58 protein-coding genes and 1 riboswitch (1 of these 59 running past the window's edge) are annotated in these 56417 nt (G+C 54.1%); of the genes, 36 read left to right on the plus strand and 22 right to left on the minus strand.

The genetic code is table 11. The features are described 5' to 3' along the window. Positions 1 to 68 precede the first annotated feature (68 nt). Genes RT644_RS22895 through RT644_RS22905 form a run of 4 tightly spaced genes read left to right on the plus strand, consistent with a single transcriptional unit; the run spans position 69 to position 1430 of the window. Positions 69 to 188, plus strand: coding sequence for a tail fiber assembly protein (locus RT644_RS22895; protein WP_409521897.1), 120 nt, complete (start codon positions 69 to 71; stop codon positions 186 to 188). 1 nt (position 189) lies between these two features. After that, positions 190 to 747 (plus strand): tail spike protein, encoded by a 558-nt coding sequence (locus RT644_RS22900; protein WP_313628256.1) that lies wholly within the window; start codon positions 190 to 192, stop codon positions 745 to 747. Next, positions 737 to 952 carry a tail spike protein gene (locus tag RT644_RS23695; protein ID WP_409521898.1) on the plus strand — a complete coding sequence of 72 codons (216 nt, stop codon included), beginning with the start codon at positions 737 to 739 and terminating at the stop codon, positions 950 to 952. Before RT644_RS22900 ends, RT644_RS23695 begins: the two co-directional genes overlap by 11 nt. After that, positions 936 to 1430 carry a tail spike protein gene (locus RT644_RS22905; protein WP_313628324.1) on the plus strand — a complete coding sequence of 165 codons (495 nt, stop codon included), beginning with the start codon at positions 936 to 938 and terminating at the stop codon, positions 1428 to 1430. The genes RT644_RS23695 and RT644_RS22905 overlap by 17 nt, the downstream gene beginning before the upstream one ends. Positions 1431 to 1489: 59 nt before the next feature. Here the strand turns inward: RT644_RS22905 and RT644_RS22910 are convergent, their stop codons facing one another. Beyond that, positions 1490 to 2692, minus strand: coding sequence for a hypothetical protein (locus RT644_RS22910; RefSeq protein WP_313628258.1), 1203 nt, complete (start codon positions 2690 to 2692; stop codon positions 1490 to 1492). 750 nt (positions 2693 to 3442) lie between these two features. Here RT644_RS22910 and RT644_RS22915 point away from each other — a divergent pair. Continuing rightward, a complete protein-coding gene (locus tag RT644_RS22915; protein ID WP_313628260.1) occupies positions 3443 to 4246 on the plus strand; it encodes a hypothetical protein in 804 nt (267 codons plus the stop codon). Positions 4247 to 4431: 185 nt separating this feature from the next. Here the strand turns inward: RT644_RS22915 and RT644_RS22920 are convergent, their stop codons facing one another. Both RT644_RS22920 and bhsA read right to left on the minus strand, forming a co-directional pair. Further along, complete coding sequence (locus RT644_RS22920) at positions 4432 to 4641, minus strand: DUF1471 domain-containing protein (RefSeq protein ID WP_017458785.1); 210 nt, start codon at positions 4639 to 4641, stop codon at positions 4432 to 4434. Positions 4642 to 4727: 86 nt separating this feature from the next. After that, entirely contained in the window at positions 4728 to 4985 is a 258-nt protein-coding gene (gene bhsA / locus RT644_RS22925; protein ID WP_017458786.1) for a multiple stress resistance protein BhsA, read from the minus strand. Between the two features lie 249 nt (positions 4986 to 5234). On the opposite strand from bhsA, the gene RT644_RS22930 reads away from it, so the two are divergent. Continuing rightward, positions 5235 to 5888: a TetR/AcrR family transcriptional regulator gene (locus RT644_RS22930; protein ID WP_313628262.1), complete on the plus strand. Its 654-nt coding sequence runs from the start codon at positions 5235 to 5237 to the stop codon at positions 5886 to 5888. Positions 5889 to 5959: 71 nt separating this feature from the next. On the opposite strand, the gene zinT is transcribed toward RT644_RS22930, so the two are convergent. Further along, positions 5960 to 6601, minus strand: coding sequence for a metal-binding protein ZinT (gene zinT, locus RT644_RS22935; protein WP_313628264.1), 642 nt, complete (start codon positions 6599 to 6601; stop codon positions 5960 to 5962). 238 nt (positions 6602 to 6839) lie between these two features. On the opposite strand from zinT, the gene mntP reads away from it, so the two are divergent. Beyond that, on the plus strand, positions 6840 to 7409 hold the full coding sequence (mntP, locus tag RT644_RS22940) for a manganese efflux pump MntP (RefSeq protein ID WP_313628266.1): 570 nt from the start codon (positions 6840 to 6842) through the stop codon (positions 7407 to 7409). A 30-nt stretch (positions 7410 to 7439) separates the two neighbouring features. Continuing rightward, positions 7440 to 7509, plus strand: a riboswitch (Fluoride riboswitch). Positions 7510 to 7584: 75 nt separating this feature from the next. Further along, positions 7585 to 7965 (plus strand): fluoride efflux transporter CrcB, encoded by a 381-nt coding sequence (gene crcB, locus RT644_RS22945; protein WP_020456697.1) that lies wholly within the window; start codon positions 7585 to 7587, stop codon positions 7963 to 7965. 42 nt (positions 7966 to 8007) lie between these two features. Here crcB and RT644_RS22950 read toward each other — a convergent pair whose 3' ends face one another. Further along, positions 8008 to 8334: a four-helix bundle copper-binding protein gene (locus tag RT644_RS22950; RefSeq protein WP_071925260.1), complete on the minus strand. Its 327-nt coding sequence runs from the start codon at positions 8332 to 8334 to the stop codon at positions 8008 to 8010. Positions 8335 to 8657: 323 nt separating this feature from the next. Here RT644_RS22950 and RT644_RS22955 point away from each other — a divergent pair, with 323 nt between their 5' ends. The 5 genes from RT644_RS22955 (at position 8658) to RT644_RS22975 (ending at position 10921) form a co-directional block, all read left to right on the plus strand. After that, a complete protein-coding gene (locus RT644_RS22955; protein ID WP_020456698.1) occupies positions 8658 to 8831 on the plus strand; it encodes a general stress protein in 174 nt (57 codons plus the stop codon). Between the two features lie 113 nt (positions 8832 to 8944). Next, complete coding sequence (locus RT644_RS22960; protein WP_313628269.1) at positions 8945 to 9166, plus strand: hypothetical protein; 222 nt, start codon at positions 8945 to 8947, stop codon at positions 9164 to 9166. 492 nt (positions 9167 to 9658) lie between these two features. Then, positions 9659 to 9736: a hypothetical protein gene (locus RT644_RS22965; RefSeq protein ID WP_244173025.1), complete on the plus strand. Its 78-nt coding sequence runs from the start codon at positions 9659 to 9661 to the stop codon at positions 9734 to 9736. Positions 9737 to 9946: 210 nt separating this feature from the next. Beyond that, positions 9947 to 10252 (plus strand): hypothetical protein, encoded by a 306-nt coding sequence (locus tag RT644_RS22970; protein WP_409521899.1) that lies wholly within the window; start codon positions 9947 to 9949, stop codon positions 10250 to 10252. Between the two features lie 75 nt (positions 10253 to 10327). After that, positions 10328 to 10921, plus strand: a complete 594-nt coding sequence (locus tag RT644_RS22975; RefSeq protein ID WP_097406323.1) for a LysR family transcriptional regulator — start codon at positions 10328 to 10330, stop codon at positions 10919 to 10921. A gap of 52 nt (positions 10922 to 10973) precedes the next feature. Here RT644_RS22975 and RT644_RS22980 read toward each other — a convergent pair whose 3' ends face one another. The 11 genes from RT644_RS22980 to ampH form a co-directional block, all read right to left on the minus strand. Further along, positions 10974 to 11801, minus strand: coding sequence for a glycosyltransferase family 8 protein (locus RT644_RS22980; RefSeq protein ID WP_020456702.1), 828 nt, complete (start codon positions 11799 to 11801; stop codon positions 10974 to 10976). After that, the gene (locus RT644_RS22985) at positions 11798 to 13180 is read right to left on the minus strand and encodes a D-arabinono-1,4-lactone oxidase (protein WP_313628279.1); all 1383 of its coding nucleotides are present in this window, start codon (positions 13178 to 13180) and stop codon (positions 11798 to 11800) included. The genes RT644_RS22980 and RT644_RS22985 overlap by 4 nt, the downstream gene beginning before the upstream one ends. A gap of 280 nt (positions 13181 to 13460) precedes the next feature. Then, positions 13461 to 13991, minus strand: coding sequence for a 2-oxo-tetronate isomerase (locus RT644_RS22990; protein WP_020456704.1), 531 nt, complete (start codon positions 13989 to 13991; stop codon positions 13461 to 13463). A 58-nt stretch (positions 13992 to 14049) separates the two neighbouring features. Then, complete coding sequence (locus RT644_RS22995; RefSeq protein ID WP_017458803.1) at positions 14050 to 14499, minus strand: DUF421 domain-containing protein; 450 nt, start codon at positions 14497 to 14499, stop codon at positions 14050 to 14052. A gap of 10 nt (positions 14500 to 14509) precedes the next feature. After that, on the minus strand, positions 14510 to 15025 hold the full coding sequence (locus RT644_RS23000) for a hypothetical protein (protein WP_020456705.1): 516 nt from the start codon (positions 15023 to 15025) through the stop codon (positions 14510 to 14512). Positions 15026 to 15117: 92 nt separating this feature from the next. Further along, positions 15118 to 15891, minus strand: coding sequence for an ethanolamine ammonia-lyase subunit EutC (gene eutC, locus RT644_RS23005; protein WP_097406320.1), 774 nt, complete (start codon positions 15889 to 15891; stop codon positions 15118 to 15120). Then, entirely contained in the window at positions 15888 to 17276 is a 1389-nt protein-coding gene (locus RT644_RS23010) for an ethanolamine ammonia-lyase subunit EutB (protein ID WP_269231600.1), read from the minus strand. Before RT644_RS23010 ends, eutC begins: the two co-directional genes overlap by 4 nt. 9 nt (positions 17277 to 17285) lie before the next feature. After that, complete coding sequence (gene eat / locus RT644_RS23015) at positions 17286 to 18662, minus strand: ethanolamine permease (protein ID WP_313628282.1); 1377 nt, start codon at positions 18660 to 18662, stop codon at positions 17286 to 17288. 697 nt (positions 18663 to 19359) lie between these two features. Further along, complete coding sequence (locus RT644_RS23020) at positions 19360 to 21084, minus strand: lysophospholipid acyltransferase family protein (RefSeq protein ID WP_020456710.1); 1725 nt, start codon at positions 21082 to 21084, stop codon at positions 19360 to 19362. 142 nt (positions 21085 to 21226) lie between these two features. After that, complete coding sequence (gene hemB, locus RT644_RS23025; RefSeq protein ID WP_160271115.1) at positions 21227 to 22198, minus strand: porphobilinogen synthase; 972 nt, start codon at positions 22196 to 22198, stop codon at positions 21227 to 21229. Positions 22199 to 22318: 120 nt separating this feature from the next. Further along, positions 22319 to 23476: a D-alanyl-D-alanine-carboxypeptidase/endopeptidase AmpH gene (gene ampH / locus RT644_RS23030; protein ID WP_160271114.1), complete on the minus strand. Its 1158-nt coding sequence runs from the start codon at positions 23474 to 23476 to the stop codon at positions 22319 to 22321. Between the two features lie 192 nt (positions 23477 to 23668). Between ampH and RT644_RS23035 the strand changes: the two genes are divergently transcribed. From RT644_RS23035 to RT644_RS23045, 3 genes are all read left to right on the plus strand, one after another. Next, complete coding sequence (locus RT644_RS23035; RefSeq protein WP_313628287.1) at positions 23669 to 24202, plus strand: isochorismatase family protein; 534 nt, start codon at positions 23669 to 23671, stop codon at positions 24200 to 24202. A 137-nt stretch (positions 24203 to 24339) separates the two neighbouring features. After that, a complete protein-coding gene (gene sbmA, locus RT644_RS23040; RefSeq protein ID WP_313628289.1) occupies positions 24340 to 25560 on the plus strand; it encodes a peptide antibiotic transporter SbmA in 1221 nt (406 codons plus the stop codon). 13 nt (positions 25561 to 25573) lie between these two features. Next, complete coding sequence (locus RT644_RS23045; protein WP_313628291.1) at positions 25574 to 26701, plus strand: DUF1615 domain-containing protein; 1128 nt, start codon at positions 25574 to 25576, stop codon at positions 26699 to 26701. Here RT644_RS23045 and RT644_RS23050 read toward each other — a convergent pair. Further along, positions 26698 to 27006 carry a DUF2755 family protein gene (locus RT644_RS23050; protein WP_017458815.1) on the minus strand — a complete coding sequence of 103 codons (309 nt, stop codon included), beginning with the start codon at positions 27004 to 27006 and terminating at the stop codon, positions 26698 to 26700. The genes RT644_RS23045 and RT644_RS23050 overlap by 4 nt on opposite strands. Before the next feature lie 266 nt (positions 27007 to 27272). On the opposite strand from RT644_RS23050, the gene RT644_RS23055 reads away from it, so the two are divergent. Beyond that, positions 27273 to 27494 (plus strand): DUF2754 domain-containing protein, encoded by a 222-nt coding sequence (locus RT644_RS23055; RefSeq protein ID WP_017458816.1) that lies wholly within the window; start codon positions 27273 to 27275, stop codon positions 27492 to 27494. On the opposite strand, the gene ddlA is transcribed toward RT644_RS23055, so the two are convergent. Next, the gene (ddlA, locus tag RT644_RS23060) at positions 27495 to 28595 is read right to left on the minus strand and encodes a D-alanine--D-alanine ligase (RefSeq protein WP_313628293.1); all 1101 of its coding nucleotides are present in this window, start codon (positions 28593 to 28595) and stop codon (positions 27495 to 27497) included. Between the two features lie 108 nt (positions 28596 to 28703). Between ddlA and RT644_RS23065 the strand changes: the two genes are divergently transcribed. The 6 genes from RT644_RS23065 (at position 28704) to RT644_RS23090 (ending at position 34903) form a co-directional block, all read left to right on the plus strand. After that, complete coding sequence (locus RT644_RS23065) at positions 28704 to 29387, plus strand: extensin family protein (protein WP_020456717.1); 684 nt, start codon at positions 28704 to 28706, stop codon at positions 29385 to 29387. Between the two features lie 169 nt (positions 29388 to 29556). Next, complete coding sequence (locus tag RT644_RS23070; RefSeq protein ID WP_313628296.1) at positions 29557 to 30747, plus strand: multidrug efflux MFS transporter; 1191 nt, start codon at positions 29557 to 29559, stop codon at positions 30745 to 30747. A 261-nt stretch (positions 30748 to 31008) separates the two neighbouring features. After that, on the plus strand, positions 31009 to 31269 hold the full coding sequence (iraP, locus tag RT644_RS23075) for an anti-adapter protein IraP (RefSeq protein ID WP_017458820.1): 261 nt from the start codon (positions 31009 to 31011) through the stop codon (positions 31267 to 31269). 87 nt (positions 31270 to 31356) lie between these two features. Then, entirely contained in the window at positions 31357 to 32787 is a 1431-nt protein-coding gene (gene phoA / locus RT644_RS23080; RefSeq protein ID WP_020456719.1) for an alkaline phosphatase, read from the plus strand. A gap of 90 nt (positions 32788 to 32877) precedes the next feature. After that, positions 32878 to 33198, plus strand: a complete 321-nt coding sequence (gene psiF, locus RT644_RS23085; protein WP_313628299.1) for a phosphate starvation-inducible protein PsiF — start codon at positions 32878 to 32880, stop codon at positions 33196 to 33198. Positions 33199 to 33379: 181 nt separating this feature from the next. Then, on the plus strand, positions 33380 to 34903 hold the full coding sequence (locus tag RT644_RS23090) for an FAD-dependent oxidoreductase (RefSeq protein WP_313628301.1): 1524 nt from the start codon (positions 33380 to 33382) through the stop codon (positions 34901 to 34903). A 35-nt stretch (positions 34904 to 34938) separates the two neighbouring features. On the opposite strand, the gene proC is transcribed toward RT644_RS23090, so the two are convergent. Then, the gene (gene proC / locus RT644_RS23095) at positions 34939 to 35745 is read right to left on the minus strand and encodes a pyrroline-5-carboxylate reductase (protein WP_020456722.1); all 807 of its coding nucleotides are present in this window, start codon (positions 35743 to 35745) and stop codon (positions 34939 to 34941) included. 133 nt (positions 35746 to 35878) lie between these two features. Between proC and RT644_RS23100 the strand changes: the two genes are divergently transcribed. From RT644_RS23100 to ppnP, 5 genes are all read left to right on the plus strand, one after another. Further along, positions 35879 to 36340, plus strand: coding sequence for a YaiI/YqxD family protein (locus RT644_RS23100; RefSeq protein ID WP_313628303.1), 462 nt, complete (start codon positions 35879 to 35881; stop codon positions 36338 to 36340). A gap of 271 nt (positions 36341 to 36611) precedes the next feature. Further along, positions 36612 to 37136, plus strand: coding sequence for a shikimate kinase AroL (aroL, locus tag RT644_RS23105; protein WP_020456724.1), 525 nt, complete (start codon positions 36612 to 36614; stop codon positions 37134 to 37136). A gap of 50 nt (positions 37137 to 37186) precedes the next feature. After that, positions 37187 to 37378 (plus strand): protein YaiA, encoded by a 192-nt coding sequence (gene yaiA, locus RT644_RS23110; protein ID WP_017458827.1) that lies wholly within the window; start codon positions 37187 to 37189, stop codon positions 37376 to 37378. A 217-nt stretch (positions 37379 to 37595) separates the two neighbouring features. Then, on the plus strand, positions 37596 to 38273 hold the full coding sequence (locus RT644_RS23115; RefSeq protein WP_020456725.1) for an AroM family protein: 678 nt from the start codon (positions 37596 to 37598) through the stop codon (positions 38271 to 38273). An 88-nt stretch (positions 38274 to 38361) separates the two neighbouring features. Continuing rightward, positions 38362 to 38646 (plus strand): pyrimidine/purine nucleoside phosphorylase, encoded by a 285-nt coding sequence (gene ppnP, locus RT644_RS23120; protein WP_017458829.1) that lies wholly within the window; start codon positions 38362 to 38364, stop codon positions 38644 to 38646. A gap of 45 nt (positions 38647 to 38691) precedes the next feature. On the opposite strand, the gene rdgC is transcribed toward ppnP, so the two are convergent. Further along, the gene (gene rdgC / locus RT644_RS23125) at positions 38692 to 39603 is read right to left on the minus strand and encodes a recombination-associated protein RdgC (RefSeq protein WP_044489799.1); all 912 of its coding nucleotides are present in this window, start codon (positions 39601 to 39603) and stop codon (positions 38692 to 38694) included. A gap of 99 nt (positions 39604 to 39702) precedes the next feature. Here rdgC and mak point away from each other — a divergent pair, with 99 nt between their 5' ends. Next, on the plus strand, positions 39703 to 40611 hold the full coding sequence (gene mak, locus RT644_RS23130; protein ID WP_045509305.1) for a fructokinase: 909 nt from the start codon (positions 39703 to 39705) through the stop codon (positions 40609 to 40611). Positions 40612 to 40644: 33 nt separating this feature from the next. Here the strand turns inward: mak and sbcC are convergent, their stop codons facing one another. Beyond that, positions 40645 to 43785 (minus strand): exonuclease subunit SbcC, encoded by a 3141-nt coding sequence (gene sbcC / locus RT644_RS23135; protein WP_313628306.1) that lies wholly within the window; start codon positions 43783 to 43785, stop codon positions 40645 to 40647. Beyond that, positions 43782 to 44984 carry an exonuclease subunit SbcD gene (gene sbcD / locus RT644_RS23140; protein WP_313628308.1) on the minus strand — a complete coding sequence of 401 codons (1203 nt, stop codon included), beginning with the start codon at positions 44982 to 44984 and terminating at the stop codon, positions 43782 to 43784. Before sbcD ends, sbcC begins: the two co-directional genes overlap by 4 nt. Positions 44985 to 45182: 198 nt before the next feature. On the opposite strand from sbcD, the gene phoB reads away from it, so the two are divergent. The 7 genes from phoB to RT644_RS23175 form a co-directional block, all read left to right on the plus strand. Next, positions 45183 to 45872, plus strand: a complete 690-nt coding sequence (phoB, locus tag RT644_RS23145; RefSeq protein WP_007373472.1) for a phosphate response regulator transcription factor PhoB — start codon at positions 45183 to 45185, stop codon at positions 45870 to 45872. Positions 45873 to 45893: 21 nt separating this feature from the next. Next, on the plus strand, positions 45894 to 47192 hold the full coding sequence (gene phoR, locus RT644_RS23150) for a phosphate regulon sensor histidine kinase PhoR (protein WP_020456730.1): 1299 nt from the start codon (positions 45894 to 45896) through the stop codon (positions 47190 to 47192). 406 nt (positions 47193 to 47598) lie between these two features. Next, complete coding sequence (brnQ, locus tag RT644_RS23155) at positions 47599 to 48918, plus strand: branched-chain amino acid transporter carrier protein BrnQ (RefSeq protein WP_313628310.1); 1320 nt, start codon at positions 47599 to 47601, stop codon at positions 48916 to 48918. A gap of 83 nt (positions 48919 to 49001) precedes the next feature. After that, on the plus strand, positions 49002 to 50354 hold the full coding sequence (proY, locus tag RT644_RS23160) for a proline-specific permease ProY (RefSeq protein ID WP_045509295.1): 1353 nt from the start codon (positions 49002 to 49004) through the stop codon (positions 50352 to 50354). A 427-nt stretch (positions 50355 to 50781) separates the two neighbouring features. Then, on the plus strand, positions 50782 to 52599 hold the full coding sequence (malZ, locus tag RT644_RS23165; RefSeq protein ID WP_269231589.1) for a maltodextrin glucosidase: 1818 nt from the start codon (positions 50782 to 50784) through the stop codon (positions 52597 to 52599). A 57-nt stretch (positions 52600 to 52656) separates the two neighbouring features. Beyond that, positions 52657 to 55362 carry a DUF2339 domain-containing protein gene (locus RT644_RS23170; RefSeq protein ID WP_313628313.1) on the plus strand — a complete coding sequence of 902 codons (2706 nt, stop codon included), beginning with the start codon at positions 52657 to 52659 and terminating at the stop codon, positions 55360 to 55362. Continuing rightward, positions 55362 to 56417, plus strand: partial view of a DUF3999 family protein gene (locus RT644_RS23175; protein ID WP_313628315.1) — the 5' portion only. The gene runs 324 nt beyond the window's last position; only the first 1056 of its 1380 coding nucleotides appear in the window; it begins with the start codon at positions 55362 to 55364; its stop codon lies beyond the right edge, outside the window. Before RT644_RS23170 ends, RT644_RS23175 begins: the two co-directional genes overlap by 1 nt.

Consider the following 56417-nt stretch of genomic DNA (forward strand, 5'->3'; position numbering starts at 1 on the left):
GGTGGATTACCCCCAAACGAATCGGAAAACCGATACTGGAAAAACTCTAAAGCGGCGGCCAGTTTTAGTTGACCACTACAGATGCAGAGTCAGCGCATCTGAATAAATGGATGGACTATATTGATGCGATCAATGCTATTGACACATCATCAGACGTAATCGAATGGCCAGCAGAACCTGGGGTGTGACATGACCTTTCTAAGTTATTACACGACGCTACAACAAGCTGCTGACGCAACTAAACGTAATCTTGTAATTGATACAGACTATTACTTTTCAACTAATGAAATAGTTGATTTTAATAACAAGGTTGTATTCATCGATTGCCAGTGCTCATTTATAGGCGATGGAACGATAAAATTCAAAAATATGGGGAAGGGATCAGTAATTTACCGACCTTGCATGAAATCTCAGACTACACCATATGTCATATTCCGATATAACAGCGAAGGTGAATGGAGATCAAGCAGTGATGTACTTGCGTCAATTTCCCAGTCGAGGGAGCAAGGATATCAGCCAACAGTGAATGATCAGGATATATACAGTCAACTACCTGATTATATAAAGTCGCAAAATGTGTACAGTGAACTTTTGCTATCTTCAAATTGCTCAAATGTAACTATAGAAAGTCCAACAGGTGAATTCGCTCTCATTCGTTCAGAAATGAACAACAATGTTATTGTGCGTGATCCTGATATTCTTGGTGGCAAGGGATATGTCGGGACGATAGATTTTTGTGAATCTTGATGACAGCTCTTATGGGCATGGAAACAAAGTTATTGGAGGGCAAGTCAGGTATGGCTCGTTTAGTGGCGTAACCTTTATCAGACAGAAAGGATATGATGGTGGCGTTAAAGACTTCAAAGCATACCGTTGTGGTGAGAGCGGTGTAAAAACATATCAAAATGAGATAAACGGACGTTCAGCCAGATGTTATCAACTTACATTATGACAACATAACCGCCGAACAGGTTTATTTTGATGGGTTAGATGCAAATGCAGATTTTGGTGTTGTGACAAACCGTATTGATGATTATCCGATATCCCAATACCCAAATCGTAAGCTGCCAACGAAACACAGAATAAGCAATATTCATTCCATTGATGTCAAAGGTGTTGGTGCCTGGTGGGATGGGCAGGGTATTGTGGCAAGAAATATCACCGTTGAGAACGGCCATGGATGCGGAATATGGGATGTTGGAACAAACAATATTCTGATGAACGTAGAGACAATCGGCTGTAATTCAGATAACGGAAATTATAATCACATCACCTGTGAAGGATCAAATCAGATTATCGGAGCAAGGGTGACAATATACGGCTGTATAACAGGGTATGCCGTATATGCACCTGGTAGTCAGATTGGTGATGTCTACACAAATAAAGGTACAGGTTCAGGTGTGATTCTTGTTACACAGATTAATCATTAGCCAAACGAGCAGCGCAAATTGTTAAATATTTACATGCTGCATATCGTCAATAATAGAAATTATTTACCGTCTATAACCACATCATTTGCATGACAGGCGGCACGTGCCGCCTTTTTGGTTGGGTAATGATATGCTCCACATAAAGCCACAGAAAAATAAATCATTGATATAGGGTCATAAAATAAGTGACCAGACATAATAGAAGTAACAAAGCATGTAAATACAAAGTTTAATGCGCTTTCTCTTGGTGAGATATGAAGCGTTATGTAATTAATTACAGTTAAAAACGTGGATACATAAATTATCGACGATATGATACCCATGAAAGAAATAAGATCTACAAGCTCAAATTCTGTTAGATATTCTTTATAATCTGAAATTTGCATACCAAAAAACATATCAAACAGTGAATAGTTTGCAAGCAAAGGCAATAATCGTTCATTAAAGTTATATGGTCTGTATGAGAAAATGGAATTTGCAGTGTCATAATTTAAAATTCCAGAATAAACCAGAACCGGTATTGCTATTAATGACGAAAAAACAAATACAGAAACTTTTTGCCAACAACTTCTTAAGAAATAAAATAATGGAGCAAGAAGAAATGTAATGTACACTGACTTAGTGCCAACGATCATGAGAGATGATAAAGTTAGCAACCAATAAAGTTTGCTTTTATTATTATATCTTACCTGCCAGTAGGTTGCATAAATTCCAGCTATATAGAAATAAGTAGATACGTTCTGCTCAAGAATGAACCCGTTATAACCGAATCTTGTGTCAATCCACGATCCGTCAAGAGCTCGTATGTGTCCATACGTTCTGATCCATTCAATGTCAAATAAAAAAGCAGACCAGGAAATAATGCAATTAATTATAAACAAATAGAAAAATACATTGCCAATTATTTTTTTATTTCTTATTGATAAGCAGGCGCACAATATAACAATTCCTGAAATGTACTTAAATAATACATATAATGAATTGTAGTCCTCACCGTACTCGATGAAGTGACCAAGCGAAAACCATAGAGCTATAAAAAAAAGCACGTATAGTGATGTTATTATGTGCCTTTCTCTTATCCTGAAAATGCAAACAAAGAAACAAATAACAACAAACACAAATCGAAGATAACTTGATGGATTTATGTTATTGTAATACCTTTCATATTTTTCATACCCTTCAGAAAAGAACATGACAATAAATGATGCGGCTATAAAAAATGAAGAAATATCTAATTGGTATGGTGATTTATTATTTTTCATATTATTTAAGTATAATTATCGACAGTCCGCAGCATGCAATAAAAAAAACAATAAGAAACTTTTCAAATCCGTCGATGTCTTTTGATGATGAGTGTTTGTCTGTAACCATATATTCACCAATGAATTATAATCTTCACAATTTGCACACACTGTGTATGAATTCTACATCCTTATCTTAAAATGATCGAGTAAAATCCATGCTTTTTCTTCATGGCCCGATAAAGGATGTGTGGATGCAAAGTCGCTTGACAGTGGTGCTGGACGTGGATTGCTGACGTACACCATTACCCGTCTGCATGATGACGGCATTATTTAATGGGACAGATTTGAGACATGCAAAGCTTTGCATCGGTTTGCATGGCTTTGTATCTTTTTACAAGATGGGTCGTGTGAGCGCTGGTTTTACTGGCTATGCTATTGAGTTAAAAGATAGTTCTTATAATTCGTAATGTGAAGGTCGTAGGTTCGACTCCTATTATCGGCACCACCTTCCCTTTAAAATTAACCGGTTATGCTTCATTGATTTTGTTTTGTCCGACCCGGCATTTTTCGTGTTGAGCATGCAAGACGTAACGCGACATCGCGTCATATCATACCTCGCTTCATTGTCGATACTTCATTTATGATAATAACAACAGGCTGGATTAAATAATCCGACGCTGCATATCTCGTGAAGCTGACAGAACGTAAATAGGAAATATCTCATCCTCTCCCGTTAAAGATATATTTTGTATTTAGCAGGACCTGTACATGGTGCGCGCAAATAAAATTTGTGGCGTGTATATTAATGGCCGGTTCATAACATTATGCACGCATGTTGAATTTATCGCCATTTTATTGATAGGGATGATCGTGATGAGAAAACTTATAGCTCTATTGTCTATTTCGATTTTAAGTGGATGCGCTCAACAACCGCTCGTAACGGTAAATGCGTTATCTTCAGGCCAGAGTGTAGGGAAGCGCTTCATCATCCTGCCAGCAAGTCAGGCGCTCTATGACGCTAACCAGATTGAATACAATCAAATTGCCGCAGTAGTTTCTGCATCGCTGACACGTCAGGGATATATACAAGTTAATGAGCCGGAAAAAGCCGATCAGGGAATATTATTAGGATTTGCAAGAAGTGGGGAGGTGACCAGCACACGGAATGTCACTGTGCCGATGTATGGCCAGACCGGTATTAGTTCAGCGACGACATACGGAAATGCCAATACCACATATAACTATCTCGGTGGCGGTAACTTAACGTCGAACATTACAGGCAGCGCAACGACGGTCTACACACCGACCTATGGAATTACCGGATCATATGACACAACAATTACCAATACATCATATGGAACAGCGGTAGCACTCAATGCATACGACGCTAAGGTATATCTGAAAAGTAACCGCGTAAATCTGCTGTGGAAGTCAAGTGCGGCCATCGTATCTTCCAGAGCTGACAGTATTGCCGATTACAGAGGTCTGGCGTTAATTGCGGCTAATTATGCCAATATGAATACTAACGGTGATACCCATTTGAGAATCGATCCACGTAATCCCACTCAGTAATTTAAACGGGGTGTGATAAATACGATGGAAATTAACACCCCATACCAATTAAAAAAGACAGTGCTATTGAGATGAGTCGACCTTTCAACATTCCCTTCCTGATATTCACGCTACGGAAAATAGCGTTTTACCCATAAAAAAAGCGCCCGCAGGCGCTTAGAGTGTGTTGTTCGACAACGGCAGACTTATTTGGTCAGTTCAGCCGTCATATGAACATTATTATTAGTGTTGGCTTCAATGATTTTATATGAAGCGCCTGCCTGCTGTGCTTTGGCAGCAATTAAGGATTCCGCCTCGTCAAGCGTGGACGCCGTGGCGGTTACGCTCTGAGCGAAAGCGCCAAATGAGAGGACGGAAAGCACAGTAGCGACAGCAAGTGAATTGATGGTTTTCATAATGTTATTCCTTAAATTTTTATTTGTGCTGGGCGATAACGCCCAATTCAACATCTGTAGTGAATGCCGGTTTTATACGGCAGCGTTTATTTGTAAATCACCGCGGTGCCGTGCAGGGTGTTCGGGCCGGTCACGGAAGTAATACGGAACGATTTCGCGCCCATTTCATCGGCTTTCTGCGCCAGTTCGCTTTGCAAAGAGGAGAGATTGGTGCCGGCATTGGCAGAAATCACGCCCACTTTTTGTTGGTCAGCCGGAGTGGACTGCACTTCGACGGCGGCTACGCTTGCGAAAGAGAGGGAACTAAGTACAGCGACGGCGATCAGGGATTTGATGGTTTTCATAATTTTGCCTTCTGAATCTGGATTTGTGTGAGGTCGTAAGTATTAACTTAACGATCGATAGGTAAATCATAAATGTGATCTGCATCACTCGTCAATACTATTTTTATAATGATCGTTTAAATAATTTAAAATAACTTATTATTCAAATAGATATGTCGTGTATTTTTTCGAAAAATTTCCGCTGGTCAGCCGCTTTGCAATGTTTTTATAATGATTATTAACTAAATTGATGTGAACGAGGGAGGAACAATGGCAACCGACGTCACATGCTGTACGAGAAAAGGTCGCGGACGGCCAAAAATTTTCGATCGGGACGCAATGCTGGATAAAGCGATGATGCTGTTCTGGGAGCAGGGTTATGAAGCTACATCGCTGGCAGACCTGGTTGAAGCCACTGGCGCAAAAGCACCGACGCTGTATGCGGAATTTAACAATAAAGAGGGATTGTTCAGAGCCGCGCTTGATCGCTATATGGCTCGCTTTTCCGCTATACACCGGGCAGCGCTTTTCTGCGAAGAGAAAACGGTTGAGCAGGCGTTGCGCGATTATCTGCACGCGCTAGCCAGTTGTTTTGCCGGTAGTGATACTCCGGCAGGCTGCTTTTTAATCAACACTTCTGCCACGGTTTCCGCTTCATCAGAACCGATAGCGGACTCTATCCGGGAACGGCAAACGGCGCAGGAGCAAACTCTGCTGGCTTTTTTGCTGCAACGCCAGTTGCGTGGTGAGATCCCGTCGCCAACAGATGTGCAAACCACCGCGCTTTTTTTAAGCTGTATTATTCAGGGCATGTCGGTCAGCGCGCGCGAAGGTGTCAGTCTGGATAAACTGCAGCAGATTATCGACACGACGCTGCGGTTGTGGCCGGTATTAATCAGCCAGAACGAACGGAGCGCCGGTTAAGAGAATGGTGGACAATGCGTTTGAGGATGACCATCCGCGGGCGAGAGGATTTTTCGCCCGCGGTGAAACCATCAGTGATGCAGCATTTCGTCAACAATCTGCGCTTTAGTCATATTGTACGGATAATATGTCGGCCAGTTATCCATCTCTTTTAACAGCGCGTCTTGCGATTCGTTGCCCATAAAAATATGGAAATGTTGCGACTGGCGCGGGCCGATAATATGGTCGCTGAACTGCACATATTTTGGCGCTTTTGATTGCGCGTCTTTACATTCAAAGAGATAACGCACGCCTTTTTTCCCGGAGGAGTAAGTCAGGATTTTATAGCCCGCGTAATCATAACGGCAGGAATTGACTGTTTTGCCAACGTGAAATTCCATTACGTTGTTTTCTATGCCAATCATTTCTACATCGGTGGCGTAACCTTTTTGGTAATAGGCGCGATACTCTTCAACGCTTTTACCGCCTTGTTTTGCTTTTTTCTCCAGCACCGGATCAAGATCGCCGCTGAGCAGATACGGGTTCACGGATTGCCAGATCCCGTCCCAATCGGACAATGCCCGGTCTTTTACGTCCTTATCATCAAAAATGCCTTCGCTGGCTTTACGCTCCACTTCTGAAAGCGGTTTGCCGTGGTGCTCATGCGCCAACGTTGGCGCGCTCATTAGCAGCACTCCCATGCCAAGTACAAAGGCTGATTTCTTCATGATCATATTGCGCTCCCTGGTTATCATTTGTTACGAAGTGAGATGTTATAATATAACAAAATCAAATGCCACATCGCTTTCAATTCACCAGCCAAATGAGTGGGGCGCCGTACAACATAGCAATATCTATATGTTTATGATTAATAGGTAATTTTTGCGTTTTTTATTCGGCTATGGCATTCTTGCCGCTCTTTTCGCAGCGTCTGCGTTTTTGCCTTCGCCTGTGGGCATTCAGGGGTCAGCAATGAGTTTTTACGCAATAAGTATTCTTGCTTTCGGCATGTCGATGGATTCTTTTGCTGCCGCTATCGGTAAAGGGGCGATGTTAAAACGTCCGCCAGTGAGCGAAGCGCTACGCACCGGGTTGATTTTTGGTGTTATTGAAGCCATCACCCCAATTATTGGGTGGGCCGCAGGTTTGGCCGCCAGCCAGTACATTATGCAGTGGGATCACTGGATAGCCTTTGTTCTGCTGTTTGTGCTTGGTGTGCGCATGATGAAAGAAGGACTGACTAAAACTGCGGATGAAGAAGCCGAAGCGCCGCGCCGCCACGGTTTCTGGTTGCTGGTCACCACCGCTATCGCTACCAGCCTTGATTCGATGGCCGTTGGTGTCGGTCTGGCGTTTCTCAATGTGAACATTGTGACGACGGCGCTGATGATTGGCCTTGCGACCACCATCATGGCCACCACCGGGATGCTACTGGGGCGTTTTCTTGGCACGGCGATCGGTAAATGGGCGGAAGTGCTCGGCGGTGTTGTGCTTATCTGTATCGGCAGCTCAATTCTGGTTGAACACTTAGGCTTACTATAACTTGCCCGAACGTGTGAAATCGTCAACAATGCGTGCTCAGGTGATGGCGTTCCACCTGACCCAACCGCTTCTCTGAGAAGCTGATGACGCCTGGTATGTCTCTGTCATGAGGCATGTCGGGCGTTTTCCTTTGGTGTTCCCTGCATGCCTCGCACTTTTGTTGATGAGGAAAAACATGCTCAAATCTTTATTTGCCGTAATCATCGGTGGTTCTGCAGGCTGCGTGATCCGCTGGCTGCTCGCGATTCGTTTAAATACGCTGTTTCCCAATCTGCCTCCCGGCACGCTGCTGGTAAATTTACTCGGCGGGCTGATTATTGGCGGCGCGCTGGCGCTCTTCACCCGCCAGCCGCATCTGGATCCCAACTTGCGGCTGCTGATCACCACAGGCTTATGTGGCGGCATGACCACCTTTTCCACTTTTTCGCTGGAGATTTTTACCCGGTTGCAAACGGGCAACTATGCGTGGGCGCTGGCTTCGGTGCTGGTGCATGTAACGGGATCGATTTTAATGACGGCGCTGGGGTTTGCGCTGATAAACACCTGGTATGGATAAAACAGGAAGGGGGGCAATGCGCCCCCCTTTTCTCAGCGCATTTCACGCCGCCATTTGCAGGCACGCTTGTGCGCAAGCCCGGCAACGTTTAGCGCACTGCTGGCAGTGCTGATGTTGATGCCGGCTGCACTCTTCGGCGCAGGCTCTGCACACATCGACGCAAATCCGGCACAGCGAGGGTAAATGCTTACTTTCCAGCGCCATAAATTGACCGGCAAGGCGGCACAGGGCGGCACATTGTACGTCCAGCTTGATGCACTCACGCATCATGTCGATATTCTCTTCCTGCAGGCAAGAAAGCGCACAGTGTTCGCAAGCCGCAGCGCATTGATAACAGGCTTCTGCGCATCGTTGATGTTCTGTATGCATGGTTTATCTCCATAATATTTGTGCGTCATAAGATAAGTGTGCACAGAATATTTATCCCTACCATTTTATTTACACATTTCATCACATCTGTCCTTTTATTAGGCGAGGGAAATTTTACTAACCCGCTTATAAGTATAAAGATTTATTTTTAATGCAACATATGTGTTTAAATATTTCTTTAAAGATTATTGTTTTTATATTGATATATTTTCGGATGATCAATTGACTAATCGTGATAAATAGCCAGACTTAAGACTCCAACGCGATTGATATGGGTTATTAACCGTATCGATTATATCGAAAACGAGATGTGGAGATATAACATGGCCGAACATAGAGGCGGTTCCGGTAATTTCGCTGAAGATCGTGAAAAAGCGTCAGAAGCGGGGCGTAAAGGTGGTCAGCACAGCGGTGGTAATTTTAAAAATGACCCCGAACGTGCATCCGAAGCCGGTAAAAAAGGTGGTAAAAATAGCCACGGCGGCGGCCAGAAATAGCCGTTTCGCTAGTTCTTTTTATTATCTGTAAAGTTCAGAACGGCAGCGGGCCGGAAACGGCTCGTTTATTTTTTAATTAACACTGTTTTGAAAATAAGAAAATAGAGGTATTAATGAGTTCGAACAATAATGATGAGGGTGAGAGGATATGCACATTACCTGAAGATTTATCTGAGCATTTATCTACTCATTTAATTGAAGATTCTCACCATCCTGCCGAAGTAATTGCCATTAATTTTACCGAAGCAGTTGATTTACGTCTCCCACCTTACAAGAAACGTCTTGTGCATAAAATGGCCAGTCGCAAACAACCCCCAAAAGGCAATAATCAATAAATCCTTTTCACCTTTCTAACGGCGTTGTGCTTCTTCAACGCGGAGAACTCTTCTTTTCAAGTTATGCCGCTGAAAGAGACAGGAAACTTTCAGTCATTCGTTTTTACGAAAACGATCAGAATAATTTTTAGCGCATTGAAAACGAATAAAAAATAACCTTCAGGCCGGCAAATCCGCGTTGTACCTGAAGGCATGCAATTGCATTTTCGTTACTAACAATAAGCGTGCTAATTATTAGCAAATTTCAACAAGAAAATCGCTATAAAACAGCGAGTTGCGATGAAATAAACCGATCTTTTCGAATGAATTTTTTTATCGTTAACACATTGATGTTATTGATGATTTGTCTGCATTTCATCCATCAGGCGCTTACAACCCAACCGGTGTCGCAGCGGCTACCGGGCCTTATGGTATTTTTTTTGCCTGCCGCCTGGCCTCTATAACAGCGGAGGATCTATAGTGAGTGAACTGAAGGCAACGAGAGGAGGTTTCGTGTTCAACGTTGAAAAAGATGACCCTCGTGAAGCGCCGGAATCGGGAGATAAAAAACCCCAACCGGTGAAGAAATAAATAAAAAGGTCGCTACGGCGGCCTTTTTATTTATTATTCAGTTTGTTACAGCAACACCTTGAAGAGACTCGCGCGTATCTCAACGGCCTGGTTTGTTTATCGAACGCAAATTGACGCCTGCTGGTTGGCTCTGTTTCTTATCAATACTCTGGCGCGCACATCTGGCTTCAGGCATCGCAATCCACCCAGCCTCGCGCCGCTGTGGGCATCATGACGGCCCGGAAGGCGGATAAACCGATTTCGGCACGCGATTTTTACCATCATCAGCAGGCGCTGCGCCTGCTGCTGCGGCTGACATTGAGTGGCAAATTGCATGTTTGCGCAGGGCTTGGCCATCTCAACCTTGCTGCGCGGTGGGCGGACAGGATCTTGTTGTTACACCGGGGAAAACGGCTGGCACAAGGCACGCCGGAACAGATGATTCAGCCACCGCTTATCGCGCCGTGGTACGGTGCCGGGGGCGAGGTGATCCCGCATCCGGGCGGGGACACGCCGCCGCTTTTTCTCTTGGTCTGATAAACGCCACTGTTGGCTGATGAAGCCGTATTTTTGCTAAAGTTTAGTGTGACTTAACTGATGCGGAGATCGGCAATGACCTTACCGCCTTTGCAGGCGCTCATCTGTTTTAATGCTGTCGCTCAACACGGCAGTATGAAAGCGGCGGCAGCGGCATTATCCATCAGCGCCAGCGCAGTGAGCCAGCAGATTGCCAAACTGGAAGCCTGGGTTAATGTACGGCTGTTTATGCGCGGTTCGCGCGTGCTGACGCTGACGCCGGAAGGGAAAATTTACCTGCGGGCCATTCAGCCTGCCTTTCATCAGATTTCACAAGCCACCCACCGGTTAATTGACGCGGCGGCGCACCGCCGTGTGAGCGTCAGTTGTTCAACGGAGTTTGCCATGCACTGGTTGCTGCCAAGGCTTGGCGGTTTTGAACGTTATTACCCGCATGCCGAGGTGCTTATCACTACCACTACGCGGGACGTTGATTTGAAAAGGGAAGGGATCGATTTTGCTTTTCGCCGCACGGTGCAGGCCGGGAGTGAAGGTATCCTGCACCCGCTGGAGAACAGCGGCGGGATGCTGCTGATTTACGATAAATCGGCGCTGTTAGAACCTCTTTGCCACGCCTTTCGCGACTGGCTGTTGGCCGCCGCGCAGGAACATCATTGGCCGGAACGGTAAACGCAAAAGGCGCGGCATGTTCGCGTTCCGGCAATGGCGCGCTCATCGGCGGTTACGCATATTTCCACCACAATCGATGCAGTTCATATCCCTTGTCACCGGGTTCGGGCCGCTTTTCCCAGGGTTTATCGATAATAAAGTGCAGGTTTTTTACCTGCGCTAAATCCCACATTTGCGGATGCTGGAGCGGCAACGTTTTTAAGGCGTTATAACCATAATGCAGCGGTAGCCAGCGGTCGCGGAACACTTCGTTCAGAAAATCCTGCTCGGCAAAAACATAGCCCGAAATATCGGCTTTCTCAGCCAGCTTCGCCATCATCTGCTGATAAAGGGCATTATCCGGCGTGAGCAGCAGAAACCCGCCGTTCAGGTAGTTATCCAGCGACGCCGGTGGGTTGGCATGCATTTGCGCGTCCGTACACCAGCTGTAATAGCAGTTTTCCGGCCGCCAGCTCGCCGGATAGCTTTCGATATGGTTAGGGTTACAGCGACAGGCATGGCAGGCGGCAATGGTGCCTGCGGCCAGTGGCAGTTCAAAAAGGTGATCCATATTTTGCAGCACCAGCATATCGGCATCGAGAAACGCCACTCGCTGGTATTCCTCAAGCGTCCACACTGCCAGTTTGCTCCACACGTCGGCAAAACGGGCGTTTGCATAGCGGCTTTCAAGCGTGGGATCGGGGCCGATAACCGGCACTTCCCGCACTTTGCAGCCTTGGGCGCTCAGGTGCTGGCGCGTGCTGTCGTCAATGGCGTCGGTAACCATCACCACCAGCGGCCACGGCGAACCGCTGGCGCGCAGCGAACGGTGCAGTGTTTCTACACCCGGCAGGTAATCTGGCTGCGTCAGGAGAGTTACCCAGGCGAATGCGGCGCTCATGACAACAGCTCCGTCATAAAGGTGTTGAGAAATTTGCCCTGCGGATCAAAACGCTGGCGTATAGCCTGAAACGCCGTCCATTGCGGGTAGAGCGCGGGCCAGTCGTATAACGTCGGATCGAAGTATTTCCCCCAGTGCGGCTTCCCGCCTTCTTCTGCCAGCAACTGTTCGGCGGCGCGCAGAAACGCCAGCCCTTCTTCAGAGAGCGAGCCGTCTTCGGCGTAATAGACCACAAAGCCAAAAAAACAGGTCGCTTGCTGCCAGGCCGGGCTTAGCCATGCTCCGGAAGGCCCGGTGCAGCGCAAAATAATCGGATAGTGCATATGCGGGTGCGATTGCTGATGCCACGCTTTAATGCGCGCAATCACCGCCGGGGCACGCGCCAGTGGAATACCGATCTCAATATTGATTTGCGGCGTGGCGATACCCCGGCAGAACACCTGGTAGATATCACCAATCACATCTGAAAAGTCTTTAAAGCGCGTTACGGTGCGAAACGGCTTGCCGTTTTCATCAACAATATTGGTGTCGTCATGCATCTGCTCCAGCGTTTTTTCCACCGTGTCGTTCATCTGCGTGTCGGTCTCTTCCCGTTCCACCAGATCTCCATGATTAGCGCGCCATAGCGCCATTTCATCGGCGGTGGATTCGCGCGCGTTCCAGGTGTGAACTTTGTTTTCATCCGGGAACCACCACGTTTTGCTGAACGCCCACTGCTGGTTCCAGCTAAGCAAGTCTTGCGCAAGATTCCCGGCGCTGCTGGCGCTTTTAAAGCAGGTATACAGCGTTGCCGGGCGCGTGCGCAGGGTGACGGCGGTAATCGCCCCCAGCGTGCCGAGCGCCAGTTGCGCGGCGGCAAACGCTGGATGCTGGCGGTCAAGCTCGTGGATCTGCCCGGCAGCATCCACCAGCCGGATACGCAGCGCTTCATCCGCCAGCGAGCTTTGCTGCATGCCCTGGCCGTGGGTCCCCGTTGAAATGGCGCCTGCCAGCGTTTGCGAATCGATCACTCCCGGCGACGCGTACAGCATGCGGTTCATGACGGTGAGGAGTTCAAACACTTCGTGCAGCTGCGTCCCGGCGCCAAACGTTACGCTGTCGTCATCCACCGCCAGCACACCGCGCAGCGCAGAGATATCAATTAGCGTATCGCCCGGCTGGCTCAGTTTCAGCATGTGCCCAGGCGACATGCGACTGCCCATCACCCGCACGCGCCCGGCAGCGGCGGCAATAACCTGCTGCAACTGCGCTTCATTTTCCACATGGATGACGGCGTTTTTGCTGGCCAGTACCGCGTTTTTCGCCCAGTTGAAAAGGTGCGGATCTTGCGGGTCTGCATGCGGCTGTCGGCGTGGAAAAAGGGTCTGCGTGTCGTTCATGGGCGGCTCCTCGCTCAGATTTTTATTTATTAAACAAGCGTAGCGCATCACAGAAACGTGTGAGTGTTGGCGCGGCTTTTCAAGGCGCTTCGGCGTGGCGCAACAGAGGGCGGGTGACTGTTAGCCTGGCGTAACACCAGGCAGGTGGAATACCAAATTAAGCTCCCTGCTTGCCACGGTATCGCGGACGTAACGCTGTGCGGCCTGCTGAGTGAGGATTTACCGCGTGATGGTCGAAATGGCCCCGCGCGACATAACGGCGCGCGGCGGAGTGAAAAGGTTAGCGGTTTAATAACGTTATTAATGTTGCCAGCGCATATTTTACCGACTGCTCAATCACGCTTTCGCAATCCCCGGCAAAGTGGCGCAGTGCCGTGATCGGCGCTTGCCCTGGTAGCGCCCAGGCAAACCACACGGTTCCGGCCGGCGTGCCATCTTCGCCGCCATCCGGGCCGGCATAACCGGTGACCGCAATCCCGACCGGTTCATGGCTGACCGCGCAAGCGCCTTGCACCATCTCGCTGGCCGTCTGCTCGCTCACCGCCGTCCAGCGCGCCAGCGTTTCTCGTTTGACATGCAACAGGGTACTTTTCGCTTCATCGGTAAACGAAACAAACCCGCAGCCAAAGAAGGCTGGCGTATCGCCTGCGGCGCACAGTGCGGTGGCGATTTGTCCGCCGGTACAGGATTCCGCCGTGGTAACGCGTAGCTGTTTTTGGGTAAGCAACTCACCCAGCTGCGCTGCCAGCATTGGGATAGGCAGGCAGAGCAGCGCATTCATGTTGTTCGTTAAGGTAATGTCTTCATTCATAGGCTATTTTTCGTAAGGTCGGTTGTGACTCGGTAAGCAAAGTATAGCGAGCGAAAAGTCATGATGAGTTTTTGGGAATAATCGAGATATGGCCGTTGCGCTCAAGAATGGCGAATTTAATCTCCGCCAGATCGGCGATGCCCTGGTTATTTCGTGCTGACACCATAATGTCGTCGCGCGTGATATCGGCTTCGCGCATCTTGTTTTCCAGCATTTGACCATTCTCCACTAACACCACCGGTGTGCCGTCGATCAGGTTTTCCGCCCCTTTGACATACTTCTTCAGCGTGCCAAATAAGATATCCACCACCACCAGCGTGATAATGGTCAGCGCCGCGCCGGTCACGGAGAAGTCATTACCGAGTAGCGCTTGTTGCGTGGCTTCACTGATGATCAGCAGCAAAATCAGATCAAAAGAGGTCATCTGTAGCAGCGCCCGGCGCCCGGCGATTTTGAATACCACCATCAGTACCAGATAGATAGCTATCGCGCGTAATACCATGTCCATCGCGTTCTCCTCAGGGCCAGATAAACTGCGTCAGGGTAAGCGGGGGGGCGTTATTCACTGCAATCCGCTGCGTGCTGTTACCGACGCCGAGCGGTGTCAGCCCCAGCCATACGGTCAGCGGTTTATCGGCGGCGGGGCGGGTATATTCCAGCACCAGTTCGCCGCTGCGGCTGAACATGTTGAGCGGTTGTGGTTGCAGGGTGCGGATCTCGAAATCGTGCATGAAATCGCCGCCCAGGGTGAAAGTAATGTGGTTGTCGGCCGTAGCACTGGCGGTTATCTGCATATCCAGATCGCTTTGTAGCCGACCAAAGCGGTCGTACTCGACGGTAAGACGGTGATCGGCGCTGGTCGCCGTTTTTTTGCTCAGCCAGCCTTGTGAAAAGAGCCCGCACAGCCCGGCAATCACAATGGCGATAAGCGCTATCGCCCCCCATTTTTGCACCTGCATTTCAACATGCAGCCAGAAGGGGTTATCTTTCACGGGCCATGTTCGCTCTGCGTCAGCGCTGCTTTTTTTCTCCATACGCCCTCCACGGGTTCGCCGTAAATAACGTAAAGAGTGTAGATGACGGGGGGAGAAAGAGCGCTTCGTCACGCCAGCGCTCTGTGTTGAGATCAGCGCGTAATACGGGGTGTCACGCGCCCGTGCAGCGCCGGGTTGTCGCTTTCGTCTTTCAGTTGCACACCGGTGAGACGGCGCAGAAATGCCTGTTCCAGCAGCCAGGCGAGCTTAAACGCGGCGGCCTCGTAATTGAGCCCTTCCGGGCGAATGTTAGAGATGCAGTTGCGCTCGGATTCAATGCGCTGGCGCGCGGGTTTCCAGGTTAGGTAGACGCCGAGGCTATCCGGCGAGGATAACCCTGGACGCTCGCCAATCAGTATCGCCACCGCTTTACTGCCCAGCGTTTCGCCAATGTCATCGCCAAGCGCCACGCGCGACTGGTGCGCCAGCACGATGGGGCCGAGAGAAATGCCCAGCGTGTCCAGATAGGGCAGCAGGGCGGTGATAAGCCCGACAGACTGACGGTGTACGGCGTGGGAAGAGAGCCCGTCGCCAATCACCAGCAGCAGATCGTGCGCGGGCGGGCGGTGTGCGGCAAGGGTTTCGCGGCTCTCATCACTCAATCGGCGGCCCAGATCCGGGCGGTTCAGATAGATATGCCGGTCGGCAGCGGCACTGTGCGCATCCAGCGTTTTTAAGCCAAGCGCATGGAGTTGTTGCGCCAGGCTTTCGCTGTCGAACGGCTGGTGAATGGCATCACGCGCCTGGGCGTGCGCGAGGCCAAAGTTGAGCACCTCCCGCGTCGGCAGGCTGGCGCCGCTGCGCCCCAGCGCAATGCGGGCATCGGTAAACTCACGCAGCAGTGTCCAGGCATCGGGTCCATTCATGCGTGCGCTCCTTGTGGCATAACGGTCAGCAGCGGGTGGTTAGCGCCGGTCAGGCGCAACTGACCGTGGGTGTCGATAATTTGCATCTTTGTTAGCCACTCGGCGAACTCCGGCGCATGTTTCAGCCCCAGCAGGCGGCGGGCGTAGAGCGCATCGTGGAACGAGGTGCTCTGGTAATTGAGCATGATGTCATCCGCGCCCGGTACGCCAATCAGGAAGGTCAGCCCGGCGGTACACAGCAGCGTCAGCAGCGTGTCCATATCGTCTTGATCCGCTTCAGCGTGGTTGGTGTAGCAGACGTCGCAGCCAATCGGCAGCCCCATTAGTTTGCCGCAGAAGTGATCTTCCAGACCGGCGCGGATGATCTGCTTGCCATCGTAGAGGTATTCCGGGCCGATAAAACCAACCACGGTGTTGACCAACAGCGGGTTAAAATGTCGTGCCACCGCGTAAGCGCGCGCTTCGCAGGTTTGCTGATCGACGCCGTGATGCGCGTTAGCTGAGAGGCAACTGCCCTGGCCGGTTTCAAAATACATTACGTTGTTGCCCAGCGTGCCGCGCTTCAGGCTCAGCGCCGCTTCATGCGCCTCCTGCAATAGCGCCAGGTTGATGCCAAAACCGCTGTTAGCGGCTTCCGTCCCCGCCACCGACTGGAACACCAAATCAACCGGCGCACCGCGTTCAATCAACTGGATGGTATTGGTGACATGCGTCAGCACACAGGACTGGGTAGGGATGTCAAAACGCTCAATGATGTCTGCCATCATGTGGTTGAGCTTTTGCAGTACCGGCAGGCTGTCGCTGGCCGGGTTAATGCCCACCACCGCGTCGCCCGCGCCATACAGCAGGCCATCGAGCATACTGGCGGCAATGCCTTTCAGATCGTCGGTCGGGTGATTGGGCTGCAAACGCACACTGAGATGGCCGGGCAGGCCAATGGTGTTGCGAAAACGGGTGATCACGCTGCATTTGCTGGCGGCGAGGATCAAATCCTGGTTACGCATCAGCTTACTGACGGCGGCAGCCATTTCCGGAGTGATCGCCGGGGCAACATGGCTAAGCGTGGCGGTATCGGTGCTGTCGGCCAGCAGCCAGTCGCGGAATTCGCCCACCGTCAGATGGGCAATCAGGGCAAACGCGCGGCTATCGTGGGTATCAATGATTAACCGCGTCACTTCATCGTCTTCATACGGGATGAGCGGAGAGGCGAGGATCTCGCGCAGCGGCACATCCGCAAGGGCGATTTTCGCCGCCATCCGCTCTTCTGCCGACTGCGCCGCCACCCCGGCCAGCACATCCCCGGATCGCGCCGGGGAGGCTTTCGCCATCAACGTTTTCAGGCTGTCGAACTGATAAGTACGGTGAGCCAGCGTGGTTTTATACATTCCGTCTCCTCAGGAGAGCGCCCGCAGTTGCGGATCCATCTCGGCACGTTCACGCGCGTGCGCCGTTTTACGAAACCACATATAGCCGCCCAGCATCATCAGCGCGAAGATCAGTGCCAGCAGCGTGTTGTACCAGACCATCGCCACCAGGCAGAGCACCGCCATGCCCAGCGCAAACGCGGGGGCATACGGGAACAGGGGCGCCTTAAACGGGCGCTCAAGTTCCGGTTCGCTGCGGCGCAGCTTAAACAGCGCGGCCATTGAGGTGATATACATAACGATAGCCCCGAAAACGGACATCGTCACAATACAGGCAGTGAGCGGCATGCCGCTGATGGTGACCAGCGAGTCGGAGAAAATCGCCGCAATCCCGACCACGCCCCCGGCGAGGATCGCCAGATGCGGCGTGCGGGTTTTGCGGTTGAGGTTTGCCAGGCTTGCCGGCAGATAGCCCGCGCGCGCCAGCGAATAGATCTGGCGTGAATAACCCATAATGATGCCGTGGAACGATGCCACCAGGCCAAACAAGCCTAGCCACACCAGCATATGCAGCCAGCCGCTGCTGTTGCCGACCACTACTTTCATCGCCTGCGGCAGCGGATCGTTAATATTCGACAGCGTGCGCCAGTCGCCAACGCCACCGGCAAAAATCATCACGCCAACCGCCAGCACGGTGAGGGTCAGAATACCGCCGCCGAGTGCACGCGGAATGGTGCGTTTCGGATCTTTAGCTTCTTCCGCTGCCATAGAAGCGCCTTCAATGGCGAGGAAGAACCAGATGGCGAAGGGGATCGCGGCAAACATGCCCGGCAGCGCCAGGCTGCTGAAGCTCTCTGCGCCTGCCCAGCCGTTGGCGGTGAAGTTGCCCCACGAGAAGCCCGGTGCCACCACGCCCATAAACACCAGCAGTTCGAAAATGGCCAGCAGGGTGACAATCAGCTCAAACGTCGCGGCAATGCCGACGCCGAGAATGTTCAGCGCCATAAAGATGAGGTATGCGGCGCACGCCACCCATTTCGCATCCAGCGACGGGAACTGCACGTTCAGGTACGCGCCAATCGCCATTGCGATAGCCGGAGGTGCGAAAACAAACTCGATTAAGGTGGCAAAACCGGCAATAAACCCGCCCGTTGGCCCAAATGCGCGGTACGCGTAAGCGAAAGGGCCACCGGCATGAGGAATGGCAGTGGTTAGCTCGGTAAAACTAAAGATAAAGGCGCAATACATCGCGGCAATTAACAGTGCGACAATCAAGAAGCCGAGCGTGCCGGCCTGTGACCAGCCATAGCTCCAGCCAAAATACTCCCCTGAAATCACCAGCCCGACGGCAATGCCCCACAGACGGAAGCTGCCCAGTGTTCTTTTTAGTGTTGTTTGTGTGCTCATGCTTTACTGCCTCGCCATTGAATACAGTTAGCAGTAAAGGTGCAAAGGCGGTGCCAAAAGATATATTCCTTTATTAATTAATTGGTTAAATAATTATGGCTTTGAAATGATGCATGGCTTGCACCGTGGCAGATCGAATTCTGGTGCAGGCTGCCCTGCAATGGTGAAACTGGCGAATATGCTGCTTAAGGTGAAATTAATTGCCGACGGATTAATAAAAAAAGGCGATAGCCCGGTTTCTGGAAATGTTATAGGGAATAACTGGAAATTTAAATCCGACTATTCTTAACCCTTTTTTGTCATATCAGGCTTTAATTAAAGTGATGATATGTTATTTTAATGGCGTAATTCACAATAACTTAACATGTTGATTTTACAGCGTGATTTATTTCTTTTTTTGTGAGGTGCAACACATATCATTAGCGTAATAACCTGATGTTAAATCTAATCCGGAATAATGGGTTGACCTGAATTGTCTGGCACTTTAGTTTGACACAATAATTTTCAGCCAAACCCAGGATGATATTTAGCAAAGGAGGACGTCATGGCCTGGCGACCCATTTTATATGTCATTTTTACCGACAACCCTCGTTTAAATAGCCGACGAGCACAGTTGCGGCTGGTGCATGGCTGACAGGATCCGTTAAAAAGCCGTCACGCATAACGCGACGGCTTTTGTATTTTGTGCAGGTTTACGTTATGCCGTTTCTGTTTCCGGCTGCGGCAGATGCGCAGCAATATAACGCTCGTAGCGGTTCGCTTTCAGGTGCGTTAAATCCACCAGCACCAGGCCATCCACGCAGTTGTTGAAATCCGGGTCGCAGCCGAAATCAATAAATTGCACGCCGCCTGGCTCACACAGTTCGGAATATTGTTTATACAGGGGCGGAATGCCGCAGCCCAGGTTTCCCAGCAGCGATTTCAGCCGCGTCAGATCTTCGGTGTAGTCATCGCCGGTAAACTGCGCCAGCACTTCCGGCATGCTGGCAGGCCACGGGCGGCGCGATGACGCCAGCGGCCAGGTTGCCGGGAACCACAGGCGGTAGAACGCCACCAGCAGATCGCGCGCCGCAGGCGGCATACCACCGGAAATAGAGACCGGGCCAAACAGGTAGCGATACTGCGGATAACGCGCCAAATAGGCACCAATACCCGACCACAGATAATCCAGCCCGCGACGTCCCCAGTAGCGTGGCTGAATAAAGCTGCGCCCCAGTTCGATGCCGTGGCGCAGCACATCTGCCATGCGATCGTCGTAATGGAACAGGCTGTAGCTGTATAACCCTTCGACGCCGCGCGCCGCCATTTGCTGCGCGGTTGGCATAAAACGGTAAGCGCCGACAATTTCCAGATCGGCCTCATCCCACAAAATCAGATGCAGGTAATCGTCGTCATATTTATCCGTATCACGACGTTTACCGCTGCCTTCGCCCACCGCGCGGAAGGCGATTTCACGCAGTCGCCCCAGTTCGCGCAGCAGCGGCGCATCTTCCTGCCCTTTACGCTGCCACAGATAGATGACCTTGCCATCAGCGGTGCGGCCGAGGCATTCGGCGTTGTTAAGCTCCCGGCGCAGCGTAATGCGCTCTTCCGGACGTGCGATGGCACACTCGGTTTTGAAGGGGCCGGGCAATCCCTTGCCAAGACGCAGGACATGTTTGCGACACTTATCGGCCAGCTCGCGCGGCGCGAGCTGCGGCGTGTGCCAGCTGTCCCAGGGAATACGTTCACCGATTTTAATCGGCAACGCGCTGTCGCGCCGGCGAAACATCTGCTGCATAAGCAGTAAAAAGGGCAGCGTTTCAGAGACCATCGCGCTGGCGTAGAACAAGGCGCTGTTGCGCGCGTCAATCCATACCGGCAGTAGCGGGGTGCGGAATTTGCTGGCCAGTTTAATAAACCCGGCGTGCCAGCCTTTGTCGCGAATGCCTTTGCGCGTCAGGCGCGAAACTTCCCCGGCCGGGAAGAAGATCAACACGCCGCCGCCTTGCAGATGGTTTTCCATTTGCTGCAAGGAGGATTTACGCGTACGTCCACCCATGTTATCCACCGGAATAAACAGCGAGCTGAGCGGCTCAAGGTGCGTCAGCATGCGGTTGGTGACCACTTTCACATCGCGGCGAACGCGGGAAACCGCGTACATCAGCGCCAGCCCGTCGAGCGTGCCTGTCGGATGGTTGGAAATGATGACCAGCGGGCCATGTTCAGGGATTTGTTCGAGGCAGTGAGCGGGAACGGTGCAGCGGATTTGTAGATGTTCGAGTACTTGTTCCACCATATCCAGCCCTTTCAGGTGGGGGTGGCGCGCGGCGAACTGCTGAAACTCTTGCTCATAGAGCAGGCGTCTGAGCAGATTTTTTTGCCAGGGTGCTGGCCTGGCCTGTGGCCAGAGATCCTCAAGTACATTGTCGAGACTAAACATGGTGATTCCTCCTCCCGTCTTGCCGATGACAGTAAAGGGCGAAGATGACGCTTACATTTCATTACAATGAATAAATGACACTTTAAAGACGCGAGGAGAATCAGAAGCAAAGGCAAAAAAAAGCGGGCCAGGCCCGCTTCGTTCAGAGGATGCCGCGTTCGGCGAGATCGAGGGCGAAATAGCTGAAAATCAAATCCGCGCCGGCGCGTTTAATCGCACCCAGGCTTTCCAGTACTACTTTGTCTTCATCAATCGCGCCTGCCTGAGCGGCAAACTTGATCATCGCGTATTCGCCGCTTACCTGATAAGCGCCCAGCGGCAGCTCGGTACGCTCGCGGATATCACGCAGGATATCGAGATAAGCGCCAGCCGGTTTCACCATCAGGCAATCTGCGCCTTCGGCCTGATCGATTAGCGACTCGCGAATCGCTTCGCGACGGTTCATCGGGTGCATCTGATAAGTTTTACGATCGCCTTTCAGTGCCGTGCCCGCTGCTTCGCGGAACGGACCGTAGAAGGATGAGGCGAATTTAGTCGAATAGGACATGATCGCGGTATCGGTAAAGCCCGCCGCGTCCAGCGCCTGACGGATCGCCTGCACCTGGCCGTCCATCGCCGCCGATGGCGCGATGAAATCGGCGCCTGCCGCGGCGGCAATCACCGCTTGTTTACCGAGGTTAATCAGGGTGGCGTCGTTATCCACGCCGTGATCGCACAACACGCCGCAGTGACCGTGCGAGGTGTATTCGCAAAAACAGGTGTCGGACATCACCACCATTTCCGGCACTGTCTCTTTGCAGATGCGCGACATCCGCGCCACCAGGCCGTTTTCCTGCCAGGTATCGCTGCCGGTCGCATCGGTGTGATGCGAAATACCAAAGGTCATCACTGAGCGGATCCCGGCCCTGGCGATGCGTTCGATTTCGCGCGCCAGATACTTTTCCGGAATGCGCATCACGCCCGGCATAGCGGCGATAGCTTTGTAATCGTCGAGCTCTTCTTCAACAAAGATCGGCAACACCAGGTCGTTTTTGCTCAGTGTTGTCTCTTCAAACATGGCGCGCAGCGCAGGCGATTTGCGCAGGCGGCGGGGGCGAGTAATTAAATCGGTCATGGTATGCCTGATGTTTGTGGAACAGATGGCGGCATTGTAGCCGAAAAGGCGGCGGGCTGTTTTACCAAAATCGCTGTTAAAAGGGGAAGGCAGGCGGCAAACCGCCTGCCTTTTGCCGCATCAGGAGGCCGGGACCACCAGCGGCTTATTGTTGCTCAGCTCGCTGACCAGGTCGTTCGCGCCGTCGCTCATGCTGGTAAAGCGCGTCAGCGGTGAACGGGTCATCACCACAAAGACGCCGACGTTATGCTGCGGCACCATCGCTATATAGGTGATGAAACCGCCACCGCCGCCGGTTTTCTGGATGATGCCAGGGTGGCCGTCTTTCGGTGCCATATAGACCCAGCCAAGACCCAGCGCGTCGGCTTTGCCAGGAACATCCATGCCAATCACCTTGGTGAGCTGATTACGCGGGTAGATCAGCGTTTGCATCCGATCGGCCTGGCTGTTGCGGGTATAGAAATCGGACGAGAGGAACTGCTGCATCCAGCGCATCATATCGCCCGGCGTGGAGTAAACGCCGCCGCTGCCAATCGCTGCCAGCGTGTTATCGCACGGGCTGGCGCCTTTTTCCGCTACCATCAGACGCTTGCACTGATCCGGCGACGGCGTAAAGGTGGTGTCTTTCATCCCCAGCGGGCGGGTTATCTGCTCTTCAAATAGCTGCGGATAGGGTTTTCCGGCCGCCTGAGAAAGCGCATCGGCCAGCAGGTCAAAGGCCAGGTTGGAGTAAGACGCCTGCGCGCCCGGCGCGGTTTTTAGCTTCGCGGTGGAGAGCCAGCTCCAGCGCTGTTCGCGCGTTGGCCAGACAAATACCGAGCGGTGCGCCGCGCCACCAGGCTGCTCACGCGGCAGGGCGCTGGTATGGGTCGCGAGGTTAACCAGCTTGATCGGCGTGCCTTCGTAGGTCGGTACGCGCGCGCCAGGTGGCGCATATTTGCTTAATGGATCGTCAAGACGCACCCGGCCCTGATCGAGCAGTTTCACCAGCATTTCGCTGGTCATCAGCTTGGAGAGCGAAGCAATACGGATAACCGAATCCAGCTGCGGGCGCACATTATTGCCCGGACGGGTTTCACCAAAACTTCTGAACACGCGCTGGTTACCGTCGATGACCACCATTGCCATCCCGGTCGCACCGCTACCGTAATAGATGTGGTTGGCGTAACGATCGACAATGTCAGAGGCAAATACCGGATCGGGAGATTGTTGCGCCGCACGGGCGCTGGTCATACTCAGCGTGCAGAGCAACGCGGAGAAAAGCAGACAACGTTTCAACGAAGGGGATCCATATAAGAATGGGAACGATAGAGGATATTTATACTACCCGGCGATTCGATGCAAAGCACCAATAAGCGTGTTATTTCGCCCTAATACGTAACGATGGGTAAATATGAAATTTTTTCCCTATGACTCTGGTGTAAGGCGGCTGTGATAACCTCTTTCTTTCCCACACTCAGGAGTCAGGTAATGGCAAGTCAACGGGTAGTGATGGTGGTGGATATGCAAAACGGCGTGTTTGCCACAGAGCGTATTCAGCGTGAGCAATGCGTGGCGCGTATTAATCAACTGACCGCGGTAGCGGATACGGTGATTTTTATTCAACATGCCGAGGCTGGTGGGCTGGAAGAGGGCAGCGACGGGTTTGCGCTTCTGCCGGAGCTGACGCAACCGGCGAACGCGCTGTATGTCACCAAAACTGCCTGCGACGCGTTTTATCACACCACACTCGAAAGCGTGCTGCATGAGCATGACATTCGCGCTTTTGTGATGTGCGGGTGCGCCACCGATTACTGCGTGGATACCACGCTGAAAAACGGCGCCAGCCGTGGTTACGCCATTACCGTCGCGCAAGATGCGCACACCACGGCGAATCGCCCGGCGGCGCAGGCCACGGTGTTAATCGATCACTATAACGAGGTGTGGCGCACGTTAACGGTGCCGGGCAACCCGGTGTTAGTGAAACCCGTCGAAACAATTCTTCACGAATGGCAAACGAACTAAGGCGTTAAGCTCAGGTCAGATTTAACCAGACGGCGCCGCATTTCGCGGCGCTTTTTTTGTCGCGGCCCATTCAGGGGCTTACACACAGTGATGCACAGCATTTGTCGTAAATAATAAGAAGTGAGCAGGAGAGCATTATGTTTAAGTCCTTCTTTCCGAAACCGGCGTTGTTCTTTTTGTCGGTGTTCATCTGGACCGCGATTACCGTGGTTTTCTGGCAGGCCGGTGGTGAAGCATGGTTGATGCGTCTCACCGGTGCGTCTGCGGATGTGCCGATTAGCGCCGCGCGTTTCTGGAGCCCTGGCTATCTGTTGTTTTATGCCTACTATCTGCTTTGTGTCGGCGTGTTTGCGCTGTTCTGGTTTACCCTCTCGCCGCATCGCTGGCAGCGCTGGTCGATTCTCGGCACCGCGTTAATTATCTTTGTGACCTGGTTTTTGGTGGAGGTGAATGTCGCCATTAACGCCTGGTATCAGCCGTTTTACGATCTTATCCAGACCGCACTCAGCGCGCCGAACAAAGTCAGCATTCATCAGTTGTACAGCGAGATTGGCGTGTTTTTGTGGATCGCACTGATTGCCGTAACGGTGGCGGTGCTCAATAACTTTTTCGTCAGCCACTATGTGTTCCGCTGGCGCACGGCGATGAACGAATACTATATGGCGCACTGGGAGCGTTTGCGCCATATCGAAGGCGCAGCGCAGCGCGTGCAGGAAGACACCATGCGTTTCGCCTCGACGCTTGAAGATATGGGCACCAGTTTTATTAACGCTATCATGACGTTGATTGCTTTTTTGCCGGTGCTGGTGGCGTTATCGCCGCATGTACAAGAGATACCGGTGGTCGGGCACATCGCTTATGGCCTGGTGATTGCCGCCGTGAGCTGGGCATTGCTCGGCACCGTGTTGCTGGCGTTTGTGGGCATCAAACTGCCGGGCCTGGCGTTTAAAAACCAGCGCGTGGAAGCGGCTTACCGTAAAGAGCTGGTCTACGGCGAAGATGATGCCGGTCGCGCCAGGCCGCATACCGTTGCAGAGCTGTTCGCCGCCGTGCGCCGTAACTATTTCCGGCTCTATTTCCACTATATGTATTTCAATATCGCCCGTATCCTGTACATGCAGGTTGATGTGGTGGTTGGCCTGATTGTGCTGTTCCCGACGATTGCCGCCGGGGCTATCACTTTCGGTCTGATGCGCCAGATAACCAACGTGTTCGAGCAGGTGCGCAGTTCGTTCCAGTATTTGATCTCTTCCTGGACGACGCTGGTGGAGCTGATGTCTATCTACAAACGTTTACGCAGTTTTGAGCGTGCGCTGGATGGGCAGGAGATCCAGACTGTGCCCCATACTTTTGGTTAACACAAGGAACGTTATGGTTTACGTCCCCCGTTTTGGCTGGTTGCTGGCGACGTTGATTCTCGCCGGGTGTAGTACGCAGGGCACGCTTTCGCAAAAGGAAGCCGAAGCTGAAAAAGAAAAAGCGCTTGAACAACAGCAGAACAAGCCGATGGATGTCGCAAGCGTGGTGCGGCGAACCATTCCCGCCAGCGTGAAAGATCGCGAAGGCTGGGCGCAGGATCTGGCGACAACCTTTAGCAGCCAGAAGCTGTCGCCGACGCTGGAGAACATCTGTTCGGTGCTGGCGGTGGCGCAGCAGGAATCCAATTACCAGTCTGATCCGGTGGTGCCGGGGCTGAATAAAATTGCCTGGAAAGAGATCGATAAGCGCGCCGAGCGGATGCACATCCCAACGATGCTGGTGCATACCGCGCTGAAAATCCCGTCGCCGAACGGTAAAAGCTACAGCGAACGGTTGGACAAAGTGCGCACGGAAAAAGAGCTCAGCGCCATTTTTGATGACTTCATTGGCATGGTGCCGATGGGGCAGAAACTGTTTGGTTCGCTCAACCCGGTGCGCACCGGCGGGCCGATGCAGATTAGCGTCGCCTTTGCTGAGCAACATACGGATGGTTATCCATGGAAAATGGAAGGCACCGTACGCCAGGAGGTCTTCAGCCGCCGCGGTGGATTATGGTTTGGCACCTATCATCTGCTCAATTACCCGGCCAGTTACACCGCATCCATCTACCGTTTCGCCGATTTCAACGCCGGGCTGTATGCCAGCCGTAACGCGGCGTTTCAGAACGCCATCAGCAAAGCGACCGGCGTGAAACTGGCGCTCGACGGCGATTTGATTTTATACGGCAGCAGCGATGCGGGTAGCACGGAATTAGCCGTGCGCAAACTGGGCGCTTCGCTGGGCATGAGCGATCGTGATATCCGTCGGCAACTGGAGCGCGGAGACAGCGACAAGCTGGAAGAGACCAAACTCTATCGCGAAGTTTATCGGCTGGCCGAGAAGAAAAGCGGCAAACCATTGCCGAGAGAGGTACTGCCGGGGATCAAGCTGGAAAGCCCGAAGATCACGCGCAACCTGACAACAGCATGGTTTGCGAAGCGCGTCGACGATCGTCGGGCCGCCTGCATGGCGCAGAACTAGCGCGAATGGTGGTGTCGCCAGCGTAAGATAAGGAAGATGACGCCGAGCAGGGCGCTTCCCGCGAGGAAAGGCACAAGACCGAAAATCGTGCCGACGCCCATTCCCATTTCTACGTGCGGGCGGGTGGTGTCCTGCACTTGCATCAGATGCTCGAACACGCCCGGTGCATGCACCAGCAGGTTCAGCAGCTGCGCACCCGCCCAGAAGCAGAGTAGTACGAATACGGCGTAAGCAATATTACCCGGTCTGGAGGTGTCACGTTGTTTTGCGCCCTTAAAGGGTTTTGACATAGTAAAGTCAGCCATAAGACCTCCGGTACTCTTTACTTTTTAACGCTCGATGTAGTTGGCGCGTGGCCTCAACTGACGGTAATTTTGGCAGTTGTACCGCTTTGTCAACATCAGAATGGTGATAATTTCGCCCCGGGAATGATTCCAGTTGGATGATTTTTGCCGATGCTCACATTTCTGTAACGTTTTAATTACCTTGGTAACATTTCAGAATTTCCGCATACGCCACAGACGGTAAGCGGCGATTGTGCGATGATGCCGTTTTGACTGCCGGAGTTGTCATGAAGCTGCCTGTAAAAATCCGCCGTGACTGGCACTATTACGCGTTTGCGATTGGGTTGATATTTATTCTGAATGGCGTGGTCGGGCTGCTGGGGTTTGAAGCCAAAGGCTGGCAAACCTACGCGGTGGGGCTGGTAACCTGGGTGATTGGTTTCTGGCTGGCCGGGTTAATTATCCGCCGCCGCCCCGAGGACGAGGAGACGGCGGATAAACCGCAGTGATTAGTTATTAACGGTAATTTTCAGCGCGCTGTTAGACTGATGGCGCGCAATAGCCAGCTCAATCAGGCGCGTGATTAACTCGCTATAACCAATGCCGCTCGCCTGCCACAGTTTCGGGTACATGCTGATATTGGTGAACCCTGGCAGCGTGTTGATTTCGTTGATGATTACGTCGTTTTCCGGCGTCAGGAACACATCCACGCGCGCCATCCCTTCACAACCCAGCGCCTGATAAGCCTGCACGGCAATGCCGCGGATTTTATCGTTGATTGCCGGATCAATGTCGGCGGGCACAACCACCTGAGCCCCGTTTTCATCGATGTATTTGGTGTCGTAGGCGTAAAACTCGCTATTAAGCACGATTTCGCCACAGGTACTGGCCTGCGGTGAGTCATTACCCAGCACGGCGCATTCAATCTCACGGCCTTTGATGCCGGTTTCAACCACCACTTTTTTATCGAATTCAAACGCCAGGTTGACCGCCGCCTGGTACTGCGCTTCATTCGTCACTTTGCTGACGCCCACGGAGGAACCCTGGTTGGCGGGTTTAACAAACAGCGGCAAACCGAGCCTGGCTTGCACATCGCTGAAGCTAATTTGCCCGCGATTGGCGCGAGTTAGCGTAATAAACGGGGCGATGGAAAGCCCGGCGTCGCGTAACAGGCGCTTGGTAACGTCTTTATCCATGCAGGCTGCAGAGGCGAGCACGTCGGAGCCGACAAACGGCAAGTTCGCCAGACGCAGCATGCCCTGTAATGAACCATCTTCGCCCAGCGTGCCGTGAACAATCGGGAAGATCACATCGACATTCGGAAGCGGTGTGCTGTTTTCTGCCCGGATCAGTTGTTGCTGTTGGATCCCCGGCACCAGCGCCACGCTATTTTCCGAGGGGTTTAAGGCGATACGCGCCGGATCGTTGGCGTTTAGCAGGTAATTATTCGCATCGCTGACATGCCACTGCCCCTGTTTATCGATCCCCAGCAGCACCACGTCAAAGCGTGATTTATCCATGGCGTCGACGATATTTTTCGCCGACTGTAACGACACTTCATGTTCCGCTGATTTGCCGCCAAAGACGACCCCTACCCGCAGTTTTGCCATTTCTCCGTTCACTCACACTGAATTCACAAAGCACATACCATAGCACGTCAAAACGCACGATTCGCGGCCTTCTGCCATAATGTTTTCTGGAAACCAGAAGGAGGCGACGTGAGCGGGAAAGGGCTGATTGTTTTGTGCATCCTTCTGGCGGTGATTTGGGTTGGCTACCGCGCGTTGCCGTCTTACTACAACCCGTTTGCGCCGTTGCAGCTTAGCGACCCGCCCGGGCGCATTACGCAGTTCAAACTGCGCCGCTTGCCGCCGCAAGCCTGTGCGGAATTATTGTCGCAGGCGAACCAGCAACGCCTGATCTCGTCGGCTCCGGTTGCCGACAGTGCCGGAGATTGCCCGTTAACCAATGTCGTACGGGTACGCGACTTTGGCGCGGTTAAACTGAGCAGCAGTTTTCTCGCCAGTTGCCCGCTGGCGCTCAGTTCCGCGCTGTTTGTCGAGCAACAGGCGCGGCCACTCACCGAACGCTTTATGGGCAGCCAGCTTACGCGTATCGATCATCTTGGCAGCTATGCGTGTCGCAATATCTACAACCGCGCCGATGCGCGACGTAGCGAGCATGCCAGCGCCGAAGCGCTTGATCTCAGTGGTTTTCGACTGGCGAATGGCCAGTCCGTGACGGTACTGAAGGGCTGGCGGCAGGCGCGAACGCAGCCGTGGCTGCGGGCAATGTTAAGCGCCAGTTGCGGCTATTACGGTAACGGCCTTGGGCCGGAGTACAACGCGGCTCACGCTAACCATTTTCATCTTGGCATGCGCGGCTTTGGCCTCTGTCGCTAAGCATAATCCACTGTCAATAATGGGGTTTTTCCTCCGGGCGGCGGCATGAAACGCAAGCTGACAGATAAAATACCGAAATCGCCGTCACCGCATCTCTGGTGACTCATCGCTGGCGCATTCTTGTTAACCTGTGCGCTGTTTGTCAAAATCTCAACAATTACGCGTACTTATGGAATCCTGGAAGGTCAATCTTATCTCGGTCTGGTTCGGTTGTTTTTTCACCGGTCTGGCCATCAGCCAAATTCTGCCGTTCTTGCCGTTATATGTTGCGCAATTGGGCGTGACGTCCCATGAAGCGCTGTCGATGTGGTCAGGCTTAACGTTCAGTATCACCTTTCTGGTTTCGGCGATTGTTTCGCCCATGTGGGGCAGCCTGGCGGACCGGAAAGGGCGCAAACTGATGCTATTGCGCGCCTCGTTAGGGATGGCGATCGCGATTCTGTTACAGGCGTTTGCCACCAATGTCTGGCAGTTGTTGATCCTGCGCGGTGTGATGGGGCTGACGTCTGGCTATATTCCCAATGCGATGGCGCTGGTGGCTTCGCAGGTGCCGCGCGAGCGCAGCGGCTGGGCGCTAAGTACGCTCTCCACGGCGCAGATAAGCGGCGTGATTGGCGGGCCGCTGATGGGGGGTTTTCTCGCCGACCATGTGGGGCTGCGCATGGTGTTCCTTATCACGGCGATATTGCTGATCGTGAGTTTCCTCGTCACGCTGTTTTTAATTAAAGAGGGCGTCAGACCCACGGTGAAAAAGGGCGATCGCCTGAGCGGCAAGGCGGTGTTCTCTACCTTGCCGTACCCGGCGCTGGTCATCAGTTTGTTTATCACCACCATGGTGATTCAGCTGTGCAACGGCTCTATCGGCCCGATCCTGGCGCTGTTTATTCAATCTTTGTCACCGCATACCACCAACATTGCTTTTCTCAGCGGGCTTATCGCCGCTGTGCCCGGTGTCTCGGCGCTGATTTCCGCCCCGCGCCTCGGCAAACTGGGGGATCGCATTGGTACATCGCGCATTTTAATAGCGACGATGGCGGTGGCCGTGGTGCTGTTTTTCGCCATGTCGTTTGTCACGTCGCCGCTCCAGCTTGGGATCTTGCGCTTTATGTTGGGTTTTGCCGATGGCGCCATGCTGCCCGCCGTGCAGACGTTGCTACTGAAATACTCCAGCGATCAGGTCACCGGGCGTATTTTCGGGTACAACCAATCGTTTATGTATCTGGGAAATGTTGCCGGGCCGCTGATGGGAGCCACCGTATCCGCGATGGCGGGTTTCCGTTGGGTATTTGCCGCCACGGCCGTGGTGGTGTTTATTAATCTCTGGCAATTACTGCTGGCGTTTCGCCGGGTAAAACGCTAACGCAACAGGGCCGAAATAATATAAGTCTGCTTCGGCCTTACTATCGTTTTTTCTTATGCAAATAAGCCTGGCGCTTTTTTTTATTTATCGCTAAGCCACTCAAAGGATTTGCCATCGAAGCGGGAGAAACGTTTCGTTACCCCTGTTTTTTAAATGACTATTAAGCCTTGTGAGAAAATCCGCAAAAATAATACATGTATCTACTTTGCAACATCAAAACTCAATGCTAACGTCTTTGAAATCTCGTAAGGAAATAGCGCTATGAAAAATCTCATTGCAGAGTTATTGGTCAAGCTGGCAGAAAAAGAAGAAGAGTCGAAAGAACTGGTCGCTCAGGTTGAAGCGCTGGAAATCGTGGTGACCGCGCTGCTGCGCCAGATGGCGACGACGGAACAACAGGCGTTAATTCAGAGTATTGAAGGGGCGCTGGAAGAAGCCCGGCCGGGAACGCACGTTACCCATCAGGACGCGGAGTTGCTGCAACAGTACGTAAAAAAGCTTTTAAGGCACCCGCGCAGCTAAACCTCTGACGCGCTGCCTGCACTGTCATATCACTGTCATCTGCGCTACCTATAGTCGCTCTGTTTTATTTTCTTTAAGTATTTGTACATGGAGAATATTAAAGTGAAACAGAGCGCATTATTTCTTGCATTATTACCTCTGATGTTTACCCCAGCTATTTATGCCGAAACGACGTCGGCACCGGTTCTTGATAATCGTGCTGCTCACGGCGATATTTCCACGCCTGGTGGTGCGCGCCGTTTAAGTGGTGACCAAACCGCTGCTCTGCGTGATTCCCTCATGGATAAGCCCGCCAAAAATATTATTTTGCTGATTGGCGATGGCATGGGAGATTCCGAAATTACCGCCGCGCGAAATTACGCCGAAGGGGCCGGTGGATTTTTTAAAGGTATTGACGCACTGCCGCTGACCGGCCAGTACACACACTATTCGCTGGACAAAAAAACCGGCAAGCCGGATTACGTCACTGATTCCGCCGCATCCGCCACGGCCTGGAGCACCGGCGTGAAAACCTATAACGGTGCGCTCGGCGTCGACATTCACGATAAAGATCACACCACCATTCTGGAGATGGCCAAAGCCGCCGGTCTGGCGACGGGCAACGTTTCCACTGCGGAACTGCAAGACGCTACGCCCGCCGCGCTGGTTTCTCACGTTATTTCACGCCGCTGCTACGGCCCGACGGTGACCAGTGAGAAGTGTGCGCTTAACGCGCTGGAGAAAGGCGGGAAAGGGTCGATTACCGAACAACTGCTGAACGCCCGCGCGGATGTCACTTTGGGCGGCGGTGCGAAAACCTTTAGCGAAACCGCGACCGCTGGTGAGTGGAAAGGGAAAACGCTGCGTGAACAGGCGCAGGCGCGCGGCTACCAGCTGGTCGGTGATGCCTCTTCGCTGGCGGCGATCAGCGAAGCTAACCAGGATAAACCGCTGCTGGGGCTGTTCTCTGACGGCAACATGCCGGTGCGCTGGGAAGGGCCAAAAGCCTCGCTGCACGGCAATATTGATAAACCTGCCGTGACCTGTACGCCCAACGCGAAACGCACCGACAGCATACCAACACTGGCGGCGATGACGGAAAAAGCTATTGATTTGCTCAGCAAAAATGAGAAAGGCTTCTTCCTGCAAGTGGAAGGCGCGTCGATCGATAAACAGGATCACGCGGCGAACCCGTGCGGTCAGATCGGCGAAACGGTTGATCTCGACGAAGCTGTGCAGAAAGCGCTGGAATTTGCCAAAAAAGATGGCAATACGCTGGTGATCGTGACGGCGGATCATGCCCACGCCAGCCAGATCATTCCGGCAGATACCAAAGCGCCAGGCTTAAGCCAGGCACTGAACACCAAAGACGGCGCGGTAATGGCCATCACTTACGGCAACTCGGAAGAGGAGTCGATGGAACATACCGGAACGCAGGTTCGCATCGCGGCTTACGGCCCGCATGCGGGCAACGTGGTGGGGCTGACAGATCAGACCGATCTGTTCTACACCATGAAAGCAGCGCTGAATCTGAAGTAACAGCCTCCCGGCGGTAAATCTTTGCTGCCGGGTGGTTTTTTCACCAATTAGTACCATCCTTAAAAGGCACATTAAGAGAAGGATGGTGCTATGAAAATAACATTACTGGTTACCCTCGTTTTCGGTCTGCTGTTTGTCACGGCGTTAAGCGCCGCCGAAAAAACACTGACCCCGCAACAACAACGTATGACCCTCTGCAATCAACAGGCGACGGCGCAAACCCTGGCGGGAGACGCCCGTAAGAAATACATGAGTGACTGCCTGAAAAACACCAAAACTGAGCCCGGACAAAAAAGCCTGACGCAGCAGCAGCAGCGGATGCGCGAATGTAATGCCCAGGCGACGCAACAATCCCTGAAAGGCGAAGATCGCAGTAAATTTATGAGCGGTTGCCTGAAAAAACCGCAATAACGCATCGGGTGAGCATCGCGTTTTGCTCACCCTCTTTTCGGAATTTGCCCCGTCTTTTTGCCCGCCCGCTAATCTCTGCCAGGCTTACTTTGTGAGCTTCGTTTTATTTTCCCTTTTCCTCGTGGTTGTGCGCTGTCTGGCGTTACGCCCGTTTTCGCAACACTGACACGGGAGCAAAGCGATGAACTATCAATATGTTACTGAACTTAATGCCTTACCGGAAAGCCAACCGGTCAAAGTGGATGTCGCGGGAACCTCAATGATCCTTATCCGCACCGGGGCGAAAGTTCGCGCCTTTCAGAGTAAATGCCCGCACGCAGGCGGGCCGCTGGAGAAGGGCGCCGTGTGCGATGGCAAACTGGTCTGCCCGTGGCATAAAGCCGCGTTTGATATCACCAATGGCGAATGGCGTGAACCGCTGGCGCTGCAAAACCTCAAGCAGTATCCGGTGATGCTTGAGCAAAATCGTGTACTGGTGAACCCGCGTCCACTTTCTCCCGCCAGCCATTCGCTTATCCGTGGCGAGCGCCCGCAAACCGCCGTGATCCTGGGAACAGGTGCCGCTGGCAGTGCGGCGGCGATAACGCTGCGTGACGCCGGGTTTAACGGTCACCTGGTGTTGATCGATAAAGAAGATGATGCGCCCTACGATCGCACTGCGCTGAGCAAATTCGTTCCGGCGGGAAAAATGAAAATCAGTGACGTTCCCCACTTGCTGGACAGCGCCTTTTACAGCCAGCCCGGCGTCGAAAGCCTGCGTGAAGAGGTGGCGAATATTGATTGCCACGCTCACCAGCTTACGCTTGCCGGTGGCCGACAGATCGCTTTCGACAAACTACTGCTGGCCACCGGTGGCCAGCCAGTATGGCCAGATATTCCCGGCAACCACCTGGCGGGTGTGCATGTGCTGCGGGGTATCCACCAGGCTGAGCGTCTGCTCAATGAAGTCGAACAGGAGCAACAACTGGTAGTGATCGGTAATAGTTTTATCGCCATGGAACTGGCGGCGGCGCTGCGTAATCAGGATATCGACGTGACGGTGTTATCGCGCCATGCGCTGCCGTTTGTACCGCAGTTCGGTGAGGTGGTGGGGCGGTATTTTATGGATCTGCATAAACAGAACGGCGTGAAGTTTGTTACCGGCGAACCGGCTGCGCTGGAGGGGAACGGCCATGTGCGGAGCGTAACGTTAAAAGATGGCCGTTCCGTACCAGCACACGTAGTGGTATTTGCCACGGGGGTGCAACCGGTGACCGATATGGCACACGATTTGCCTCATGAAAAAGATGGCAGCCTGACGGTGGATGAAACCTTGAGCGCGGCGCCGGATGTCTGGGCGGTAGGGGATATCGCCAGCTACCCGGCCCCGGAAGGGCGTCGTCGCATTGAACACTGGCGTGTGGCGCAGCAGCAGGGACGGCTCGCCGCGCTGAATATGCTGGGTGAACGGCACACCTTTGATCGGGTGCCCTTTTTCTGGACGACCCACTTTGGTAACCGCTTTGAATATCTCGGTTACACCCGTGAGTGGGACAGTATGAAAATGCTGGGATCGTTTGATAATAAACGTTTTGCCGTGCTCTACGGCGAAGAAGGCGTACTGAAAGCGGTGCTGAGCTGCGGCGAGTACAGTGAAACGGCGGGCTTACTGCTGAAAATGCAGCAACCGATTAGCATGCATGCTGCCAGCGAAATGCTGGCCTGAGAAATCGCGCCACGCGACATCGCGTGGCGCATTAGTTAGCTACTCATTTTGTCAGACTTCGCCATACACGCGGCAATCGCTTCGATCACCGCAGAGCGGAATCCTTTCTCTTCCAGCACTTTTACCGCTTCAATGGTGGTGCCGCCAGGCGAACAGACCATATCTTTAAGCTCGCCCGGATGCTTGCCACTTTCCAGCACCATTTTTGCCGAGCCCATCACCGCCTGTGCGGCAAATTTATAGGCCTGCGCGCGCGGCATCCCGCCCAGCACAGCGGCATCGGCCATCGCTTCGATAAACATAAACACATATGCCGGTGCGGAGCCGCTGACGCCAACCACCGGGTGGATCATCGGTTCGGCAATCACTTCCGCTTCACCAAAGCAGCGGAAGATATTCAGCACATCGGCGGTATCTTCCGGCGTGACCAGCGCGTTAGGCGTCACAGAGGTCATGCCCGCATTCACCAGCGACGGGGTGTTGGGCATGGCGCGGACGATTTTGCGGTCGTGGCCGAGCGCGCGCGCTAACTGATCAAGCGTAACGCCGGCGGCGATGGAGACCACCAGCGTCTCTTTGTTCAGGCTGGAGGCGATATCGTTAAGCACTTTAGCCATAATGTTCGGTTTGACAGCGCCAAAGACGATATCGGCAATCTGCGCCACTTCCTGCGCGCTTTGCGCGGCGTTCACGCCAAACTGATCATGCAGGGCAGCCACTTTCTCCGGCGATGGGGTATACACCCAGATTTGCCCCGGCAGCACCTGACCGCTGGCAATCAGGCCGCCAACAATCGCTTTTCCCATGTTACCGCAGCCGATAAAACCGATTTTCTTCTCCATCACATCCGTCTCTCTGCTTGTAAATGTTTGTGCGATATAGCTTAACGTGGATTGGCGGCGAGGGCGAAAGGATCTCTCCTTTCCCCGACAGGAAATTAAAGCGACAATGCGCCAAAACCAGAAAGGAGTAACGATGGCGATTTGGGTTGATGCGGACGCCTGTCCGAACGTAATCAAAGAGATTTTATTCCGTGCCGCCGAGCGCACACAGACCCCGTTAACGCTGGTGGCGAACCAAAACCTGCGTGTGCCGCCGTCGCGGGTGATCCGCTCCATCAGAGTGCCTGCCGGTTTTGATGTCGCCGATAATGAAATTGTCCGGCTGTGCGAAGCCGGTGATTTGGTGATAACGGCGGATATTCCGCTGGCGGCGGAAGTGCTGGCAAAAGGCGCGGCGGCGCTGAACCCGCGCGGTGAACGCTATAGCGAGGCAACTATTCGCGAAAAGCTGATGATGCGCGATTTTATGGATACCCTGCGCAGCAGCGGTATTCAAACCGGTGGCCCGGACAGTCTGTCACAGCGGGATCGCCAGCAATTCGCCGCCGAGCTGGATAAGTGGCTGCTGGCCGACAAGCGCCGCCAGAGCGAGTAAATTCTGCGCATCCCCGTTTGATATGTTACTGTTTGCCGCCTTGCGGGCTTGCCAGCCTGTGTTACATTCAGTAAGGTTGCCGCGACACGTGCTGCCATAGAATCTTTACAGATGAAACCCAGATTAACTCTGGTTTCGCTTGAGGTTTTTATGGGCGCAGACATAAAAGTGTAACGTTAATTTTACGATGAATTTCGTACTAGTTTGGTGATATTATCGCTGTCTTATTTTCCGTCCTGCACTGTGCAGGACCCGGAGGGAACACCTGCTCATGACGCTCCCCATTTTTCTTATCGGCGCACGTGGTTGCGGTAAAACGACAGTTGGTCGGACGCTGGCGCTGGCGCAGGGATGCCAGTTTATCGATACCGATTACTGGTTGCAGGAAAATGCCCAACAGACCATCGCAGCGATTGTTGAACAGGAAGGGTGGGACGGATTTCGCGCACGGGAAACCGCCGCGCTGGAAGCGGTTAGCGCGCCATCACGCGTGGTGGCGACCGGCGGCGGGATTATCCTTCGCGAATACAACCGCCGTTTTATGCGTGAACACGGCGTGGTAATTTATCTCTGCGCGCCGGTCGATGTGCTGGCTGACCGGCTGGAGGCTTTTCCCGAGGAGGGGCAACGCCCGACGCTAACCGGTAAGCCCATCAGCGAAGAGGTCAGTGAAGTGCTGGCGCAGCGCGATGCGTTGTACCGTGAAGCTGCGCATTATGTAGTGGATGCAGCGCAGTCGCCGGATAAGGTGGTGTCTGATATTGAAGCGGCATTGCAACTGGCGCGCGCCAGTTAGCGAAACGTTTGTCTATACTTATTGCTCGACCCGCAAAATGAGGAAGAGCTATGCCGACCAAACCGCCATATCCGCGTGAAGCCCGTGTTGTCGCCGTTGAAAAAGGTGCGAATGGCCCGACAGTGACCTGGTATGAACTGCGCGCCGACCATCCGAAACCGGATACCTTAATTAGTGAACACCCCACCGAGCAGGAAGCTCTGGACGCCAAACGGCGTTATGAAGATCCGGACAAAAGCTAAGCCGCATCTTGCAGGCTGGATGATTTCCTGAACATTACAAAAAAGGATCTACGTCACGTTTTTAAACTGGCTGAATAATAGCCAGCGGTTACTCTTTTATGGTTACTGGAATTTATATGAACACAGGGGTGGCATGTTCTCTTTACACAACAGCCGTCAAAACGGCGTGATCGAGAGCGAATAAGAACAAGCAGTGATGAAAGGCGGAAAGTAGAAAATGAGCGCGACCTTGGCGATCCTCACCATCGGTGTGGTACCGGTAAAAGAGATTTTCCCGCTCCTTGCGGAGCACGTTTCAGAAGAGCAGATCACCCATCTCAGCCTGCTGGGTAAAATGGATCCGGATGAGGTGCGACGTGAATACGCCGTTGGTGCCGGGGAGCACGCCATTCCCACTCGATTAAGCGATGACAGCCTCGGGATGGTTTCCCGCGAGAAAGTGGAGCGCGATCTGCAAGGTATCATCGAGGTGCTGGATAACCAGGGTTATGATGTCATTTTGCTGATGAGTACCGCTGATATTCGTGGTTTTGTTGCGCGTAACGCGATTTTGCTTGAGCCGCAGCGCATTATTCCGCCGCTGGTCGCTTCCATTGTTGACGGGCATCAGGTGGGCGTGATGGTGCCCATTCCCGAACTGATGGCGCAGCAAAAGAAAAAATGGCAAGTGCTGGAAAATGAACCTTACTACGTGCTGGCCCATCCTTACCTGGCGACAGAACAGGAATTAATTGCCGCGGGTAAAGAGCTTATTGAGCGCGGTGCGGATGTGCTGATGCTGGATTGTCTTGGTTTCCATCAATATCATCGCGATTTGCTGCAAAAAGCGCTGGATGTGCCCGTTTTGTTATCGAATGTGCTGGCCGCGCGGCTGGCATCTGAACTGCTGGTTTAGACCAGCAATCGTGTGAATTTCTCGTGACAGAAGCAAAGCCCGGCCTCTATAGTGTTTTTCCATACATTTTCTTTATAAGGGCCAGTTCATGCTTCAAAGTAACGAATACTTTTCCGGTAAAGTGAAATCCATTGGTTTTACCAGCAGCAGCACTGGCCGTGCCAGCGTTGGGGTCATGGCGGAAGGGGAATACACTTTCAGCACCGCGCAGCCGGAAGAGATGACGGTAGTAAGCGGCGCGCTGAATGTACTGCTGCCGGGCGAAACTGAATGGAAAGCTTACGCCGCGGGTGAAGTGTTCAACGTACCTGGCCATAGCGAATTTCATTTGCAGGTGGCGGAACCGAGTTCTTACCTCTGCCGTTACCTGTAATGCAAAACGCCCGGAAAATCCGGGCGTTTGTCTGTGGAGAAAAGGTTAGCGCTGCGCTTCGCCGCCTAAGCCTTCCACCAGGTTTTGAATCAGCGCCGCCAGCTCGCCGGTCATCAGAATAAAATCGGCATCGAAACGCTGGGCAAAATCTTCGCGATCGATATCTTCGTTCTGATCCCGCAGCTCATCGCAGAATTTCAGGCGTTTTACGGAACCGTCATCGCACATCAAGAACTGGATACGCTGCTGCCAGTCGAGCGCCAGCTTAGTGACCACTTTGCCTGCCTCAATGTGTACGGCGATTTCATCGCTCACCAGATCCTGTTTTTTCGCACGGATCACGCCGCCATCTTCCAGCATCGCTTTCAGCTCTGCTTCGTCCAGCAACTGGAAACCCTGCGCTACCGTACCGGAACGCACCCATTCGGTGAGCGTCAGTTCGATAGGATTTTCCATCGCCAGCGGTACGACCGGCAGCGAACCGAGGCTTTTACGCAGCAGCGCCAGCGTGTCTTCCGCTTTTTTGGCGCTGGCGCAGTCGACCATAATCAGACCATTCACGGTGTCGATCCACATCATGGTCTGGCTGAAACGGCTGAACGCACGCGGCAGCAAGGAGTGCAGCACTTCGTCTTTCAGCGAATCTTTTTCGGTTTTTTTCAGCTTGCGACCCTGCTCGGCTTCAAGACGGGAAATTTTTGCTTCCAGCGCTTGTTTGACTACCGGCGTCGGCAGAATTTTTTCCTCTTTACGCGCACAGATAATAATCTGACCGTTGTTGCTATGGGTCAGCGCGTCGCTGTGTGAACCCATCGGTGGAACCCATCCGGTTTTCGCCATATCCTGACTACCGCATGGAGTAAACGATAGTGGGGCAAGCTGTTTTTCCATCTCTTCCGCACGCAGCGCAACATCGCGGCTGAGACGGTATACCATTAAATTTTTGAACCACAGCATGATTTTTTCCACGGCCTTGTCGTTAAATGCAGCGGGCATGATAGCGAATTGTCGCCGCCGTTGCATTGCTAATGCGTGGTCCACTATGAGGAGTTTGATGTGCGTATCGGTATCGACTTAGGTGGTACAAAAACAGAAATTATTGCGCTGGGCGAACAAGGCGAAGAGTTGTTTCGCCACCGCCAGGCCACGCCGCGTGACTATTGGCAAACCATTGAGCTAATCGCTTCGTTGGTGGATCTCACGGAAAAAGAGACCGGGCAGCGCGGCACGGTAGGCATGGGCATTCCCGGTTCGATTTCGCCCTACACCGGTGTGGTGAAAAATGCCAATTCAACCTGGTTGAACGGTAAACCGTTCGATAAGGATTTGAGCCAGCGGTTAAACCGCGAAGTGCGGCTGGCAAACGACGCCAACTGCCTGGCGGTTTCCGAGGCGGTGGACGGCGCGGCAGCCGGTGCGCAAACGGTGTTCGCGGTGATTATCGGCACCGGCTGCGGTTCCGGCGTCGCGCTTAACGGCCACGCACACATTGGCGGTAACGGCACCGCAGGCGAGTGGGGGCACAATCCGCTGCCGTGGATGGATGAGGATGAGCTGCGCTACCGCACCGAAGTCCCCTGTTATTGCGGCAAGCAGGGCTGTATTGAAACCTTTATTTCCGGCACCGGCTTTGCCACGGATTATCAGCGGCTTAGCGGCAAGGCACTCAAAGGCCATGAAATCATGCGGCTGGTAGACGAGCAGGACGCGGTGGCGGAACTGGCGATCGGCCGGTACGAGCTGCGGCTGGCAAAATCACTGGCGCATGTGGTGAACATTCTTGACCCGGATGTGATTGTGCTGGGCGGCGGCATGAGTAACGTCGAGCGGCTTTACCAGACCGTACCGGTTCTGCTGCGCAACTGGGTATTTGGCGGTGAGTGCGAAACGCCGATCCGCAAAGCGCTGCACGGCGATTCCAGCGGTGTACGCGGCGCGGCATGGCTGTGGCCGCAGGGCGAATAAACAACAAGGGCGCGGTTGCACGCGCCCTTATTTTTAACTCACCGCGAATTTCCCGTCGAGTTTGCTGTAGCCCAGCCCGTTAATTTTCTTCACTTTGATCTGCACCGGGATGCGCTCTTTCATCGCTTCCACATGGCTAATCACGCCGATGGTTTTGCCGCTGGCGTTCAGCGCGTCAAGGGCATCCAGCGCCGTATCCAGCGTTTCACTGTCCAGCGTGCCAAAACCTTCATCGAGGAACAGCGAGTCGATGCGGGTTTTATGACTCACCAGATCGGAGAGCGCCAGCGCCAGCGCCAGGCTGACCAGGAAGCTCTCGCCGCCGGAAAGGGTGCGCGTATCGCGTACCGCGTCCGCCTGCCAGGTGTCGACCACCTCCAGCTCCAGGGCGTCGCTCTCCTTACGTTTCAGCAGATAACGACCATGCAGGCGATTAAGCTGGTTGTTCGCCAGCCAGACGAGGTTATCCAGCGTTAAACCCTGGGCGAATTTGCGGAATTTATCCCCCTCTCTGGAGCCGATAAGCGCGTTCAGATGTCCCCAGTCGTCATACAGCACGCTGGCATGCGCCATCTCCTGCAATACGTTTTGCTGGCGCTTGCGGTTATCTTCGTCCTGTTTCAGCTGTTGGCGGAATTCACCCTGACGAGTGGTGTTTTCCCGAAGCTGGCGCGAAATAGCCTCCAGCGTCAGGCCAATGCTTTCAGCCGTGGCATCCGGGGCGAGTGCCGCAGGCGGCTGTGCCTGGTGCGCATTTAGCGCCTGTTCAGCGCTGTTCGCTAGTGCCTGTTTCTGCTGGCATTCGCTGTCGAGCTTCTGGCGTAACTGCTCAAGGCGCTGGCGTTCAGGCTCGGTGAGCAGGGCGTCGAGAAAGGCCTGATGATCGGCGAAAACGCTTTTCCCCAGCGCATCGGCAAATTGTTGCTCCAGCGCGGCTGCGGTTTGCTCCTCTTGCGCCAGTTGCTGGTGCAGAGTTTGCCACTGGCTTTGCAGCGCAAGACAGGCATCGTGTACTTTCCGCCAGCCTTCCAGCGCTACTGTCTGCCCATCGCTGGCGGTGTCGCTTTCCGGTAGCGTCTCAAGGATCGGCGTGAGCTGCGCCATCTTTTCGTGCAGCGCACTGAGCTGCTGCTGTTGGTGTTGCCATTGTTCGGCTTCCTGCGTGCGCGCCGCCAGCCACGGCTCCTCTTCGCCTTCCGCTGGCAGGATCAGATCCAGCTGCTGCAGTGTGGTCGCCAGTTTTTCACGGCGGGCAACCACAGCTTGTTGATACTGCTCGCTTTGTTGATGAAGTTCGCGGATTTGCAACTGCAGTGTCTGGCGCTGGTTTAGCAAGTAAAGCTGATGTTCATAAGCATCCTGCGCGCTTTGCCAACTGGTAAGCTCGCGATGCGGCTCCAGCGTGACGCTGAGCGCGGCACAGGCTTTTGCCCACTCCTGCAACCAGTTTTGCTCCTCTTGTTGCAGGTTTTTCACTTCGCGCTCATCTTTTTCGTAGCGTTCAGCCAACCCTTTCAGGCGCTCGCCAAGCGCGACGCCATCCTCTTTGACCTGGCGCACTTCCAGGTCCAGCGCGCTGCGCCGTGCCTGATTGACGCCTGGCTCAAGGGTTTGATAATGCGCAATTGCCGGATGTTCGGTTGCGCCACACAGCGGGCAAGGGTGACCCGGTTGCAGACGCGCGCGCTCGCTTTCCAGATCTTTGATGCGGTTTTCCAGCTCGCAAATGGTCGTGACTTCCGTCAGCAGCTGGTTTTTCTCTTTATACAGCTCGCGTTTGCGCGCCAGTTCAGCGCTGATCTTTTCCTGCTCGGCGCGTAAATCAAGCAAGCTCTGCTGGCGCTGCGCCAGCTGTTTGCGCAGCGGAGCAAAACGGGCATGCAGGGCGGTAAGTTGCTGGCGCAGCGGGCGGTTTTGCGCGCACAACGCCATTGCCGCAGCCGTCTCTTCCGCGCTCATTGCCAGTGTCGATTCAGGTAAGGTGCGCAGTTTCGTCTCGTAAGTCTGCACACGCTGTTGCAGGCCGAGCCACTGTTTTTTCTCTTCTTCCAGCTGGTTGAACAACACACGCCAGCCGGTTAATTCGTTCTGCCAGCGCTCAAAACGGGCATTCTCAACAAGCCAGCTTTCCAGCGTTTTCTGCGTTTTCTGCAATGTTGCATGCTGCTGCTGGGCGCTAAAACGAATGTGTGCGCGCTGTAACAGGCTGGCATGTAAGCGAGTATTTACTTCTTCGCTTTGTGCGCGGGTGCGAACCAGCGCTTTACGCTGCTCCTCAAGCCGATCCCATAGCGGGCGCAATTGCAGCGCCGGTTGCGCACGTTCCAGCGCCGCTAACTGCGGCTGGGCACCGGCCAGCGCTTGCTGAGCCTGTACCAGTGCGGCCTGCGCGCGTCCGCGCGCGGCGCGTAACTCCGCGTCGCGGTTCAGCCAGTTGGCCTGCGCCTGTATGTCGCGCTGCCCTGCCAGCAAACGTTGCTCTTCGTCAGTAAGCGCCTGCAAACGTTGCGCAAGCTGCTGGCGCTGCTCATCACTAAGCAGTTCCACGCCTTTTGCCTGCGCCTGCAACTGCTCCAGCCGGGTTTTCGCCGCTTTGTGTTTTTCAAACACCATGGCGGAAATCTGGCCGTAAATCTCGGTGCCGGTCAGCTCTTCGAGCAACTCGGCGCGTTCGCGCGGCTTCGCATTGAGGAATGCGGCAAACTGCCCCTGCGACAGCAGCATAGAACGGGTAAAGCGGCCATAATCCAGCCCGGTCAGTGAGGCGGTAAGATCAAGCTTATCTTTCACTTTATCGGCAAGGATTTTGCCATCGGCGCAGGCCGCCAGCTCAACGCGCGGGGCTTGCAGGTTGCCATCCGGCAGCCCACGGGCGCGGCTCTGGCTCCAGAACGCGCGGTAGGCGACGCCTTTCACTTCAAACTCCACCTCGGCCAGGCAGTCGGCCGTATCGCGGGTCATTAAATCGTTTTGCGATTGCGAAAGGGTGCTCAGGCGCGGTGTTTCGTGGTACAGCGCCAGGCAGATAGCGTCGAGCAGCGTGGTTTTCCCCGCGCCCGTCGCGCCGGTAATGGCGAATAAACCGTTACTGGCAAACGGCTCTTCGGTGAAGTCTATTTTCCACTCGCCTTTAAGCGAGTTCAGGTTTTTTAGCCGCAGGCTCAGGATTTTCATGCTTCATTCTCCTCATCCAGTGCCTGGCGCGCTTCGCTAAATAGCGTGTGTAACCGTGCATTTTGTGTGTCGTCGAGTTCTGCCAGCGCAAGGCGGCGGGCAAACACCTCTTCCACTTTTAATTCGTTTAAGGTTTCGCGTAACTCGCCGGAAAGAATTCGTTCGCGCTGCTCGCGGCTGCGGCGCACCAGCAGCACTTCGACCGGCAAATCTTCGGTTACCAGCTGGATTTTGCGTTGCATATCCGCCAGATATTCATGGCTTTCGATTTCAATATCCAGCCAGACGGGTGGCTCTGCGGGGGCATTGCGCCACTGTTCTAACTGACGGCAGATTTCAGCGAAATCGCCTTTGATCACCGCTAACGGTTGGGTTGCCGGCACCTCCAGCGCCGTGACATCGGCGAGCTTACCTTCGGCGAATGTCACCAGATTGACGCTTTTGCTTTTCCCGGTTTCATCAAAGCTCAACGCAATGGGCGAACCGCAGTAACGGATGTGCTCAAGGCCGCCAATCTTCTGCGCGCGATGAATATGGCCGAGCGCGAGGTAATCCACAGGGGGAAAATTTTGTGCAGGGAAGGCGTCTAACGTGCCGATATAAATATCACGCACCGCGTCACTTTTACTGGCACCCACCGTGGTTAAATGGCCGCTGGCGATAATCGGCAGTCGGTTGTCACCGCGCAGTTCACAGGCCTCAGTAAATTGTTGTTGATAGTAATCGGTGATCGCCGCCAGTAAATGCTGCTGTTTTTGTTGCCCGGAAAGCCCCGCCTGGCTAACGGTAATGTCGCGCGGGCGTAAAAACGGCACCGGGCAAAATACCGCGCCGGGTTCGCCATCGCGGCGCTTTAGCAGGAACGGCCTGGCGCCTGCACTGGCCACCACGGTGGTTTTCAGGTAGGCGAGGATCTCTTTTGATTCATTCAGCGTGGCCACGGAATCGTGGTTTCCCGCCAGCACGATAAGCTGGCAGCCCGTCTGCTGGAGTTTGACCACAAAGCGGTTGTAAAGCTCGCGGGCGTAGCTTGGCGGGGAACCGGTATCAAAAATATCGCCTGCGACAATAATGGCATCCACCTGATGCGTTTCGGCGGCGGCGAGCAGCCAGTCGAGAAAAGCGTCATGTTCGGCGGCGCGGTTTTTACTGTAGAAGTTTTGACCCAGATGCCAGTCTGAAGTGTGAATGATGCGCATAGCGGTTCCATGGCGAAAAAGCGTAAAGCAGATTATAAACATTAAGCAGATGAGGGACATAACCGAACGCAAATTTGCGTTGTCACACGGCCACCGGGCGGGTCATATAGCGGTCATCTTATTCATAAATCTGTCATAAAACTGACGCATAATGGCGCCGCTACATATACTGACGACTTAATTAAAACAGGGCGAATTATGGCGAGACGAATTCTGGTCGTAGAAGATGAAGCACCAATCCGTGAAATGGTGTGCTTCGTGCTCGAGCAAAATGGTTTTCAACCGGTGGAAGCTGAAGATTATGACAGCGCGGTGAACCAACTTAACGAACCCTGGCCCGACCTGGTTTTACTGGACTGGATGCTGCCTGGCGGTTCTGGCATTCAGTTTATTAAACATCTTAAACGCGAAGCGATGACCCGTGATATTCCGGTGATGATGCTGACCGCGCGCGGGGAGGAAGAGGATCGCGTTCGCGGTCTGGAAACGGGGGCGGACGATTACATTACCAAGCCATTTTCACCGAAAGAGCTGGTCGCGCGTATTAAAGCCGTGATGCGCCGTATTTCACCGATGGCGGTGGAAGAGGTGATTGAAATGCAGGGGCTGAGCCTCGATCCTTCCTCTCACCGCGTGATGACCGGTGAAAATCCGCTGGATATGGGACCGACAGAGTTTAAACTCTTACACTTCTTTATGACTCACCCGGAACGTGTTTATAGCCGCGAACAGCTGCTGAACCACGTATGGGGAACCAACGTTTACGTTGAAGACAGAACCGTGGACGTGCATATTCGCCGTCTGCGCAAAGCGCTGGAACACAGCGGCCACGATCGTATGGTGCAAACAGTGCGCGGCACGGGATATCGTTTTTCGACCCGTTTCTGAAATTTGACAGGAGTGTGACGCGTGCTGGAACGGCTGTCATGGAAAAGGCTGGTGCTGGAGCTCCTCCTTTGTTGTATCCCCGCCTTTATTCTCGGCGCGATTTTCGGTTACCTGCCCTGGTTTTTGTTCGCCGCGGTAACCGGGTTGCTGATCTGGCATTTCTGGAATTTACTGCGTCTTTCCTGGTGGTTATGGGTCGATAAAAGCATGACGCCGCCGCCGGGAACCGGCAGCTGGGAGCCGCTACTGTACGGGCTACACCAGATGCAGATGCGTAACAAAAAGCGCCGCCGCGAACTGGGAAATTTGATCAAACGCTTTCGCAGCGGTGCGGAATCGCTGCCGGATGCGGTGATCCTCACCACGGAAGAAGGGGCGATTTTCTGGTGTAACGGTCTCGCGCAGCAGATGCTGGGGCTGCGCTGGCCGGACGATAATGGCCAGAATATCCTTAACTTGCTGCGCTACCCCGAATTTACGAAATACATCAGGAACCAGGAGTTTGGCCGACCTCTGCACCTGGTACTAAATAATGGGCGGCATCTTGAGATTCGCGTCATGCCCTACAGCGAGCAACAACTGCTGATGGTGGCGCGCGATGTGACGCAAATGCACCAGCTGGAAGGCGCGCGGCGTAACTTTTTCGCTAACGTCAGCCATGAACTGCGCACCCCGTTAACGGTGCTGCAGGGCTACCTGGAAATGATGCAGGAGCAAACGCTGGAAGGGGCGCCGCGCGAAAAAGCGTTGCACACCATGCGTGAACAAACGTCGCGGATGGAAGGGCTGGTGCGTCAGCTACTCACGCTGTCGAAAATCGAAGCCGCACCGACGCTACCCCCTAACGAGACCATTGATGTACCGATGATGCTGCGGGTTGTCGAACGGGAAGCGCAAACCCTCAGCCAGCAAAAACACACGTTCACGTTTGACGTGGATAACACGCTCAAAGTGCTCGGGAACGAGGAGCAGCTGCGTAGCGCAATCTCTAATCTGGTGTATAACGCCGTCAACCACACGCCAGCGGGCACACACGTTATTGTGCGCTGGCAGCATGTACCGCAGGGCGCCGAATTTAGCGTGGAAGATAACGGACCGGGCATTGCCGCAGAACATATTCCGCGCCTGACTGAACGTTTCTACCGGGTGGATAAAGCCCGCTCGCGGCAAACCGGCGGCAGCGGTCTTGGATTGGCGATTGTCAAACACGCGGTAAATCACCACGAAAGCCGCCTTGATATCGTCAGCGAGCCGGGCAAGGGCACTCGCTTTAGCTTTGTTCTGCCGGAACGTCTGGTTGCCAAAAAAGCCGCTTCCTGAAGGCGCTGTCAGCATATCTTTCCAGCGGCCTGCGAAAACAGGCCGCTTTCCCGCACCGTCTACCACAGCTGAAACGTATTTTGTACGTCTGCTGCTTTTTTGTTCGCATGATCAGCCATGTGTTTTTCCTATAAATGGAGTATTTGACTGCCTGTTTTTTGCAATGCAGCATAACCATCTGGTTTTGCGATCCCACCTTGCCTTTAAACGTTATAAGCGTTTAAATTGCGCCCCATACATTGTCAGACCGACTGTGTTTACGTGGTAAATCGAAAAACTATTCTTCGCCACGTTGTACATAAAGCATTTCCCGCTGATTTTTCACGCAATTGGCGTTTTATTGTTCGGTTGGGAAAGGCCAATAATTCATCACTTTACGACACCACATCCACAGGCAGTAAAACTTATGACCCATCACTTAAAACCACGAGACATAGTCGCTCTGGGCTTTATGACCTTTGCCCTCTTCGTAGGCGCAGGTAACATCATTTTTCCTCCGATGGTCGGCTTACAGGCGGGTGAACACGTCTGGACGGCGGCGTTTGGCTTTCTGATTACCGCTGTGGGTTTGCCGGTGCTCACCGTTGTCGCACTGGCGAAAGTGGGTGGTGGCGTCGATAGCCTGAGCACGCCGATTGGTAAAGTGGCGGGTGTTCTGCTGGCGACGGTTTGCTATCTGGCAGTTGGGCCACTGTTTGCGACGCCGCGTACGGCAACCGTCTCGTTTGAAGTCGGGATTGCACCGCTGACTGGCGAAGGCGCAATGCCGCTGCTGATTTACAGCGTGGTTTACTTCGCGCTGGTGATCCTGGTGTCGCTCTATCCTGGCAAACTGCTTGATACCGTGGGTAACTTCCTTGCCCCGTTGAAAATCATCGCGCTGACTATCCTCTCGATCGCCGCGATTGTCTGGCCGGCGGGTTCCATCAGCCATGCGCTGGACGCCTACCAGAACGCCTCTTTCTCCAACGGTTTCGTCAACGGCTACCTGACGATGGACACCCTGGGCGCGATGGTTTTCGGCATTGTGATTGTCAACGCGGCGCGTTCGCGCGGCGTGACCGAAGCGCGTCTGCTGACCCGTTACACCATTTGGGCTGGCCTGATGGCGGGCGTGGGTCTGACGCTGCTTTATCTGGCGCTGTTCCACCTGGGTTCAGACAGCTCTTCGCTGGTTGATCAGTCTGCCAACGGTGCCGCCATTCTGCATGCTTACGTTCAGCACACTTTCGGCGGTGCGGGCAGCTTCCTGCTGGCGGCGCTGATTTTCATCGCCTGCCTGGTGACGGCGGTTGGCCTGACCTGCGCCTGTGCCGAGTTTTTCGCGCAGTATCTGCCGCTCTCTTATCGTGCGCTGGTGTTTATTCTGGGTATCTTCTCGATGGCGGTGTCCAACCTCGGGTTGAGCCACCTGATTCAGATTTCGATTCCGGTGCTGACGATGATCTACCCGCCCTGTATCGTACTGGTGGTGCTGAGTTTTACCCGCTCCTTCTGGAACAGTTCAACACGCGTTATCGCACCGACCATGTTTATCAGCCTGCTTTTTGGTATCCTTGACGGCGTGAAAGCCTCCGCGTTTGCTGAACACCTTCCTGCCTGGACACAGCGCTTGCCGCTGGCGGAGCAGGGACTGGCCTGGTTGATGCCGGGTCTGGTGATGGTGATTCTGGCCGCAATCTGGGATCGCGCCGCCGGACGGCAAGTGACTTCCAGCGCGCATTAACAGCAGCAAACACGGTTTGTTTAACCACGGGGTACGCGCTCCGTGGTTTTTTATTTTTGTGTTGAATAATGGCAGTGGAAACGATGGAAAGTACTAATAAGCTGAAGCGTGGGCTAAGCACCCGCCACATTCGCTTTATGGCGCTGGGTTCAGCGATTGGCACCGGGCTGTTTTACGGCTCCGCAGACGCCATCAAAATGGCCGGGCCAAGCGTGCTGCTGGCTTACATTATTGGCGGTGTCGCCGCGTATATCATTATGCGTGCGCTGGGCGAAATGTCCGTGCATAACCCTTCTGCCAGCTCCTTCTCTCGCTACGCGCAGGAAAACCTCGGCCCGCTGGCTGGTTATATCACCGGCTGGACCTACTGTTTTGAAATCCTGATTGTCGCCATTGCCGATGTGACCGCTTTCGGCATCTATATGGGCGTCTGGTTCCCGACGGTGCCGCACTGGATTTGGGTGTTGAGCGTGGTGCTGATTATCTGCGCCATTAACCTGATGAGCGTGAAGGTGTTCGGCGAACTGGAATTCTGGTTCTCGTTCTTCAAAGTCGCCACGATCATCATCATGATTGTCGCCGGTTTCGGCATCATCATCTGGGGCATTGGCAACGGTGGCGAACCGACCGGCATCAGCAACTTGTGGAGCCAAGGCGGCTTCTTCAGCAATGGCTGGCTCGGCACGGTGATGGCGCTGCAAATGGTGATGTTCGCCTACGGCGGTATTGAAATCATCGGTATCACCGCCGGTGAAGCGAAAGATCCGGAAAAGTCGATCCCGCGCGCCATTAATTCAGTGCCGCTGCGCATACTGGTGTTCTACGTCGGGACGCTGTTCGTGATTATGTCCATTTATCCGTGGAACCAGGTAGGAACAGACGGCAGCCCGTTTGTGCTGACCTTCCAGCATATGGGCATCACCTTTGCCGCCAGCATTCTTAACTTTGTGGTACTGACCGCCTCGCTTTCCGCTATCAACAGCGACGTGTTTGGTGTCGGGCGTATGCTGCACGGCATGGCCGAGCAGGGAAGCGCGCCGAAGATGTTCGCCAAAACCTCGCGCCGCGGTATTCCGTGGGTAACGGTAATGGTGATGACGGTCGCGCTGCTGCTGGCGGTCTATCTGAACTACATCATGCCGGAAAATGTCTTCCTGGTGATTGCTTCGCTGGCGACCTTCGCCACGGTGTGGGTGTGGATCATGATCCTGCTCTCGCAGATTGGTTTCCGCCGCCGCCTCTCCGCTGATGAAGTGAAAGCGCTGAAATTCAAAGTTCCGGGCGGTGTGGCCACTACCGTTGCCGGGCTGATTTTCCTCGTGTTTATTATCGCGCTGATTGGCTGGCACCCGGACACCCGCATCTCGCTGTATGTCGGTTTCGCGTGGATTGTGCTGCTGCTGATTGGCTGGATGTTTAAACGCCGCAAAGCCTGATAACCAACCGTGCCGGATAAGCGGTATGCTTATCCGGCAGCGCTTGTGCCGCTGGTGATGATGTTACTGGCGGCCGTTATTTTTCTCCCTGAAGCAGGATGGTTTGCGCCGGTATCAATGACGCAGCCGCGAATTCATTAGCCTCTCTGCGGCCTCCGCGCTCTTCTTTCAAATGCCATAAAAGGCCTTTCTCTCTCCCGGATCAGCGTGGCTGTTCAGTTTAAGCCATTTATTCATCTATAGTTTTTATCAAGATACAAGCGCGTCTGTCTGCGAGTCCGGACTGCCGCACGGCGAGGGCTGGCGACCCTCTCGCCAAATTCCATCTGCGCCCTCTCTCTCACCCCCGGAAAAAAGCGGAAAGAAGGAGGCAGGGCGAGAATCGCTGTGGAAGAGTGGCGTCATTTTGAGCAAAGGGGATTTTTTGATGTTGAATGCATGGCATTTGCCCGTCGCGCCGTTTGTGAAACAGAACCAGGATCAATTAGTTATTAGCCTTTGGTTAACCGGTACTTCGCTGCCGGAGCGGGTGACGCTGCGGACGGAAATCGATAACGAAGAGACGCCAGTGGTGATGCATCGCGCGCGCAAACCAACAGCCGATGGTGTGACTGTCTGGCGTGCCGCGATTGATGTGACGAGCGGGCAGCCGCGTCGTCGCTACAGCTTTAAGCTGCTATGGGAAAACCGCCAGCTCTGGTTTACCCCGCAGGGCTTTAGCCACTTTCCACCCGCGCGGCTTGAGTTGTTCGCCATTGATGTGCCGGACAGCGGGCCGCAATGGGTGGCGGATCAGGTGTTCTACCAGATTTTCCCGGATCGCTTTGCCCGCAGCCTGCCGCGCGGCGAAGAGCAAGACAAAATCTATCATCACGATGCGGCCGGGCAGCCGATCGTCATGCGTGAATGGGACGATCCACTGACTGGCGAAGCGGGCGGTTCGACCTTTTATGGCGGCGATCTTGACGGCATCAGCGAGAAACTACCGTACCTGAAAAAGCTCGGCGTCACCGCGCTGTACCTTAACCCGGTATTTGTCGCCCCCAGCGTACATAAATATGACACTGAAGATTATCGCCATGTTGACCCGCAGTTTGGCGGTGATGAGGCGTTGCTGCGCCTGCGGCACAACACGCGCGAAGCAGGCATGAAGCTGATTCTGGATGGCGTCTTTAATCACACCGGTGATTCCCACGCCTGGTTCGACCGGCACAACCGCGCAACGGGCGGAGCCTGTCACAACCCGGACTCACGCTGGCGTAGCTGGTTCAGTTTTGATGAGAACGGCCACGCCCGCGACTGGCTGGGCTATGCGAGCCTGCCGAAACTCGATTACCAGTCGCCCGCGTTAGTTGACGAAATTTATCAGGGCGAAGAGAGCGTGGTGCGCCACTGGCTGAAAGCGCCGTGGCAGATGGATGGCTGGCGGCTGGATGTGGTGCATATGCTGGGCGAAGATGGCGGGGCGCGTAACAATTTGCGCCATGTCACGGGCATTACACAGGCGGCGAAAGAGACTCAGCCGCAGGCGTATGTCTTTGGCGAACATTTTGGCGATGCGCGCCAGTGGTTGCAGGCGGATGCTGAAGACGCGGCAATGAACTATCGCGGTTTTACCCTGCCGGTGTGGGCTTTTCTGGCGAAGACCGATCTCTCTTATGATCCGCAAAAAATCGATGCGCAAACCTGTGCGGCATGGATGGATAACTACCGCGCGGGGCTGTCGCATCAGCAGCAATTACGCATGTTTAACCAGCTCGACAGCCACGATACGCCGCGCTTTAAAACCGTGCTCGGCAATGACATTGCGCGCTTACCGTTGGCGGTGGTCTGGCTGTTTAGCTGGCCGGGTACGCCGTGCATTTATTATGGCGACGAAGTGGGGCTGGATGGCGCTAACGATCCGTTTTGCCGCAAGCCGTTCCCGTGGGACAAAAAGCGCCAGGATGGCAAACTGCTGGCGCTTTATCAGCGTATGGCGAAGTTGCGTTCACGTTCACAAGCGTTGCGCTACGGCGGCTGTCTGGTGATTTACGCGCACGACAATGTGCTGGTATTTTTGCGCGTTTACCGTCAGCAACGGGTTATGGTCGCCATTAACCGCGGAGAAGCCTGTGAAGTTGTGCTGGAGGATTCACCGCTGTTACGGGGGAAAAGCTGGCGGCTTCAGGAAGGTACAGGTACGCTACAGGATGATGTGCTGACGCTTTCAGCCATTAGCGCATCTGTCTGGTCCGCCGCCTGAATCGCCACGCGAAAAGGGGCGGGCATTACGTCTCCCCTTTAGCGAAGGCGATAGTACATGGATGGTCTTTTACTCTTTGGCGTGGCGGTGCTGTTTCTGGCACTGGTGGTGGTGCCCATTGTGGCTATCACCGCCTGGCGGCGCAGCATTGCCACCCAGAATGAACTGCAACAACTGCGTCAGCGGCTGAGCATACTGGAACGGCAGTTTTCGGCGACGCCGGAAAGCCGTGAACCAACGCCAGTGGCGGCGGCTGAAATTGCGCATCCCATTGAACCGGTTGAAATCCCTCAACCCGTTACGCCGGTAGAAAACCCGTGGGGGCGAAAAGTCGAACCGACCGCGCCGGCGGAAAACCCGTGGGGACGCAAAACCGAAACACCTGCGCCGGTTATGTCCGCGCCTGCTATTGACGAACCTGCCGTAACGACAAAAACACCGGAAACCGCATCGTGGGGAATGGTAACGTCGCTGGTGCGCTGGTTTATGCAGGGCAACCCGCTGGCAAAACTGGGCGTTATCCTGCTGTTTATCGGCCTCTCCTTCCTGCTGCGCTACACCGTGGAATATGCGTTGTTCCCGCTGGAACTGCGGCTGGCCGCTGTCGCGCTGGTGGCGATTGTGCTGCTCGGGCTTGGCTGGCGGCTGCGACATAAACAGACGGTCTTTGCCCTGATACTGCAAGGCGGCGCGGTTGGCGCACTCTATCTCACCGTTTTTGGCGCGTTTCGTCTGTGGCAGATGCTGCCGATGACGCTGGCCTTTGTGCTGTTAATTGTTATCTGTGCGGCGAGCGTTGGCCTGGCGGTACTGCAAAAAGCGCTGAGCCTGGCGTTGCTGGCAAGCCTTGGCGGCTATCTCGCGCCGATCCTGCTCTCTACCGGCGGCGGCAGCCATGTCGCGTTGTTCTCGTTTTACCTGCTGCTGTCGGTGGGCATTCTCGCCATCAGTATCTGGCAGCACTGGCGCGAATTGAACCTGCTCGGCATGGTCTTCACTTTCGGCGTTGCCGGGCTGTGGGGAATGGATAATTATCGCCCGGAATTCTACCTCAGTTGCCAGCTGTTCCTGATGGCTAACATTCTCATCTTCGGTGTACTCAGCGTGGCGCTTTCGCTGCGCGCACAGCGCCGGGGCGAGCGCATTATTGATGGCGTTTTACTCTTTGCCCCGCCACTGGCGGGCTTTGGCATGCAGTACGCCATCACGCAACACTGGCATTATGGCCCGGCATTTAGCGCACTGGGCTTTGGTCTTTTCTACCTGGCGCTGGCGGTGCTGGCGCTTAAACGCTTCCCGGCGACCGCAAAACCGCTGGTACTGGCGGCGCTGGCGCTCGGCGGCGCGTTTGCCACGCTCGCCATTCCGCTGGCGCTGTCGGCGCGCTGGACGGCGATGGCCTGGGCGCTGGAAGGGCTGGGGATTTTGTGGCTCGGCACACAGCAAAATCTGCGCCGCATGAGCTACAGCGGCAGCGCCTTACTGCTGCTGGCGTTGTGCAGCGCGCTGTGGGCGGCGGCGGACGGCATTAACGCCGTGTCGACGTTGCTGATCTTCGCCGTGCTCAGCGCATGCTGGCTGGCAGCCTCCTGGTTGTGGCGTGGTCTGCGGCGAGAGGGAAGCTGGCTATTGCTGGTGGGCGGCATCGTGTTTTGGGTCGTTGCGCTCGGCGGGGCGTCTCAGGCTGCGCTGCCAACCTCTGTCGACAACGGGTTTGGCGTGCTGACGTTGCTGGCGCTTTCCGTATGGTTATGGCGTGCGGGCAGCTTGCGCTGGTCGTGGCCGGAACTGGGTTACGCCCGCTGGCTGTTATGGCCGGGAATGGCAGTCATGCTGGTCTGGCAGATTATGACCCAGGGGCACCTGCTGGCAGCGGGCTGGCCGAATCTGGCCTGGTGTATTGCGCTGCCTGCCGCGTTCCTGCTGCTTTATCGCGAGAGAGAAACGATACCCGCGCGGGTGTCGCAGGGGTTGCATATCGCGTTGTTATGGATGCTGCTACTGGCGGCAGGTACTGAGCTGTGGTGGTTCGTCGATGGGCTGGTGTGGGGGAACGAACCCTGGCAGCTCGGGCTGCCCATGGTAGCGGGTGGTGTGGTGATTGCGTTGGCACTGGCGGCTATTCGCCGTCAGTTCTGGCCGTGGCGCGTCTGGCCCGCGCTGTATGGCGCGTTGGGATTATTACCGCTGGTTCCTGTGCTGCTGTGTGTGCTGGTGTATGCCAATCTGAGCGACGGGGTGGTGATGGGCATGACTTATCTGCCAATTATTAACCCGCTGGAAGAGGGCGCGGCGTTTGCACTGCTCGGCGTCTGGCTGTACAGCCGTTTTGCCGAAGCGCACTATCCGGCCATTGCACCGCAACTCTGGCGTGCGCGCCCGTGGGTGCTGGCGGCGCTTGGTTTCTGGTGGCTAAACGGTGTGTTACTGCGTCTGCTGGCTTATTACGGCGACGTGGCCTGGGAGAGTGAAAGCCTGTGGCAGTCGCGATTGATTCAGACCAGCTTTGCGCTGTTCTGGATGCTGATCGCGCTGGTGGTGATGATCCGCGCCACCCGTCAGCATACGCGCCAGCAGTGGTTGTGCGGCAGTGTGTTGCTGGGCGTGGTGCTGGTCAAATTAATGCTGGTTGACAGCGCCGGCGGCGGTGGGCTTTCGCGAGCAATTGCCTTTATTGGCGTGGCGGTTCTGGTGCTGATTGTGGGGTATTTTTCACCCCTGCCGCCAAAAGCCGTGCGGGAAGAGGACAAGGGAGAAGAGTAATGAAAAAGTGGCATGGATTACTACTGGCCGCACTGGTGACAACTGCAGGCGCGGCGATAAGCAGTGAAGCTGTTCCGGATTCACCGCAGGATTACGCGTTTGGCGCGACACTCGATCTACCGCAACCGGCATCCTGGTATCGCGTCGATCTGCCGCAGGAAACTTACGCGCAGAGCGTCTGGCCGGATCTGCGTGATGTGCGGGTGTTTAACCACGATGGCGAGCGTGTGCCGTTTACACTGGAAACACAGCGTGCCACCGCGCGTGCGCCAGAGCCCATTGCGCTGCGCGTGTTCCCGCTGGATACGTCGCCGGTTGACACTGGAACAGAAGGGCAGAATGTGGTGCGTTTGCACTCCTCCTCCGGCGTCGATATTCGTATTGAAGGCGAGCCCGACGAGGTGGTCGGGCAGAGCTATTTGCTGGCGTTCCCGGAAAATACGCCGGAAAACTTCACTCTCGCGCAACTGAAGCTGGCCTGGTCGGAACCCGTAAAAAACTGGCGTGGCAAAGTGACGCTCTTTTTCAGCAGCGATATGCGCAACTGGACGACATTGCAGCAAGACATACCGGTGATGGAGCTGGCGAGCGGCAGCGATCGGTTGACGCTCGATCAGATTAACCTCGACCAGCCGATGCCTGCCGATGGTGTACGTTATTTGCTGATGGTGTTTGATACTCCGAACCTGCCAGTGACGATTACGCAGGTCACCGCGCGACCTGGTAGTGAGCCAACACCGCTGGAACAGGTGGAGATGGCAGGCCGCGAACAACGGATTTCCGCAACCGAAGCACAGTATCAGTGGACGCAACCGCAGCCATTAAGCGCGCTATCGGTGAGGCTTACTGAAGAGGGCGTGTTGCCGGTGGCGATTGACTGGCGTAGCAGCGCCAATGGCGAGTGGAAACCGTTAAGTAAAACGGTGCTGTGGGCGCTTAATGGGCGTGTTTCCGCGCCGCTCAGCCTGCCAGGCGATGTCGTGCAGGCGGTGCGCATCACCACGCTTGATGCCCGTTTACCCGAAGCATTGCCGCAGGTGACCGGCAGCCGCGAC

The sequence above is a fragment of the Kosakonia sp. genome, from assembly GCF_032104925.1.
Lineage (GTDB): Bacteria > Pseudomonadota > Gammaproteobacteria > Enterobacterales > Enterobacteriaceae > Kosakonia.

Bases quoted from the DNA above. Each gene is read 5' to 3' on its own strand.
- phoA (WP_020456719.1), top strand. From the start codon at position 31,357: ATGGAGAATATTAAAGTGAAACAGAGCGCATTATTTCTTGCATTATTA.
- RT644_RS22950 (WP_071925260.1), bottom strand. From the start codon at position 8,334: ATGCATACAGAACATCAACGATGCGCAGAAGCCTGTTATCAATGCGCT.
- RT644_RS23045 (WP_313628291.1), top strand. From the start codon at position 25,574: ATGGTTTACGTCCCCCGTTTTGGCTGGTTGCTGGCGACGTTGATTCTC.
- brnQ (WP_313628310.1), top strand. From the start codon at position 47,599: ATGACCCATCACTTAAAACCACGAGACATAGTCGCTCTGGGCTTTATG.
- sbmA (WP_313628289.1), top strand. From the start codon at position 24,340: ATGTTTAAGTCCTTCTTTCCGAAACCGGCGTTGTTCTTTTTGTCGGTG.
- RT644_RS23010 (WP_269231600.1), bottom strand. From the start codon at position 17,276: ATGTATAAAACCACGCTGGCTCACCGTACTTATCAGTTCGACAGCCTG.
- psiF (WP_313628299.1), top strand. From the start codon at position 32,878: ATGAAAATAACATTACTGGTTACCCTCGTTTTCGGTCTGCTGTTTGTC.
- iraP (WP_017458820.1), top strand. From the start codon at position 31,009: ATGAAAAATCTCATTGCAGAGTTATTGGTCAAGCTGGCAGAAAAAGAA.
- RT644_RS22920 (WP_017458785.1), bottom strand. From the start codon at position 4,641: ATGAAAACCATCAATTCACTTGCTGTCGCTACTGTGCTTTCCGTCCTC.
- RT644_RS23000 (WP_020456705.1), bottom strand. From the start codon at position 15,025: ATGGAGAAAAAAAGCAGCGCTGACGCAGAGCGAACATGGCCCGTGAAA.
- eutC (WP_097406320.1), bottom strand. From the start codon at position 15,891: ATGAATGGACCCGATGCCTGGACACTGCTGCGTGAGTTTACCGATGCC.
- mntP (WP_313628266.1), top strand. From the start codon at position 6,840: ATGAGTTTTTACGCAATAAGTATTCTTGCTTTCGGCATGTCGATGGAT.
- RT644_RS23020 (WP_020456710.1), bottom strand. From the start codon at position 21,084: ATGTTTAGTCTCGACAATGTACTTGAGGATCTCTGGCCACAGGCCAGG.
- RT644_RS23070 (WP_313628296.1), top strand. From the start codon at position 29,557: ATGGAATCCTGGAAGGTCAATCTTATCTCGGTCTGGTTCGGTTGTTTT.
- RT644_RS22970 (WP_409521899.1), top strand. From the start codon at position 9,947: ATGACGGCCCGGAAGGCGGATAAACCGATTTCGGCACGCGATTTTTAC.
- malZ (WP_269231589.1), top strand. From the start codon at position 50,782: ATGTTGAATGCATGGCATTTGCCCGTCGCGCCGTTTGTGAAACAGAAC.
- yaiA (WP_017458827.1), top strand. From the start codon at position 37,187: ATGCCGACCAAACCGCCATATCCGCGTGAAGCCCGTGTTGTCGCCGTT.
- RT644_RS22910 (WP_313628258.1), bottom strand. From the start codon at position 2,692: ATGAAAAATAATAAATCACCATACCAATTAGATATTTCTTCATTTTTT.
- RT644_RS22930 (WP_313628262.1), top strand. From the start codon at position 5,235: ATGGCAACCGACGTCACATGCTGTACGAGAAAAGGTCGCGGACGGCCA.
- proC (WP_020456722.1), bottom strand. From the start codon at position 35,745: ATGGAGAAGAAAATCGGTTTTATCGGCTGCGGTAACATGGGAAAAGCG.
- RT644_RS22990 (WP_020456704.1), bottom strand. From the start codon at position 13,991: ATGAATGAAGACATTACCTTAACGAACAACATGAATGCGCTGCTCTGC.
- RT644_RS22975 (WP_097406323.1), top strand. From the start codon at position 10,328: ATGACCTTACCGCCTTTGCAGGCGCTCATCTGTTTTAATGCTGTCGCT.
- zinT (WP_313628264.1), bottom strand. From the start codon at position 6,601: ATGATCATGAAGAAATCAGCCTTTGTACTTGGCATGGGAGTGCTGCTA.
- RT644_RS22995 (WP_017458803.1), bottom strand. From the start codon at position 14,499: ATGGACATGGTATTACGCGCGATAGCTATCTATCTGGTACTGATGGTG.
- RT644_RS23050 (WP_017458815.1), bottom strand. From the start codon at position 27,006: ATGGCTGACTTTACTATGTCAAAACCCTTTAAGGGCGCAAAACAACGT.
- RT644_RS22915 (WP_313628260.1), top strand. From the start codon at position 3,443: ATGGTGCGCGCAAATAAAATTTGTGGCGTGTATATTAATGGCCGGTTC.
- RT644_RS23115 (WP_020456725.1), top strand. From the start codon at position 37,596: ATGAGCGCGACCTTGGCGATCCTCACCATCGGTGTGGTACCGGTAAAA.
- aroL (WP_020456724.1), top strand. From the start codon at position 36,612: ATGACGCTCCCCATTTTTCTTATCGGCGCACGTGGTTGCGGTAAAACG.
- RT644_RS23055 (WP_017458816.1), top strand. From the start codon at position 27,273: ATGAAGCTGCCTGTAAAAATCCGCCGTGACTGGCACTATTACGCGTTT.
- hemB (WP_160271115.1), bottom strand. From the start codon at position 22,198: ATGACCGATTTAATTACTCGCCCCCGCCGCCTGCGCAAATCGCCTGCG.
- RT644_RS23100 (WP_313628303.1), top strand. From the start codon at position 35,879: ATGGCGATTTGGGTTGATGCGGACGCCTGTCCGAACGTAATCAAAGAG.
- RT644_RS22980 (WP_020456702.1), bottom strand. From the start codon at position 11,801: ATGAGCGCCGCATTCGCCTGGGTAACTCTCCTGACGCAGCCAGATTAC.
- RT644_RS23170 (WP_313628313.1), top strand. From the start codon at position 52,657: ATGGATGGTCTTTTACTCTTTGGCGTGGCGGTGCTGTTTCTGGCACTG.
- RT644_RS22955 (WP_020456698.1), top strand. From the start codon at position 8,658: ATGGCCGAACATAGAGGCGGTTCCGGTAATTTCGCTGAAGATCGTGAA.
- ddlA (WP_313628293.1), bottom strand. From the start codon at position 28,595: ATGGCAAAACTGCGGGTAGGGGTCGTCTTTGGCGGCAAATCAGCGGAA.
- ppnP (WP_017458829.1), top strand. From the start codon at position 38,362: ATGCTTCAAAGTAACGAATACTTTTCCGGTAAAGTGAAATCCATTGGT.
- RT644_RS23035 (WP_313628287.1), top strand. From the start codon at position 23,669: ATGGCAAGTCAACGGGTAGTGATGGTGGTGGATATGCAAAACGGCGTG.
- phoB (WP_007373472.1), top strand. From the start codon at position 45,183: ATGGCGAGACGAATTCTGGTCGTAGAAGATGAAGCACCAATCCGTGAA.
- RT644_RS23090 (WP_313628301.1), top strand. From the start codon at position 33,380: ATGAACTATCAATATGTTACTGAACTTAATGCCTTACCGGAAAGCCAA.
- RT644_RS22900 (WP_313628256.1), top strand. From the start codon at position 190: ATGACCTTTCTAAGTTATTACACGACGCTACAACAAGCTGCTGACGCA.
- crcB (WP_020456697.1), top strand. From the start codon at position 7,585: ATGCTCAAATCTTTATTTGCCGTAATCATCGGTGGTTCTGCAGGCTGC.
- sbcD (WP_313628308.1), bottom strand. From the start codon at position 44,984: ATGCGCATCATTCACACTTCAGACTGGCATCTGGGTCAAAACTTCTAC.
- bhsA (WP_017458786.1), bottom strand. From the start codon at position 4,985: ATGAAAACCATCAAATCCCTGATCGCCGTCGCTGTACTTAGTTCCCTC.
- RT644_RS22985 (WP_313628279.1), bottom strand. From the start codon at position 13,180: ATGAACGACACGCAGACCCTTTTTCCACGCCGACAGCCGCATGCAGAC.
- sbcC (WP_313628306.1), bottom strand. From the start codon at position 43,785: ATGAAAATCCTGAGCCTGCGGCTAAAAAACCTGAACTCGCTTAAAGGC.
- proY (WP_045509295.1), top strand. From the start codon at position 49,002: ATGGAAAGTACTAATAAGCTGAAGCGTGGGCTAAGCACCCGCCACATT.
- RT644_RS22960 (WP_313628269.1), top strand. From the start codon at position 8,945: ATGAGTTCGAACAATAATGATGAGGGTGAGAGGATATGCACATTACCT.
- eat (WP_313628282.1), bottom strand. From the start codon at position 18,662: ATGAGCACACAAACAACACTAAAAAGAACACTGGGCAGCTTCCGTCTG.
- rdgC (WP_044489799.1), bottom strand. From the start codon at position 39,603: ATGCTGTGGTTCAAAAATTTAATGGTATACCGTCTCAGCCGCGATGTT.